Here is a 56,321-nt window from a genome sequence, read left to right on the forward strand (position 1 = left end):
AATACGGGATCCGGCGAAGCGGCAGCAGCAAAGAAAGTGAGTGCCGCCCCGCACAGGGGCAGTGCTAATAGACCGACGCCAAATCAGGACTTAACGAAAGCCGAAGAAAAAATACAGGAACCCTAAAGGACATCGAAAATGAACTACGAAGTGATAGTGACCTGCGCAGTAACCGGCGCTGGCGACACGACCGGCAAGCACCCTTCCATCCCAGTCACGCCGAAGCAAATAGCCGAAGCAGCGATAGAAGCGGCCCGCGCGGGCGCCACCGTCGCCCACTGCCACGTTCGCGACCCGAAGACAGGAAGAGGCAGCCGCGACCCCGCGCTATACCGCGAAGTGGTAGACCGCATCCGCTCATCGGACACGGACGTGATCATCAACCTCACCGCAGGCATGGGCGGCGACCTGGAGATCGGCGCCGGCGAAGACCCGATGCGCTTCGGCAAAGGCACCGACCTCGTCGGCGGCCTCACGCGCCTCGCGCACGTCGAAGAACTGCTGCCCGAAATCTGCACGCTCGACTGCGGCACGCTCAATTTCGGCGACGGCGACTACATCTACGTATCGACGCCCGCGCAACTGCGCGCCGGCGCCAAACGCATCCAGGAACTCGGCGTGAAGCCCGAACTGGAAATTTTCGACACGGGCCATCTGTGGTTCGCCAATCAACTTCTGAAAGAAGGCCTGCTCGACAACCCGCCGCTCTTTCAACTGTGCATGGGTATTCCGTGGGGCGCACCGCCCGACACCGGCACGATGAAAGCCATGGTCGATAACCTCCCGCCCGGCGCGCATTGGGCCGGCTTCGGCATCGGCCGCATGCAGATGCCGATGGTCGCGCAAGCGATGCTCCTCGGCGGACACGTGCGCGTCGGTCTCGAAGACAACCTGTGGCTCGATCGCGGCGTGCACGCGACCAACGGCGCGCTCGTCCAGCGCGCGGTGGAAATCATCGAGCGGCTCGGCGCACGCGCGCTCACGCCCGCGGAAGGCCGCAAGAAGCTCGGCCTCCCGGCGCGCGGCGAACGCCTGCTGGAAAAACGCATCGCGGAACAATTCGCCTGAACCGACAAGGACACGAAGACATGCAAGTCAAGCAATTCGCCGCGCTCGGCGCGGGTGTGATCGGCAGCGGCTGGGTGGCGCGCGCCCTCGGAGCAGGACTCGACGTCACCGCGTGGGATCCCGCGCCCGGCGCCGAAGCGCAACTGCGCGCGAACGTCGCGAACGCGTGGCCGGCGCTCGAGCGCGTCGGACTGGCGCCGGGCGCGTCGCAACAACGATTGCGCTTCGTCGATACCGTCGAGGAATGCGTCGCCCATGCCGACTTCATCCAGGAAAGCGCGCCCGAACGCGAGGAACTCAAGCTCGCGCTGCACGAACGCGCGAGCCGCGCGGCGAAGCCCGATGCGATCATCGCGTCGTCGACGTCCGGCCTTCTGCCGACCGACTTCTACGCGCGCGCCGTGAATCCGCAGCGCTGCGTCGTCGGGCATCCGTTCAATCCGGTGTATCTGCTGCCGCTCGTCGAAGTGCTCGGCGGCGAAGCGACATCCGGCGAAGCGATCGAAGCCGCGATGTGCTTCTACGCGTCCATCGGCATGCGGCCCTTGCGCGTGAGGAAGGAAGTGCCCGGCTTCATCGCGGACCGGCTGCTCGAAGCGCTCTGGCGCGAGGCGCTGCATCTCGTCAACGACGGCGTCGCGACAACCGGCGAAATCGACGACGCCATCCGCTACGGCGCGGGCATCCGCTGGTCGTTCATGGGCACGTTCCTGACCTACACGCTGGCGGGCGGCGAAGCGGGCATGCGACACTTCATGCAGCAGTTCGGCCCCGCGCTCGAATTGCCGTGGACCAAACTCGTCGCGCCGAAACTGACCGACGAACTCATCGACCGCGTCGTCGACGGTACGTCGAATCAGACGAACGGACGCGGCATCAAGGAACTGGAGCGTTATCGCGACGACTGCATCGCGAGCGTGATCGAGGCGATCGCGCAGGCGAAAGCGCGTCACGGGATCGAAGACTAACGGAACCGCAAGGCACCACGATGACCTATCGCGACACCGTCAAACCCGAATGGGTCGACTACAACGGCCATCTGCGCGACGCGTTCTACATGCTGATCTACAGCCTCGCGACCGATGCCTTCATGGACCGCATCGGTCTCGACGACGCGGGCCGCCGCGCACGCCAGCGCACGCTCTACACGCTCGAAGCGCATGTCACGTATCTGCGCGAGATCAAGGAGGGCGCGCCGGTGCGCGTCGAGTGGCGCGTGATCGCGCATGACAAAAAGCGCGTGCATCTCTATATGGAGATGTTCGAAGGCGACGCGACGGAGGCCGTTTGCGCGTGCGAGCAGATGCTGATGCACATCGATTCGAGCGGCGCGCCGAAATCCGCATCGTTCGATGATGACATCGCCGCGCGCATCGCCGCCGAACCTGCGGTCGCGCCGAAGGACGCGCGTTACGCGGGCCGCGTGATCGGCTTGCCGGCGCGCGCTTCGTCGGCGGCCGCGCCGGCCTGAGCGCGCCACGTCCGCAGCAAGAGCGCGTTCGTGACGACGCTCACGCTCGAAAACGCCATCGCCGCGCCCGCGAACATCGGATCGAGCAGGCCGAACGCCGCGAGCGGAATGCCGATCAGGTTGTAGACGAACGCCCAGAACAGATTCTGCTGAATCTTGCGATACGTGCGCCGCGAAATATCGATCGCGTCCGCGACGAGCGCCGGATCGCCGCGCATCAGCGTGATGCCGGCCGCCTCGATCGCGACGTCGGTGCCGCTCGCCATCGCGATGCCGATATCGGCGGCGGCGAGCGCGGGCGCATCGTTGATGCCGTCGCCGGCCATCGCCACGATGCCTTCGTTCGACGCCTTGAGTTGCGCGACGACGCGCGCCTTGTCGTCGGGCAAGGTCTGCGCGAACACGCGTTCCGGCGCGATACCCAACGCGCGCGCGACGGCTTGCGCGCTGCCTTCGTTGTCGCCGGTGACGAGCGCGCTCTTCACGCCCATGCGCGCAAGACGTTCGATTGCATCGCGCGCGGTCGGCTTGACGGTATCGCCGAACGCGAGCAGCGCGAGGACTTCTCCGTCGAGATCGATCAGCCACGAGATCGTGTTCCCTTGCGCTTCGAGTTCGCGAGCGCGCGCGGCGAGCGTCGGCGGCACGTCAAAACCCAGTTCCGCGACCCAGCGCGCACTGCCGATCGCGATGCGCCGCGCGCCGACGTTCGCCTCCACGCCCCGTCCGGCGACCGCGCGCGCCGCGCTCGCCTCGAAGCGCGGTGCGTGGCTCGCGGCGGCGGCGACGGCCTTCGCCAGCGGATGCTCGCTCATGCGCTGCACGGCGGCGGCGAGTCCGAGCGCTGCGCTCCGATCCTGCCCCGGCGCGGCATCGAACGCGACGAGGCCCGGCTTGCCGACCGTCAGCGTGCCGGTCTTGTCGAATGCGACGATCTTGATCGCGTGCGCCTGTTCGAGCGCCTGCGCGTCCTTGATGAGAATGCCCTGACGCGCCGCGACGCCGGTCCCGGCCATGATCGCGGTCGGCGTCGCGAGGCCGAGCGCGCACGGGCACGCGATCACGAGCACCGCGACCGCGTTCAGCAGCGCCGTTTCTGCATCGGCGCCGTGCAGCAGCCAGCCGATGAGCGTGACGAGCGCGATCGCGAGAATTGCCGGCACGAACACCGCCGATACGCGATCGACGAGCCGCTGGATCGGCGCCTTCTCCGCCTGCGCCGATTCGACCAGCCGGATGATGCGCGCGAGCGTCGTTTCCGCGCCGATCGCCGTGGTTTCGATCGCGATCACGCCTTCGCCGTTGATCGAGCCGCCGGTCGTGCGCGCGCCGGGTTCCTTCGCGACCGGCAGGCTTTCGCCGGTAATCAGCGATTCGTCGATGTGCGTGCGGCCCTCGCGCACGATGCCGTCCACCGGCACGCGCTCGCCCGGCCGCACGATGGCGATATCGCCGATACGCACGTGAGCGAGCGGCACTTCGCGTTCGCGCGCCGGATCGTCGCGGTCGCGCACGCGGGCCTTGTCGGGACGCAGCGCGTTGAGCGCGCGGATCGCGTCGGCGGTCTGGCGCTTGGCGCGCGCTTCCAGCCATTTGCCGAAGCGCACCAGCGTAATGACGACCGCCGACGCCTCGAAGAACAGATGCTCCGTCATGCCGCCGTGCGCGAACATCTGCCAGACGGACAAGCCCCACGCCGCCGACGTGCCGAGCGCGACGAGCAGATCCATGTTGCCCGCGAACGCCCGCACCGCGCGATAGCCGCCCGCATAGAAACGCGCGCCGAAGCCGAACTGCACGACGCTCGCGAGCGCGAGTTGCAGCCACGGGTCGAGCGTGAGGCCGAACATCGGCGCGAGCAGCGGCACGGTGAGCACGGCGGACGCGAGCACGGCCGCGAGCTCGCGATCGAATCCGGAGGAAACGGCGAGCTCCGGCGCGGCGTCGGGCAGGATCGGCGCGGCCTCGTAGCCGGCTTTGGCGACGGCGGCGACGAGCTGATCGTCGGTGACGGCGGCGCTCGCGTGCACGGTCGCCTTCTCGGTCGCGAGATTGACCGCGACGCTTTCGACGCCCGGCACGCGTTTAAGCACTTTCTCGACGCGCGCGACGCACGACGCGCACGTCATCCCGCTGACGGACAACTCAGCGGTCCGCGGATGGTCGGATTCTGCTGTGGACATATCGAAACGCTCCGTTCTGGCCGGGATCGCGAAGATCCCACATAAGGAACAGTATCGACCTTCCAATGACTGGAAGGTCAAGGCCTGAATGAAGCGCGTCGTGCAATATCGAGTCCCGCCGCGCGGGAGCGCGAAATGCTACGAGAAGACCGTATTCGAAGGACGAAAAGCGCGCCATTCAGTGCTTTTGACCGGCATCTGGTGCATTCTTCGGCATGCCGCAGCGCTTTTGCTGACTTAATCTTGCCTATCGTCAGCGGATAAGTTAAAACCCGAATTTCGAGATAACGCTCGTGGCGCGCCGCGCGGGGAGTGGCAGCGGCGCCGATACGCTTCCGAGCGTGCCGCGCATCGCTCCTACGAAGATGCGTGCGAGAACCCAAATCGAAAGAAGAACTGGATTTCCATTCGAATGAAGAACAAGCGACGCTGGACGTTTCCGCTCAACACCGCAATCTGGATGAGCGTGAGTCTCGCCGGCACGGCGGTCCTTTCGGGCTGTGCGACCAAGCAGCCCGAAGCCAAGGCGACCAGCACGGGCTGGGTGAAGAATCAGGTCGCCGATGCCTATACCTTCGGCTTTCCGCTCGTCGCGTCGGATATCGCGCGCGAACGCGCCAGCGGCCGCGCCGGGCAGCCCGGCCAGACGCCGCTCAACACCTTCCGTCACGCGAGCGCGCTGCCGCCCGCCGGCGCGCCGGGCTGGGCGAGCGTCGACACGCTCGAATCGTCGGCATGGCTCGATGTGTCCGCCGATCCGGTGATCGTCACGCTGCCCGCCGCGCCGCGCGGCCGCTATCTCGACGCCCGCGCGTTCGATGCGTGGACCAACGCGCTCTATTCCAGCGCCGACACGACGCCCTATCCGAAGATGCAGCTCATCGCGTTCGTGCCCGCTGGCTGGACCGGCACGCTGCCCGCGAACGCGACGCGCGTCGAAACGCGCACACGTTACGTGTGGCTTTCGGTGCGCGTGCGCGTGAACGGCGCTCGCGACGTGCGCGAAGCGCGCAAGCTGCAGACCGCGATGCGAATCGACACGCTGACGCCCGCGAAAGGCTCCGCCGCCGATCCGACGCCGGTCGTCTCCGGCGCGTGGCCCGCGAACGGCGCGAAGCAACCCGCGGTGCCGCCGCTGCCATCCGCGCTGGCGACGATCGCGCCGGGCGCGCAGGCCGAAGCGCTCGATGCGAACGCGTTCTTCGCGCGCCTCGCCCGCTCGCTCGACGACAATCCCGCCGCCACCGACGACAGTCACGCGATCAGCCAGCTCGCCGATCTCGGCGTGAAGCCGGGCGAGCCGGTGCAGTTCAAGAAGACCGATGCACCGCTGCTCGATTCCGGTCTCGCCGATGCACGCGAGCGGCTCGAGACGACGCCGCCCAACGCGATCACGAAGAACGGCTGGACCTGGTTCGGCGATGGCGTCGGCGTCTACGGTACGGATTACACGTTGCGCGCCTATCTTGCGCGCCGGCAGACCGCGACGAGCACGAAGGAAGGCGAAGTGAAGCCGGTGACGCACGTGGACAGCGAAGGCCACGCACTCGACGGCGCGAACGCGTACACGCTGCACTTCGAGCCCGAGCAACTGCCGCCGGTGCGCGGCTTCTGGACCCTGACCGCCTACACGAAGGACGGGGCGCTCTCGGATGCGAAACTGCCGCGGCTCTCGCTTTCCGATCGCGACCGGCTGAAGAAGAATCGCGATGGCTCCATCGACGTGATCGTGTCGGCGAAGTCGCCGGGCCGCGCGCAGACAGCGAATTGGCTGCCCGCGCCCGAAGGCCAGTTCCAGCTCACGATGCGTCTTTATGCGCCCAAGCCGCAGGCGAGCGACGGCTCGTGGGCGCCGCCGTCAGTCGAACGGCAGTGATTCCGCTGCGCGCAAACAGTTGAATCGAACATGAAGGCCGCGATTTTTTCGCGGCCTTCATGTGTTTGACGCACGCTTTGGCGAACGTTTGCGGGTCGCATCGTCGTATACTCGAACATCATCTTTCCGGGGACGGCGGCTCGTCGTCGCGCATCGAATGTCGAGCATCACGAAGTCTTCTCTCGCCTCCGCCGGGCAGACGCTGCGCGGCGTCGTTCACGCGCGGCGCACGCGGCGCTTTTTCATCGGCTTGCTGATCGCGATACTCGTTATCGGCGTGCTCGGGTTCTTCGTCGCGCCGCCGGTTATCCGACATATCGCCGAGCAACAGCTCGCAAAGCAGCTCGACCGGCCCGTCAGCATCAGGCGTATTTGGCTCAATCCGTACACGCTCGATTTGGAAGCCGATGACGTCCATATCGGCGAATCGCCCGCGAATCTCGCGAAGGCGCCGGGCGCGGCGGCCGGTTTCGTCGATGTGTCGAGGCTCGTCGTGCGTACGTCGTGGGCGTCGGTGTTCAAACTCGCGCCGGTCGTCAACGAACTGAAGATCGATTCGCCGCGTATCAGCGTCGTGCGTTTCGACGGCGAGCATTTCAATTTCTCCGATCTGATCGCGAAGTTCGCGAAGCCATCGTCGCCGCCTTCGGACAAGCCTGCGCGCTTCTCGGTATCGAACATTCAGCTCGAAAACGGCCAGATCACGTTCGATGACAGGCTTCTGAGAACGAAGCACGTCGTCGACCGTTTCGCGCTCGGCATTCCGTTCATCGCGACGCTGCCGTCCGCCACCGATATCTTCGTGACGCCGCTGTTGCAGGCCCGCATCGACGGCTCGCCGCTCGTCGTGAAGGGTCGCACGAAGCCGTTTGCGCAGTCGCGCGAATCGGAAATCGCGCTCACGCTCGACGGCCTCGACGTGCCGCAGATGGCGTCTTACGCGCCGGCGTCGGTGCCGGTCGCGGTGAAGAGCGGCAAGCTCTCGACCGATCTCAACGTGCGCTTCGCGATCTCGGGCGATACCCCGACGATCCGCATCGACGGCACCGCCGATCTCGCCGATCTCGCGGTGACGGACAAGGCGAGCGCGCCGCTCGTCGCGGCCCGCGCGCTGCACGTGAAGATCGCGAATGCCGAGCCGCTGCGCGATGTCTATCACCTCGACGAAGTGACGCTGTCGAATCCGGATGTCCATCTCGCGCGCGATTCGACGGGTCAACTGAACGTGCAGAAGCTGGCCGGTCCCGCGCCGAAGCCTTCAGCGGAGGAAGTCAAGAAGGAAGCGCCGCCGCTCGATCTGGCGATTCGCCACCTCGCGATTGAAGACGGCCGGATCGCGCTCGACGACCAGTTGCTCAAACAGCGTGTCCAGGCCGCGTTGACCGGCTTCGCCGTGACGCTCGACGATTTCTCGACGCTTGCCAAAACGCCCGCGAAATACACGCTCAAGACGGCATTCGACAAGGGCGGCGCGCTCGATGCATCGGGCAACGTGACGCTCGCCACGAAAACGGCGGACGCAAAGCTCGCGCTGAGCGCGTTGGCGCTGCCGCCGTTGCAGCCGTATCTCGCGAACATGGTGGCCGCGCGCGTGACGAGCGGCACGCTCGGCGCGAATCTGCCGGTGTCGGTCGACTGGAGCAAGGCGGATGGCGGCGTGCAAATCGGCGCGGGCGATGTGAAGCTCGATGCGCTCACGCTCGCGCCCAACGCGGGCGGCGGCGCGCCGATCAAGCTGGCGTCGGCGACGGCGAAGATCGCCAAGGTCGATGTGTCCGCGCGCAACGCGACGCTCGACAGCGTGCAATTGAACGGCCTCGCGCTCGATGCGACGCGCCGCAAGGACGGCAGCATCGATCTGGCCGCGCTCGCCGCGCCGCACGAAGCCGCGCCCGAGCAGTCGGCGACGCGCAGGATCCAGAAGGCGCAGGCGGCGGGGCCGGCGTGGCGGTATCGGATCGGCGAGATCGCGCTCGCCGATGCATCGGCGAATATCACCGATGAAACCACGACGAAGCCGGTCAAGCTGCGCGTCGCGCCGCTCGCGCTCAACGTCAGGCAGTTCGGCGACGATTTGACGAAACCGCTCGCCGTCGACGGCAAGCTGACGCTGAACGGCAAGGGGGCGCTCGCGATTGGCGGCAACGTCACGGTGTCGCCGCTCAAGCTCGCGTTGCACGTCAAGGGCGATCAGGTCGACGCCTCCGCGTTCGAGCCGTATTTCGGCGACATGCTCAACATCGACGTGACGAGCGCGTATCTGAACGCGAACGGCGACGTCGCGATGTCGGGCAGCGGCAAGACGCTCGCGGCGTCCTATAAGGGCGACGTGTCGCTGACGGACGTACGCATGCTCGACAAGGCGACCTCCGACCGCTTCGCCGGCTGGAAGCTGCTCTCGCTCTCGAACGTGAAGGCGGACTACAGCGAGCGCGGCACCGATGTCGAAGCGGCGCGCGTGACCTTCGCCAAGTTCTACGGTCGGGTGCTGCTCGACGCGCAGGGCAGGTTGAACCTCAAGAGCGTCGTGGCCGGCGACAACGGCCCGCAATCGGTGACGCGCGACCGTGCGAAGGAAGAGGGCGCGTCCGCGCCGGCCGCTGCGAGCGCGACGGTGCCGGTGAAGACGGCGGCGAAGCCGTCGGGGCCGCCGGTCAACATGCGCTTCGGCCAGCTCGTGCTGCAGGACGGCCGCGTCACTTACACCGATAACTTCATCAAGCCGAACTACACCGCGAATCTCGTTGCGATCAACGGGACGATCGGCGCGTTCGGCACGCATTCGACCACGTCCGCGCCCGTCGACGTGTCGGCGAAACTCGCGGCGAACGGGCCGGTCTCGATCAAGGGGCAGGTGAATCCGCTCATCGAGAAACCCGCGCTCGATCTGACCGCGAGCGCGCATGGCGTCGAGCTGACGAATCTCACGCCGTATTCGTCGAAGTACGCGGGTTATCCGATCACGAAGGGCAAGCTCAACGTCGATCTGCATTACATGCTCGCCGACAACAAGCTCACGGCGAACAATCACTTGTTCATCGATCAGTTGACGTTCGGCGATCACGTCGACAATCCGACGGCGACGAAGCTGCCGGTGCGGCTCGCGGTGTCGCTGCTGAAGAATTCGCGCGGCGAGATCGATGTCAATATTCCGATTTCCGGCTCGCTGGACAATCCCGAGTTTTCGATCGGTGGGCTCGTGTGGCAGGCTATCGTGAATCTGGTGCAGAAGGCGGTGACCGCGCCGTTCACGCTGCTCGCGCATGCGTTCGGCGGCGGCGGCGGCGAGGATCTCAACTACATCGAATTCGATGCGGGCTCGGCCACGCTGAACGATGCCGCGCAGAAGAAGCTCGATACGATCGCGAAGGCGCTGGCGGACAAGCCGTCGGTGCGCTTGGACGTGACGGGCCGCGTCGATCCGAAGACGGACGAGCCGGCGTTGCGTTCCGCGTGGCTCGATCAACAGGTGAAGCGCGCGAAGGTGCGCGACATGTCGAGCAATGGCGAGAACGTCGACTGGAACGCGATCAAGGTGACGGACGCGGACTACGACAAGTATCTGACGAAGGCGTACAAGTCGGCCGATTTCAAGAAGCCGACGAACTTCATCGGCATGACGAAGTCGGTGCCCGATGAGGACATGAAAGCCGCGCTCACGAAGAACGCACCGGTCGACGAAGGATCGTTGCGCGATCTGGCGCAGCGTCGAGCGCAGGCGGTGCAGGAATATTTCGACGGGAAAATCGACAGCAAACGGATTTTCGTCGTCGCGCCGAAGATGAACGCGGACGACATCAAGGACAAGGGCGCGGGTTCGCGCGTCGAACTGGGGCTGAAGTGACGAGCGTTGGCCAAACGGACGATCTGGATGAACAAAGGAATGCAAACTAATATCGGCGACACCGGGAACGATGAAGAGAACGGGAGTCAGCCGATGGGAACGCCTTATGAGAAGGACGTGGTGGCGTGGGCCTGGGAACAGGCGGCGCTGCTGCGTGCGGGGAAATTTGCGTCCATCGATATCGAGCATATCGCTGAGGAAATCGAGGACGTGGGGAAGAGTGAACAGCGGGAATTTGCAAGCAGGATGGCGATCTTGCTGGCGCATTTGCTGAAGTGGCAGTTTCAGCCGGAGCGGCGTGGCGCAAGCTGGCAAACCACGATTCGGGTGCAGCGGGAGGCAATCGGACGTCGATTGAAGAGAACGCCGAGTCTCAAGCCCATGCTTACCGAGGAGGACTGGATCGCCGATATGTGGGGCGATGCGCGGGAACAGGCGGCGAATGAAACCCGTATCGAAGTCGATACGTTCCCCGCAAGCTGTCCATGGCCGATGTCGTCAGTGCTGGAGGAGGGCTTTCTGCCCGAATAGCACCCGGGGCGCGAGCATCATTCAATGCGCCCCCGACGCCGCCCCGCCACCCCCGCCCTTCGCCACCTTCGTAATCCAGATCAGCGGAATGATCAGAATGAAGATCACCGCCGAGATCAGAAAGATATCGTTGAGTCCCATCATCGCGGCTTGCGAGTTGACGGTGAAATTGAACATGCCGCGCGCCTGCGCTTCACTCACGTCGAGCGTCGATTGCGATAGCCCGAGCGACTGCAAAAACGCCGGATTGTAGACATTCGCCTGCTCGGTGAGCCGCTCGTGATGCAGCGCGATGCGGTTGTCCCACGCATTGCCCGCGAGCGACGTTCCTACCGCGCCGCAAAACACCCGCGCGAAATTCGACAGCCCCGCCGCCGCGGGAATCTTCGACGGCGGCAAGCCCGATAGCACGATCGCCGTGAGCGGCACGAAGAACATCGCCATCGGAATGCCTTGCAGCAGCGTCGGCAAGACCAGATGCCACGTATCGATCTCGATCACGTACTTCGAGCGCAGCCAGAACACGAACGCGAAGCCGACGAACGCCGCCGTCGCGATGATGCGCGCGTCGCTGCGCGGCAACACCTTGCCCATGATCGGCGCGAGGATCACGGCGAAAATGCCGAGCGGCGCGGTGACGAGCCCGGCGTCGATCGACCGGTAATTCAGATACTGCTGCATCCATTGCGGCAGCAACACGAGATTGCCGAAGAACACGCCGTACGCGACCGAAATCGCCACCGTGCCGCCGAAGAAATTGCGCCCGGCAAAAAGCCGCAAATCGACGACGGGATTCTTGTCGGTCAGCTCCCACACGACGAAGAACGCGAACGCGATCACCGCGACGATCGCCAGCACGACGATCAGCGGCGACGAGAACCAGTCGAGATCGCGGCCCTTGTCGAGCATGATCTGCAGCGAAGCGACCCACGAGACGAGCAGCAGAAGACCGATCACGTCGATCGGCGCCTTGCGCGTCGGCGATTCGCGGTCGCGGTAGATGATCCACGTCACGCCCGCCGCGAAGATGCCCACCGGAATGTTGATATAGAAGATCCACGACCACGAATAGCTGTCCGTGATCCAGCCGCCGAGCGCGGGACCGGCGATCGGGCCGACGGTCGCGGTCATCGCCCACAGCGAGAGCGCCATCGACGCCTTCTCTTTCGGATACGAGCCGAGCAGGATCGCCTGCGACAGCGGAATCAGCGGCCCGGCCACCGCGCCCTGCAACACGCGCGCGAAGAGCAGCACCGGCAGATTCGGCGCGAGCCCGCACAGCCACGACGACAGCACGAACATCAGGATCGCGCCGACGAAAAGACGCACCTGCCCGAGCCGCTGCGTGAGCCAGCCGGTCAGCGGAATGGAGACGGCGTTCGACGCCGCGAACACGGTGATAACCCACGTGCCCTCGTTGACGGACACGCCGAGATTGCCGGAGATCGTCGGGATCGCGACATTGGCGATCGACGAATCCAGCACGTTCATGAACGTCGCGAGCGCCACCGCGAAGGTGGCGAGAACGAGCTTGCCGCCTTCGAGCGGCGGCGGCGCGGACGGTGAGGGTGACGGTGCGGCGGCGGGTTTGGGCGTCGTCGGCGTGCTCATGCGGCTTCCATGCTTGAGGCCGCCAGCTTGCAAGACGCGGCTGGCGGCCGGAAAAGATCAAGCCGCCAGTGTGCCTGCGCTCAAAAAAAGCTGCTTACTTCGCCGAAATATCGATATCGCCCAGATACTTCTTTGCGTACTTGTCGATGGTGCCGTCCGCCTTGACCTTCTCGATCGCCGCGTTGAGCTTGGTCTTGAGCGCATCGTCGCCCTTGCGGATGCCATAGGCGATGCCGCTGCCGAGAATTTTGTCGTCGCGCACGGGCGCACCGGCGAACGCGAAGCCTTCGCCGTCCGGCTTCGACAGGAAGCCGCTCTGTCCCGCGGGCGCGAGCACGAGCGTCGCGTCGAGACGGCCGGACTTCAGATCGGCGTAGACCTGGTTCTGATCCTGATACGGCACGACCTTCACGCCGTCGTTTTCCCAGTGCGCCTTCGCGAACGTCTCCTGAATCGAGCCTTGCAGCACGCCGACGCTCTTGCCCTTCAGCGATGCCGCCGTCGGCTCGATGCCGCTGCCCTTCTTCGCGATGAGCTGCGTCGGCACGCGATACACGACCGTCGTGAAATCGATCGCCTGGCGGCGCTGTTCGGTCGCGTTCATCGCCGAGTTGATCGCGTCGAACTTGCGGCCCTGCAGCGCGGGAATCAGGCCGTCGAACGAGGTCTCGACCCATTTGCACTGCATTTTCGCGGCGGCGCACACGGCATTGCCGACGTCGATGTCGAGCCCTTGCAACTCGCCCGTCGACGATTTCGATTCGAACGGCGGATATTGCGCTTCGAGGCCGAAGCGCAGCGTATCGGCGGCAAGCGCGGCGCCGCTCGTGAACGTGCATGCGAGGAACAGCGCGCTGGCTATGTGGTTCAGTTTCATCGTGTTGGTCTCCAGGAAATCGTCAGATCGAGCAAAGGCGGCGCGCGCCTTCGATGAGCGTGTCGTCGTCCTTCGCGAACGATAGACGGATCACGCGGTTGTCGGTGCCGTCGGTATAGAACGCCGACAGCGGAATCGTCGCGACGCGCGCCTCGCGAATCAGGCGCAGCACGAAATCGCTGTCGCCTTGATCGGAAATCGCGTCGTAACGCGCCAGCATGAAGAAACTGCCCGCACTCGGCAACAACTCGAAGCGCGATGCTTTCAGCGATTCCGCGAGCAGATCGCGCTTGTGCTGATAGAACGGCCCGAGATTCAGATAGCTCGATTCATCCGCGAGCGCTTCGGCGAAGGCCATTTGCATCGGCGTATCGGCGGAGAAGGTCATGAACTGATGAATCTTGCGGATTTCCGCCGTCAGCGCGGCGGGCGCGAGACAGTAGCCGACCCGCCAGCCCGTTACGTGATACGACTTGCCGAACGACGACACGATGACGCTGCGCTCGGCCAGCGCCGGATAACGCGCCATGCCGTGATGCAGCGCGCCGTCGAAGACGACGTGCTCGTAGACTTCGTCCGACAGCACGATGATCTTCGTGTCGCGCGTGAGCGCCGCGAGCCGCTCGACGTCGGCGGATGTGAACGCGCTGCCCGTCGGGTTGTGCGGCGTGTTGACGAGGATCATGCGCGTCTTAGGCGTGATCGCGGCGGCGACCTCGTCCCAGTCGATGCGGAAATCCTGCGGCGAGAGCTTGATCGCGACGGGCTTCGCGCCCTGCAACTGCACGATCGGCGCGTAACTGTCGAACGATGGTTCGAAGTAAATCACTTCGTCGCCGGGATGCACGAGCGCGCTGATCGTCGCGTACAGGCCTTCGCTCGCGCTCGCGACGACGGTGACTTCCGTGCCCGGATCGTAGGTTGCGCCGTAGAGCTTCTGCGTTTTCACGGCGATGGCTTCGCGAAGCGCGAGCACGCCGGACATCGGCGAGTACTGGTTATGTCCTGCCCGCATGGCTCGCTCGACGCCTTCGATGAGCTTCGAATCGCACGCGAAGTTCGGCGCGCCTTGCGACAGGTTGAGCGCGTGATGCTCGTCGGCCAACTGGCCGATGACGGTAAAAATGGTCGTGCCGACGTTCGGCAGCTTCGACTCGGTAATGCAGGCGCTTTGCACGGCGGATGTCTCCGGAATTGCGGTTCGACGAAAATCTGCCGTCGATTCAACCGCAGCAATAAAGCGCGGACAATCGAAACTTTGTCATACTAGCCATGCTTGCAGATCATGGCTACATGTCAAAAACCCGATGAAACCCCTGCCTTCCCTCGACGTGCTCAAAACCTTTCTGGTGGTGGCGCAGAAACTGAATTTCACGCGCGCGGCCGAGGTGCTGAACGTGACGCAGGGCGCGGTCAGCCGTCAGATCGCCGGGCTGGAGGCGCATCTCGGTTATGCGCTTTTCACGCGGCAGGCGCGCGGGCTCGCGCTCACGCATCACGGCGCGTTGCTGGTCGCGCCGTTGCAGCAGGCGTTCGGACAGATCGACGATGCCCTCGCGAAAGGCGGCGCGCAATCCGGCATTCTGCGCGTGAAGTGCCCGACCTGCGCGATGCGCTGGGTGCTGCCGCGCGTGATCCGCCTGCAGAACGAGCGGCCGGAACTGGTCGTGGAAGTGACGGCGTCGGTGGCGCATGGCGTCGAATTCAGCGCGGAGCAGTTCGACGCAGCGATCGTCTTCGGCGCGGCGCCGTCGGGGAAGGGCGCGAGCGTGCATCATCTTTTCGATGAAGTGCTGACGCCGGTTTGCGCGCCTGAATTGTGGAAGCCTAAGAAGAACGCCTCGCCAACACCCGACGATCTCGCCGGGAAAACGCTGCTGCATCCAACGCGCGACCGCCGCGACTGGCTACTGTGGCTCGGCGCTTACGGTTACGCCGGCCTGCCGTCGACGAAAGCGCAGCATTTCGACACGCTCGATCTGGCGATTTCGTCGGCGATGCAGGGTTTGGGCGTGACGATCGGCGACCTCTCGCTGATCGAAGAAGACCTGCGCGCCAGGCGCGTCATCGCGCCGTTTTCGCTGTGCGTGCCGAGCGGCGCGGCGTACTACCTCGTGTATCCGGAGCGGCCCGCGCCGTCGCCCGCGTTGCAGCAGTTCGCGCAATGGCTTGCCGATGAGGCGGCGCACACGCGTGAAAATCTTCGTCGCAATCTTTGATCCGCTGCGGGTTATGGGTTAAGCACATCCTGCAGAACGTAGAACTATTCCTAAACGGCCGATGTTTGAGTTTCTTCGACTCATGGAAACTCCGTATTCAGAATAGGAATCTGCGAAAGAACTGCGAAGGATTCGACCCACTACAATCCGCACACAAAAGATGACAGGCTGCGACAGCCGCCGCCTGCGAACAGACGGAGATGCCTGGGTGCGACTCAGATCCTTCGCTTCATACGGCCCGAGCGCGAGTGCCTATGCCCGGGCGTGACATCAACGGACACCGGCAATCCGGCGAAGCCACGTCTGCCGACAATCTGAAACGTCCGCTGCGGCCGGCGCGCGCGCGGTTCGCGAGATGCGGACGGACGAGCCTGCGCATACGCCTGCTTCTTTGGCTGCTCGCGCCGCTCGCCCTTTTCGTGCTGATTACATCGATCGCTTCGTACGATTCCGCGTGCCGCACGGCGGACATGATGGAGGACGCGGCGCTCCTTGCCTCCGCACGGACCATCGGCGATGGCATCGAGTGGTCCGATCGCGAACTCACCGTCAAGATCGTGCCAGCGGCCCTCGAAATGTTCGAGTCGCCATATCGGGATCGCGTGTATTACAAGGTCGTCGCCGAACGCGGCCGATTGCTCGGCGGCAGGCCGGAGCTGCCCGAGCGCGAAAGCTCACATCCCGTTTATTTCGACGCCGAGTTCGAGGGTACGAACGTTCGCGCCATCTCTTATCCGCGTTTTCTGTTCGATGACGGCAAGGTGGTGGCGGCGCGGGTCATCGTCGCCAAGACGCGGGCTTCGCGGCATGCCATGCGCGATCAGCTATGGCGCCCGCAGTTGCTGCGCGCATGCGTGATGCTCGCGCTGGTCGCCGCGCTCGTTCCGCTCGGTCTCGCGGCCGCGCTCCGTCCGCTGATGCGCCTCAAGGACGACCTCGCCGGGCGCTCGCCGCTGGAAATCGATCCGATGCGCGCGCAAGCTTTGCCACGCGAACTCCGGCCGATCGTCGACGCCCTCAATCAATGCATCGCGCAAGTCAGGCATCACGCGCGGACACAGCGCGATTTCGTGTCCGATGCGGCGCATCAGCTCAGCACGCCGCTCACGCTTCTCGACACTCAGATCCAATACGCTTGCCTGAACTGCGGCGGCGAGCGCGCATGCGAGATCGCGCTCAAGAGCGCGGGCCGGAGCATGAAAAAGATGAAAGCCGTAACGAAGCAACTGCTGATGCTCGCGCAGGCAGAGTCCACGCCCGAACCCATACGAACGATGACGGACATGACGGATGTCGTCGAGTCCGTGCTCGAAGAACTGATCGTGCTGGCGCAGCGGCGTGATATCGACCTTGGCGCAGAAACCGAACCGGGCACGATGGTGGCGGGCAACGCGGCGCTGCTGTCCGCGCTCGTGTCGAACCTCGTCGACAACGCGATTCGCTACACGCAGCCGGGCGGGCGCGTCACCGTGATCGTCAGGCGTTCGCACGAGCAGGTTCTGTTGCAGGTGGTCGACAACGGTCCGGGGCTTTCCGCCGAGGCACGCGCGCATGTGTTCGAGCGCTTCTATCGCGCGTCTGCTTTTACCGATGGCACCGGGCTCGGGCTGCCGATCGTGCGGGAGATCGCGCTGCGCCACGGCGGCACCGTCACGCTCGGGGCGGGCTACGCGCGTGCAGGATTGTCCGTGTCGGTCAGGCTGCCCGCATGGTCCGGCGGGGACATCCGATGAAGCTGCTGCTCGTCGAAGACAACGCCGAGCTGGCGCACTGGATCGTGAGTCTGTTGAAGGCGGATTCTTTCATCGTCGATCATGTGCCGAACGCGGAATGCGCCACGTCGATCCTCAATCAATGCACCTACGATGTCGTGTTGCTGGACATGCGCCTGCCCGCGATGAGCGGCAAGGAACTGCTCGGACGGCTGCGGCGCCGCGGCGACACCGTGCCCGTACTGATGCTGACCGCGCACGGATCGATCGAGGACAAGGTGGAATGCTTCGCAGCGGGCGCGGACGATTTCGTCGTCAAGCCTTTCGATGCGCGCGAACTGGTGGCCCGCATCAAGGCTCTGGTGCGTCGTCAGAGCGCGCAGAAAGCCGTCGCGCTGATGTGCGGCGATCTCCGGTATGCATTCGCCACGCGCGAGTTCAGCTATCGGGGCGCGCCCATTTCGCTGCGACGTCGCGAGCACGCGATTCTCGAAGCGCTGATCCTTCGGCAGGACAAGACCGTGTCGAAGTCGATGCTGATGGAATGCATCTTCAGTCTCGACGATGTCGCCAGCGCCGATGCCATCGACATCTATATTCATCGCTTGCGCAAGCGGCTGGCCGAAACGAACGCGCAGATCATGACGTTGCGCGGTCTCGGCTATATCCTGCGCGCACGCGAAGAATGATCGATGTGTGCGCTCGGTGACAATAATTAGATATGCGTAGCACGCGCGATAGCGCCGTGAAAGATTCGAGCGGCTAGGATGCGTTTCATGTTCCGCGACAAGCGCGAATGATGCGCTGACCGGAACAGTCGGACGTCATGTGCGCGTGAATCGCGTTTCACTTCTTGACATGGCGCGCCGGACCATTGCGACCACTATCGGGGGTGCATGAAGTTATGTCGATCAACATTCTGGTTGTTGCTTTCCTGCTCGCAGCGGCGGTCATGCTTTGCTGTTCGATCGTGGAGTACGTCGCGGTCTTGAGAATCATCCGGGACGACGCGCCCTTGCCGCAGACGCCGCGTGGACCGCTGGCGAAATCCGACCGGTTCTTCTGTCTCAGCGCGCTTCTGTGTTTCGTTTCGCTGGCTTGTCTTCTGCTTGTCGATTGAACGCCACGAGGAGTCGAGACGATGTCGAACACGAAAATACGAAGGCTCCCGAAACCGTCGCGAGACCGGAACGCCAGAATCTACTGGCTGCCGATGCCGCGCGTCGAGGCGGACAAAGTCATCCTTCAATGCCGGATCGCACTCGAATCGGTCAAGCGTGGCCGGGCGAGTCTGATCGAGGCGCAGTGCATCGCGCAGGCCGTGCTGCTGTCGGGACTCTTGACCGAGGCGGGCTTCGGCATTCTGGACCGCGCGACGCTCGATGAAGTGCAGGGCGACGTGCTCGCGTTGCTCGACCGCGGCCTGACGGTCGGCGACTGGCGCCTTCCCGCGACTGCGGTGCCGCGGCTCACTGCGGTGATCAACGAGCACGACCGGCAGATGAGAGAAGTGCGTCTTTCAGCGGTCATCGAATGCAACGAGCATCTCGAACGTTTCATCGCGACGTTGCCGCGCCCGAGCGATTCGCCCACGAATTGAAACGCTTCGCGCGGGCGGCCGCGCGAAGCGTTTCGATCACATGCCGTGCTTCGTCACGACCGATTCCCACTGCCCGTTCTTCACCTGATACAGCGTCGACGATGCGTTCTTCAACGCGCCGTTGTCGTCGAACGCGATCGGCCCCGTGATGCCGTCGAACTTGTTGGTCTTCAGCACCGGCCGGTACACGTTCGGATCGATGGAATTGGCTTTCTGCATCGCGTTGATCGCGGCCCACGCGGCGTCGTAGCCGAACGGCGCATACGACAGGATCGCGACGCCGAAGCGCTTCTGGAACTTCTCGCTGAATGCCTTGCCTTCGGGCAGCTTGTCGAGCGGGCTGCCGTATTCCCACGCCTGCGCGCCCTCGGCGGCGTCGCCGGCGAGCTTGAGGAAATCCGCGTCCATCACGCCGCCGCCGCCCACGAACTGCGCGTTCATGCCGAGCTGCTTCATCCGCTTGACGACCGCCGCCGCCTGCCGGTCGAGGCCGCCGAAGAAGATCAGATCCGCGTTGGTCGACTTGATGCGCGTCAGTTGCGCGCTGAAATCGACGGTCTGATTGTCGCTGTATTCGCGCGTGACGATCGTGCCGCCTTTCGCCTTCACCGCCTTCTCGAACTCGTCGGCCTCGCCCTGACCGAAGGCCGTGCGATCGTCGATGATCGCGATGCGCTTCGCCTTGGTCGTCGTCACCGCGTAGACGCCGGCGTTGCCCGCGTTCTGCGCGTCGCTGGAAATCACCGTGAACATGTTCGCGAGGCCGCGCGTCGTGATGGTCGGATTGGTCGCGGCGGGATCGATCGTCGGGATGCCGGCGTTGTTGTAGATCGGCGATGCGGGCAGCGTCGTGCCCGAATTGAAGTGTCCGACGACGACGACCACGCCATCGTCGACGAGCTTCTGCGCCGCCTGCACGCCGACGCGCGGATCGGCCTGATCGTCTTCCGCGCGGATCTCGAACTTGGCCGTCTTGCCACCGATCGTGATCTTTTTCGCGTTGGCTTCATCGAGCGCGAGCTGCACGCCGTTCTGGAGATCCTTCCCGTAACCCGCGTTCGCGCCGGTCAGCGGCGCGGCGAAACCCACTTTCACCGGAAGTTCGTCGGCGCTCGCGGCAAAAGGCACGGCGCCGAGCGTGGCCGCGGCGCACGCCACGAGCCATGCCAAAGGTCTGGTACGGAAGCGCATGGTTTTCCCTCTCCTTTTTGATCTGGCAAATCGAAATCGAATGGAACGCCCTGGCATCGGACAAGCGAAATGTAGGGAGCCAATTTCGGCGCGTCTTGGTGTTTAGTCGCGCGTCCGATGCGGATTTCGGCATAGGCCCGATACGCCGCGATCTCAACCCCATGGCGGCTTCGGGCGTTTCGCCGACGCGCCGCGCGCGACGATTCCCGACCATCCGCGAGACGCTGCTATCGGGCCGATTGAATCCCGCCGCTTGACAAAGTGCATATGCACAAATATTCTGCGTGGCATGACTTCCAACTCTTCTCCTCTCGACTGCAACTGTTTTGCGATCCGTCAGGCGGCGCGTTATGTGTCGCAAATGTACGAGCGGCATTTGAGCGTAGCGGGCATCACGGCGGCGCAGTTCACGATTCTCGCGGCGATCGGGCGCAAGCCCGGCGTGCAGATGCTCGAACTCGCCGATTCGATGGTGATGGACCGCACGACGCTCGTGCGTGCGCTCAAGCCCTTGCAGCGCGACGGTCTCGTCGAAGCGGCGCAGGAATCGGCGAGTTCGCGCGCCGTCGGCTTGCGTCTCACGGCAACCGGCAAGGAAACGCTCGTGAAGGCAGCGGCGCAATGGCGCGCGGCGCAGGCGGAATTCGAAACGAAGTTCGGCGAGAAACGCGCGAAGGCATTGCGCCAGTCGCTGTTCGAATTGACGACGATGGAGTGAGTTGATCAAGCGCTGGCTCGCCGCGTGCGAGCCTTTTATTCATCGGCATTAGTGCATATGCACAATCAAGCGGAGCAGATCATGCAGGTCAAAGGAAAAGTGGTACTCGTCACCGGCGCCAATCGCGGGCTCGGCAAGCAATTTGCGAAGTCGTTGATCGAAGCGGGCGCGGCAAAGGTTTATGCGGCCGCGCGCGATCCGAAGAGCGTCGACATTCCGGGCGTCGAAGCGATCCGCCTCGACGTGACGAACGCCGCCGACATCGCGGAAGCAGCGGCGACCTACACCGACGTCCAAGTGATCGTCAACAACGCGGGCGTGACGACGCGCGGCTTGCTCGTCGATCCGGCATCGACGCAAGGCATTCGCGATCTGCTCGAAATCAACACGTTCGGCCCCATCGCGCTCACGCAGGCATTCGCGCCCGTGCTGAAGAAGAACGGCGGCGGTGCGGTCATCAACGTTCTTTCGGTGCTGAGCTGGGTCTCGCTGCCGGCGGGCGGCGCGTATCACATCTCGAAGGCGGCGGCGTGGGCGGCCACGAACGCCCTGCGCGAGGAATTGCGCGAGCAGGGCACGCTCGTCGTGGCGGCGCATCCCGGTTACATCGATACCGACATGACCGCGCAAGTCACCGCGCCGAAATCGACGCCGGAACATGTCGTGCGCGAAGTGCTCGCGGCGGTGGAGAAGAATCAGGAAGAAGTGCTCGTCGATGACACCGGGCGCGCGGTCAAGCAATCGCTGTCGACCGACGCCCCCATCTACCTCACCGGAATTCCGCGCTGATCGGAGGCTCGCCATGTTTGCGCAGGACATCGTGTTGTGTCATCCGGTGCGTACGGCGATCGGCGCGTTCGGCGGCTCGCTGAAGGACACGCCCGCCGTCGATCTGGGCGCGGCCGTCATCGCGGAAACGTTGCGGCGCGCGGGTTCGGCGCTCGATCCGTCATCGGTGGATTCGGTCGTGTTCGGCAACGTCATTCAGGCGGGCAACCGCATGAATCCGGCGCGACAGGCGTCGGTCGGCGGCGGCGTGCCGGTTTCCGTGCCCGCGCTGACGGTCAATCGCGTGTGCGGCTCCGGCGCGCAGGCCGTGGCGACGGCGGCGACGGAAATCGCGGCGGGCGTCTCGCGGCTTGCCATCGCGGGCGGCATGGAGAACATGGACCGCGCGCCGTATCTGCTCGATGGCGGTCGTCGCGGTTATCGCATGGGCAACGCGCAGATCTACGACAGCCTGCTGCGCGACGGTCTCGTCGATGCGTTCTCGGGCGAGCATTCGGGCTGGCACACGGAAGATCTCGTGTCGAAGTTCGATATCACGCGCGAGGCGCAGGATCGCTGGGCCGAGCGCTCGCAGCAGTCGTTTGCGGCGGCGCAGAAGGACGGCGCGTTCGATGCGGAAATCGTCGGCGTCGATGTGAAGGCGGGCAAGGAAACCGTTGCGTTTGCGCGCGATGAGCAGCCGCGTCCCGACACGAATTTCGCGGCGCTGGCGAAATTGCGTCCGGCATTCCGTCCCAACGGCACGATTACGGCCGGCAATGCGCCGGGGCTGAACAGCGGCGCATCGGCGATGATCGTGACGAGCCGCAACGAAGCGGACGCGCGCGGCATCGAACCGTTCGTGCGCCTGGCGGCGTTCGGGGTCGCGGCGGTCGAGCCGGGGATGTTCGGGCTCGGTCCGGTGCCCGCCGTGCAGCAGGCGTTGCAGCGCGCGGGATGGACGCTCGGCGATGTCGAGCGCTTCGAGATCAACGAAGCGTTCGCGGCGGTGCCGATCGCGGTGGCGCGAACGCTCGGCGTGCCCGACGACATCGTCAACGTCGAAGGCGGCGCGATCGCGCACGGTCATCCGATCGGCGCGACGGGCGCCGTGCTGACGACGCGCCTCGCCCACGCGATGCGCCGCGACGGCGTGAAGCGCGCGATCGTGACGCTGTGCATCGGCGGCGGGCAGGGCATCGCGCTCGCGCTGGAAGCGATCGCGTAGGCGTTCGCGTCAGCGCTTCGCGTTCTTCTGCATGTCATCGAAACCCGCCGCGGCTTGCTGCACGTCCGGCGGGAAATCGTCCATCTCCATGACCTGCCGCACTTCGATCATCTCCGTATCCGATCCGGGGCAACGCTTCGCCCATTCGATCGCTTCCTCGCGCGACTTCACCTGGACCATCCAGTAGCCGCCGAGCACTTCCTTCGCTTCGGCGAACGGTCCGTCGATGACGCGCGGCTTGCCGCCTTCGAACGTGACGCGCGCGCCCATCGACGGCGGATGCAGTCCGTCGAGCGCGAGCAGCACGCCGGCCTTCTGCAATTCCTCGTTGTATTTCATCATCGCGGTGACGGCTTCGGCGCTCGGCATCGTGCCCGGTTCGGCGCTTTCGTAGCCGCGCGGAATCATCAGCATCATGAATCGCATGTGGATCGCTCCTTGAAGTTGGTGTATTTATCGAGCGTCTTCGGTACGCTCACACCTAACGACGAGCAACATGACACGAGATCGACATGCCCGCCCTTAAGCGTTTTTCCCTAGTCGATTGCTGTTGCCTTCGCGACCCGTAAGATCAAATAATGTAATCCATTACATCTCGATCGCGACGCGCGGCAAAGCGATGTCAGATACGGTTCGACCACGCGAAGAAGTATCGATTGCCGACGTCGCTGAACGCGCGGGCGTGTCGGTCGCGACCGTATCGCGCGTGCTCAACGGACACACGAACGTTCGCGAGACGACGCGCGAAAAAGTGCTCGAAGCGGTCGCGACGAGCGGCTATCGCATCAACGAGCTGGCGCGCAATCTGCGCACGGCCGAAAGCCGCCTGCTCCTCACGATGGTCCCCGACTTCGGCAATCCGTTCTATGCGGCGATCGTGCGCGGCATCGACAGCGTCGCGCGTCAGAACGGCTACTTCATGCTGCTGTGCGATACCGGCGCGGACCCGTTGCGCGAGCGAAGCTATTTCGATCTGCTGCGCGGCCGCCGCGCCGATGGCGCCATCTGTCTCGATCCCGCCGCCGTGCAAAAAGCGCTCGCCGAAGAAGCGTCGACGCTGCCGTGGGTCGCGTGCTGCGAGTTCGATCCGGCGGCGGGCGTGCCGTACGTCGGCATCGACAATCATCTGGCCGCGGGCGATGTCGTGCGTTATCTGACGGCGAAGGGGCATCGGCGCATTGCGCTCATCAACTCGGGTCAGGGTTATCTGTATGGACGACAGCGGCTCGCGGGCTATCGCGATGCGTTGATCGAAGCCGGCATCGAGCCGCGCGCGGAGTGGCTGATCGAACTCGACAGCCTCGATTACGACGCGGGCGAGCGCGCGGCCGCGCAACTCGCATCGTTGGGCGATGCGCGTCCGACGGCCGCCTTCGCCGTGTCGGACACGCTCGCCATCGGCGTGATGAACGGCTTTCGCGGCGCGGGCTTTTCAGTGCCCGACGATGTCGCTGTCGTCGGCTTCGACGATATCGCCGTTGCCGCGCATGTCGATCCGCCGCTCACGACCGTTTCGCAGCCGATGCAACTGCTCGGCGAAACCGCAGCCGACCTGCTGCTCAAGCGCCTGCGCGACCCGCGCGCGGATGTGCCGGGCGTGCTGCTGCCGCATCGGCTGATTCGAAGAAGGAGCGCGTGACGATGAGCCTCGCCGTGCGCTTTCAGGGCATCGAAAAGCAGTTCGGGCCGGTGCGCGTGCTGCACGGCGTCAGCTTCGATCTCGCGCCGGGCCGCATCTACGGATTGCTCGGCGAGAACGGCGCGGGCAAGTCCACGCTGATGAAGATTCTCGCGGGCTACGAGCGTGCGAACGCGGGCGAGCTTTTCGTCGATGAACGCGCGCGCGACTTCGCGAGTTCGCGCGATGCCGAACATGCCGGCATCGTGCTGATCCATCAGGAATTGAATCTCGCGGATCATTTGAGCATCACGCAGAACATGTTCCTCGGGCACGAGCTGAAGAAAGGCTTCTTCCTCGATGAAGCCGCGATGCGCGACGATGCCCGCGCCGCGTTGAACGACGTCGGCCTGCACAAGAATCCCGATACGAAGGTGCGCGATCTGATCGTCGCGGAGAAGCAGCTCGTCGAGATCGCGAAGGCGATGTTGCGCAGCGCGCGCCTGCTCATCATGGACGAACCGACCGCGACGTTGACGCCATCGGAGACGCAGCGTCTCTTCGGCCTGATGGCGCGTCTGAAGGAAGCGGGCACGACCATCGTCTATATCTCGCACAAGCTCGACGAAGTGGAACGCGTGACCGACGAAGTGATCGTGATGCGCGATGGCCGCTTCGTCGCGCGCGCGCCGACCGACGAGCTGACGCGTCAGCAGATGGCCAATCTGATGGTCGGCCGCGAAGTCTCCGACATGTTCCCCGACAAGCCGCCGTTGTCCGACGACGCGCCGGTCGCGTTCGAAGTCGAAGGCGCATCGGTGCCGGGCTGGGCCGACGGCATCGGCTTTTCAGTGCGCAAGGGCGAAGTGTTCGGCTTCGCGGGACTCGTCGGCGCGGGGCGCACGGAGCTGTTCGAAGCGCTCGTCGGCCTGCGTCCGCTCTGTGCGGGGCGCGTCGTCATCGACGGAAAAACGGTCAAGCTCAAAGGCCCGCGCGAAGCGATGCAGCAAGGCCTCACTTATCTGAGCGAAGACAGAAAGGGGCGCGGCCTTCACGTCGACATGGCGCTGAAAGACAATCTCACGATGATGACGCTGGAGCGCTACGCGCATCCGCTCATCGATACGCGCGCGGAACGCGAAGCCCTGAACGCGGCGGTGAAGGACTTCGGCATACGCACCGGCAACGCGTCGATACGCGCGCGCATGCTGTCGGGCGGCAATCAGCAGAAGCTCGCGCTCGCGAAGTTCCTGAATCCCGATCCCCGCGTGATCGTGCTCGACGAACCCACGCGCGGCGTCGATGTCGGCGCGAAACGCGATATCTATTTCCTGATTCATCGGCTGGCCGCGGAAGGCCGCGCGGTGATCGTGATCTCGTCCGAACTGATCGAGCTGATCGGCTTGTGTCATCGCGTCGCGGTGATGCGCGCGGGCGAACTCGTCGCGACACTCGGCATGGATCTTTTGACCGAAGAGAGGTTGATCGCGCATGCGACCGGCACACACTGAAGACACCGAAAGCGAGAGCCGTCTCTCCACCGTCGCGCGCTTCATGTTCGGCGTCGGGCCGCTCATCGGGCTGATCGCGCTGTGTATCGGCGGCACCTTGCTCAACGGCGATTTCGCCACCGTCGACAACGCGATGAACGTGCTCACGCGCACGTCGTTCATTGGCATCATCGCGGTGGGGATGACCTTCGTCATCATCTCGGGCGGCATCGATCTGTCGGTCGGTTCGATGGCCGCGCTCATCGCGGGCAGCATGATCTACATGATGAACGCGCTGATGCAGGGCTTTCACGGCCACGCGGTGCCGCCGCTTCTGATCATCGCGCTCGGCATCGTGCTCGCGCTCGTGCTCGGCGCGCTGTTCGGCTTCGCGCATGGCGTGCTCGTGACGAAAGGGCGCATCGAGCCGTTCATCGTCACGCTCGGCACGCTCGGCATATTTCGCGCGCTGCTCACATGGCTCGCGGATGGCGGCGCGCTCACGCTCGACAACTCGCTCGTCGATCTTTACGGGCCGGTTTATTACGCGAGTCTGCTGCATGTTCCGGTGCCGATCTGGGTGTTCGCGATCGTGGCGGCGGGCGGTGCGCTCGTGCTCAATCGCACGGTGTACGGGCGTCATGTGCAGGCGATCGGATCGAACGAACAGGTCGCGCGTTATGCGGCGATTCGCGTGGATCGTGTGAAGATCGTCACGTATGTGCTGCTCGGTTTATGCGTGGCCGTCGCGACGATTCTGTATGTGCCGCGCTTAGGCTCCGCCACGCCGACGACGGGCCTCCTGTGGGAACTCGAAGCGATCGCGTCCGTCGTGGTCGGCGGCACGGCGCTGAAGGGCGGCGAAGGGCGCGTGATCGGCACGGTCATCGGCGCGATTCTGCTTTCGGTCATCAACAACATTTTGAATCTCACGAGCATCATCAGCGTGTATCTGAATGCGGCGGTGCAGGGCGCCGTCATCATCCTCGTAGCATTCTTGCAGCGCGGTCGTCGTTGATAGTCATAAAACAGGAGACATCGTCATGAAGAAAATGCTTCGCGCGCTCGGCGCGCTCACGTTGACGGCGAGCGCGTTCGCCGCTGCATCGTCGTCCGCATTCGCCGCCGACAAGGTCGTGCTGGGCGTCGCCATTCCGACCGCCGATCACGGCTTCACGGGCGGCATCGTGTGGTGGGCCAACGAAGCGAAGAAGGAACTGGAAAAGGCGCATCCCGACCTGAAGGTGATCGTGAAGACGGCGAGCACCGCGCCCGAGCAGGCGAACCAGTTGCAGGATTTGGTCACGGTCAACAAGATCAATGCGCTCGTGATCTTCCCGCAGGAATCGGCGTCGCTCACGCAACCGGTCGCGCAGGTCAAGAAGAAAGGCGTGTATGTGACGGTGGTCGATCGCGGCCTGACCGACACGAGCGCGCAGGACGCGTACGTCGCCGGCGACAACACCGCTTTCGGCAAGATTCCCGCCGAGTTTCTCGCGAAGCAGTTGAACGGCAAGGGCGATATCGTCGCGCTACGCGGCATTCCGACGACACTCGACAACGAGCGCTGGAACGCCTTCGAAGGCGTGCTGAAGCAATATCCCGACATCAAGATTCTCGATGCGAAATACGCCAACTGGAATCGCGACGATGCGTTCAAGGTAATGCAGGACTATCTCACGCGCTTCAAGCATATCGACGCCGTGTGGGCCGCGGATGACGACATGATGGTCGGCGTGCTGAAGGCGATCGATCAGGCGAAGCGCACGGACATCAAGATCGTGTTCGGCGGTGCGGGATCGAAGGAAGCGGTGAAGCGCATCATGGACGGCGATGCGCGCGTGCCGGCCGATGTCTCGTATTCGCCGAAGTTCATCTACGACGCGATCAAGCTGACCGCCGACGCGCGCCTGAAGGGCGACAAGCTGCCGCCGACGACGATCATCCCGTCGGTGCTCATCACGAAGGACAACGCCAAGCAGTTCTATTTCCCGAACTCGCCGTTCTGATGCGCGAAGGCCGTTCATCCGGCCTTCTTTTTGTGGAGGCGAAAGATGAAAACCATCAAAGGCCCGGCGATATTTCTCGCACAGTTCATGGGCGATCAGGCGCCGTTCGATACGCTCGCGAATCTCGCGTCGTGGGCGGCGTCGCTCGGTTACAAGGGCATACAGGTGCCTGCCGATCCGCGTCTGATCGATCTGGAGAAGGCCGCATCGAGCGATGCGTATTGCGATGAGATTCGCCGCACCGTCGACGATGCGGGCGTCGCGATCACCGAGTTGTCGACGCATCTGCAAGGGCAACTGGTCGCCGTGCATCCCGCATACGACACGCTGTTCGATGGCTTCGCCGCGCCGCATGTGCGGGGCGATCCGGCCGCGCGGACCGAATGGGCGATCGCGCAAATGAAGCTCGCGGCGGCGGCGTCGAAGCGTCTCGGCTTGAACGCGCACGTGACGTTTTCGGGCGCGCTCGCGTGGCCGTATGTGTATCCGTGGCCGCAGCGTCCGGCGGGTCTCGTCGAAGCCGCGTTCGAAGAGCTTGCGAACCGCTGGCGTCCGATTCTCGACGAGTTCGATCGCGCGGGCATCGACGTGTGTTACGAACTTCATCCTGGCGAAGACCTGCATGACGGCGTGACGTTCGAGCGTTTTCTCGCGGCGGTGGACGATCATCCGCGCGCGAACATCCTGTTCGATCCGAGCCACTTCATGTTGCAGCAGCTCGACTACCTTGCGTTCATCGACATCTATCACGCGCGCATCAAGGCGTTTCACGTAAAGGACGCCGAGTTCCGGCCGAGCGGGAAACAGGGCGTGTACGGCGGCTATTCCGGATGGGTCGATCGCGCCGGCCGCTTCCGTTCGCTGGGCGATGGCCAGATCGACTTCAAGGCGATCTTCTCGAAGATGGCGCAATACGATTTCGGCGGCTGGGCCGTGCTCGAATGGGAATGCGCGCTGAAGCATCCGGAAGACGGCGCGCGCGAAGGCGCGGTGTTCATCCGCGATCACATCATCCGCGTGGCCGAGCGCGCCTTCGATGACTTCGCGGGCAGCGGCGCGAGCCGCGAGCAGATGCGCGGCGTGCTCGGCATCGATTCCGGAGACAAGCGATGAATCGCGTGCGGTTGGGGATGGTCGGCGGCGGCGAGGGCGCGTTCATCGGCGCGGTGCATCGCATTGCGGCACGGCTCGACGATCGCTATGAACTCGTCGCGGGCGCGTTGTCGTCGGATGCGCGGCGCGCGGCATCGAGCGCCGCGGCGATCGGGCTCGCGCGCAGCTACGACGATTTTCGCGAGATGGCGCGCATCGAGGCTGGACGCTCGGACGGCATCGAGGCGGTCGCGATCGTCACGCCGAATCATCTGCATGCGCCGATCGCGACCGCTTTTCTCGAAGCGGGCATTCACGTGATTTGCGACAAGCCGCTCGCCGTTTCGCTCGATGAAGGCGAGGCGCTGGCGAAGCTCGCGCGCGAGAAGGATCGCGTGTTCGCGGTGACTTATACCTACACGGGTTATCCGCTCGTGCGGCATGCGCGCGGAATGGTACAGCGCGGCTTGCTCGGCGACATTCGCGTGGTGCAGATCGAGTATGCGCAGGACTGGCTGTCTCTTCCTGTCGAGACGCAGGCGAACCGGCAGGCCGTATGGCGCACCGATCCCGCGCTCGCTGGACCGGCGGGATGTCTCGGCGATATCGGCACGCACGCGTATCAGCTTGCGGAATACGTGACGGGGATGCGGCCATCCGAGCTTGCCGCCGATGTGACGACGTTCGTGCCGAATCGTCGTGTGGACGATCATGTTCAGGCGATGTTGCGCTACGAGAACGGCGCGCGTGGCATGTTGTGGGCGAGTCAGGTCGCGGCCGGCGAGGAGAACGCGTTGCGATTGCGCGTGTATGGGACGAAGGCGGGCATTGCGTTCGATCAGCAGAAGCCGAACGAATTGTGGTTCACGCCGATAGGCGGCGCGTCGGAGCGCATCACGCGCGGGCGCGTGCAAAGTCCTGAAGCGCTGCACGCGACGCGCGTGCCGGCGGGACATCCGGAAGGGTATCTGGAAGCGTTCGCGCAGGTTTATACGGATGCGGCGGCGTGTATCGCGAGCGGGACGACGCAGGGGGATGACTGGCTGACGACCGTCGAGGATGGGGTCGCGGGGTTGCGGTTCGTGGAGGCGGTGTTGAGGAGTGGGGGGCGGAATGGGGAGTGGGTGGGGCTGAAGAATTAGTCGAATACCCACTTTCTTCGCCTTCAGCCGAAATGCGCGCCAAACGCTCGATTGCGAATCGAAGGTTTCGCAGCTTGGCTGCAAGAAAAAACGCGGCTTCCAAAGGAAGCCGCGTCTCATGCTCTCGATCTGTTCAGTCAGATCCTCACGTCCAATTCGCGTGAAAACTCCCTTCCTTATCCGTGCGTTCGAACGTATGCGCGCCGAAGAAATCGCGCTGCGCCTGCACCAGGTTCGCGGGCAACCTCTCCGACCGATACGCATCGAAGTAAGCAATCGCCGACGAGAACGCCGGCACCGGAATCCCCGCCTTCACGGCCGCCACGACGACATCGCGCAGCGCTTCCTGATACTTCGCCGCGATATCGCTGAAATACGGATCGAGCAACAGATTCGCGAGGTCGGGCTTCGCAGCATAAGCATCGGTGATCTTCTGCAAAAAGCGCGCGCGGATGATGCAGCCCGCCCGGAAAATCTTCGCGATCTCGCCGTAATGCAGATCCCACTTGTACTCTTCCGACGCCGCGCGCAACTGCGCAAAACCTTGCGCATACGAGACGATCTTCGACAGATACAACGCACGCCGCACCGACTCGACGAACGCCGCGCGATCGCCGTCGAACTTCGGCGTCGGGCCTGCCAGCACCTTGCTCGCCGCCACACGCTGCGTCTTCAGCGACGACAGCACGCGCGCAAACACCGCTTCCGTAATCAAAGGCAGCGGCGCGCCGAGGTCCAGCGCGTTCTGGCTCGTCCACTTGCCCGTGCCCTTTTGCGCGGCGCGGTCGAGAATCACATCGACGAGATCCTTGCCGGTTTCCTCGTCCTTCTTCGAGAAAATCTTCGACGTGATTTCGATCAGGTAACTGTCCAGTTCGCCCTGATTCCACTCCACATACACCTTGCCCAGCTCTTCGTTCGACAGACCCGCGACGCGCTTGAGCACGTCATAGCTCTCGGCGATCAACTGCATGTCGCCGTATTCGATGCCGTTGTGCACCATCTTCACGAAATGGCCCGCGCCGTCCGGGCCCATGTACGCGACGCACGGCTCGCCGTCCGGCGCCTTCGCGGCGATTTCCGTGAGGATCGGCGCGACGAGTTCGTACGCTTCCTTCTGTCCGCCCGGCATGATCGACGGGCCTTTGAGCGCGCCTTCCTCGCCGCCCGACACGCCCGTGCCGATGAAATGCAGCCCCGACTTCGCGAGATCCTGATTGCGGCGGATCGTGTCGGTGAAATGCGTGTTGCCGCCGTCGATGAGAATGTCGCCCTTTTCCAGCAGCGGACGCAGCGAAGCGATGGTCTCGTCGGTGCCGGCGCCGGCCTTCACCATCATCAGAATGCGGCGCGGCTTTTCGAGCGACTCGACGAACTCTTCGAGCGTGTAGGTCGGCACGAGCTTCTTGTCGGGATGTTCGGCAATCAGTTCGTCGGTTTTGGCGCGGCTGCGGTTGAATACCGAAACGGCGTGGCCGCGGCTCTCGATGTTCAAGGCCAGGTTGCGGCCCATGACGGCGAGGCCTACCACGCCGATAGCTTGCTTGCTCATTGCTTGATCTCCGAATGACCGAAGCGTCGCGCGGCTCGTGGCGCGCGGCTTCGGGATGAAAACGTGTCGATGGGGCGGCGCCCGCGCGAGAGAGATCGTCTCCGGTTCCGACCGGCGGCGCGATGGGCCGCGCCGATGTCCGATCGTTTTGCGCGAGCGCAGACCGCCCGAATTTACCACTTTGAGACGCATCCGGCAGGGGCCGCGCCGTCCGATCGAGCGCCAAAAGCATCGCCGTCATAGAATGGACGCCCGCAACGAGCACGCCGCGAAGGCCATCCGAAACATGCCGCCCGCCCGGCGCGCGCGCAGCCATCATTACTCCGTCTACGTCGTCGAACTGTCCGGAACGGTCTGGAACGAAGCGCGTTTCCGTCGCGCGAATCCGGATTACGTGATCGGCATGCCGTTCGTCTACGTGGGCATGACGGGCATCGATCCCGACGTGCGCTTCGACAAGCACAAGGCCGGCATCCAGTCGAATCGCTACGTCCGCGAATACGGACTGCGGCTCCTGCCGCAACTGTATGAGATGTACAACCCGATGCCCTACGACGGCGCGCGCGACATGGAAGTGGAACTGGCGATCGGCTTGCGCGAAGCGGGCTATGGCGTCTGGCAGGCGTGAACGATTCATACAGCGAAAAGGAGCGAGACATGCGGATTCTGGTAGTGGGCGCGGGGGCCATCGGCGGATATTTCGGTGCACGGCTGCTCGAAGCGGGCCGCGACGTGACCTTTCTCGTGCGCGAGCGCCGCGCCGAGCGGCTGCGTCAGTGCGGCCTGAAAGTGAAGAGCCCGGAAGGCGATCTCGCGTTCGCCTGTCCGCCGATGGTGCTCGCGAAAGACATCGACGGCCCTTACGATCTCGTGCTCCTGAGCTGCAAGGCCTACGACCTGCAAGGCGCGATCGATTCCTTCGCGCCCGCCGTCGGTCCCGATACCGCGATCCTGCCGCTCCTGAACGGCATGGGCCATCTCGACGCGCTCGACGCGCGCTTCGATCCCGCGAACGTGCTCGGCGGCCAATGCGTGATCGCCGCGACGCTCGACGCCGAAGGCGAGATCGTGCATCTGAACAACATGCATTCGATGACTATCGGCGAGCGCACGGGCGGCCGCTCGGCGCGCATCGACGCAATCGCCGCGCAACTCGACGGCGCGGGCTTCGATTTAAACGTGAGCGAAGACATCCTTCAGTCGATGTGGGACAAGTGGGTGTTCCTCGCCACGCTCGCGACCGGCACCTGCCTGATGCGCGCGCCCATCGGCGATATTCTCGCGGCGCCGGGCGGCGAGGCGCTGCTGTTCCAGCTCTTCGACGAATGCTGCGGCATCGCCGGCGACAACGCGCACGCACCGGGCGAGGCGGTCGTCACGCGCGCGCGGGCGTTCTTCTCGGAGCGCGGCTCGCCGATGACCGCATCGATGCTGCGCGATCTCGAGAACGGCGCGCCGATCGAGGCGGATCACATCGTCGGCGATCTGCTGTCGCGGCGGCGCACGCAAATCGCCGGGCTGTCGGCGCTGGCGGTCGCATACGCGCATCTGAAAGCCTACGAAGCGCGCCGGGCACGCGCGTGAGCGTCATGTCCGGCGACGGCCACGCGCCACGGCCGACGGTCACCGAAATCTTCATCGGCTTTCTGACGCTCGGGCTGACGGCGTTCGGCGGCGCGCTGCCGCTCGCGCGGCGCGAGATCGTCGAGCGCCGCAAATGGCTCGACGCCGACGCGTTCACCGATCTCCTCGGCCTCTGTCAGTTCCTGCCGGGCGGCAACGTGATCAATCTGTCGGTGGCAATCGGCATGCGCTTTCGCGGCGTGCCGGGCGCGCTCGCGGGCTTGCTGGGGCTGCTTGTCGGACCGTCGCTCATCGTGATCGGGCTCGGCGTGATCTATCAGCGCACGCATCAGGACCCGCGCATCGCGCATCTGTTCGCGGGGCTCGCGGCGGCTGCGGCGGGCCTGCTCATCGCGATGGCGGCGAAGATCATGTGGCCGCTGCGCCGGAAGCCGGAAACGGCGATCGTCGCGCTTCTGATGTTCGCGTCGATAGCGATCCTGCGCACGCCGCTCCTGCCGACGATGCTCGTCTTCACGCCGATTTCGGTGCTGATCGCGTGGAAAGTCCGCCGATGAAAAACGATCTGCTTTCGCTCGCGGCGATCTTCAGTCAGCTCTCGCTGCTCGCGTTCGGCGGCGGCAATTCGATCCTGCCGGAAATGCAGCGTCAGGTCGTGCAGGTTCACGAATGGATGTCGAAGGCCGATTTCTCCGCGCTCTTCGCGCTCGCGCAGGCCGCGCCGGGCCCGAACATGATGGTCGTCACGCTGATCGGCTGGCATGTCGCCGGCTGGCCCGGCGTGCTGGTGACGTCGATCGCGAAGTTCGGGCCGTCGTCGCTCGTGACGATCGCCGCGATGCACGCGTGGGAGCGCTTCAAGGATCGCCCGTGGCGGCGCTTCATCCAGCTCGGGCTCGTGCCGATCACGGCCGGGCTCGTCGCGGCGAGCGCGTTGCTGATCGCCGAGGCATCCGATGGAACCTGGACGCTCGCGGCCATCACGGCGCTCGTCGCGCTCGTCTCGTACCGGACGAAGCTGCATCCGCTGTGGCTGCTCGCGGGCGGCGCGCTCATCGGGCTGACGGGTTTCGGCCAGTAAGATCGGGCAAGTTTTCTGCTGGCTTCATCGACAACAAAAGACAAGGAAGCACGCCATGAGCATGAACATCGAATACGCGAAGACCGCACCGGATCGCACGGAAATCGACGCGCTCACCGGCCCGACGGTCGTCGAGTTCGGCACCGACTGGTGCGGTTTCTGCCGTGCCGCGCAACCGTTGATCGCGCAGGCATTTCAGGATCATCGCGCGGTGCAGCACATCAAGATCGAGGATGGCAGCGGCCGCCCGCTCGGACGTTCGTTTCGCGTAAAGCTCTGGCCGACGCTCGTCTTCATGCTCGGCGGCAAGGAAGTCGCGCGCCTCGTGCGCCCCGGCGACGTCTCCGAAATTCGTGACGCGCTCGCGCTCATCGACGAGCCGCTCGCGCAGTAAGCCATGACCGAGGGTTATTCCTCGGTCCACGTCCATCGTAAAAATTTGTATGATGACCCGATGACCTGACGAGGCGCATCGAGTCGCATGTTCGAGAAAATTCCGCCGCGCGCGTTGAGCGACACCGTCGCGCAAAAATTGCAAAAGCTGATCGAGAACGGCAGTTTCGCCGCGACCGGCAAGCTGCCGACCGAAGCGGTGCTCGCGCAGGAATTCGGCGTGAGCCGCACGGTCATTCGCGAAGCCATCTCGCGGCTGAAGAACGAAGGCATGGTCGAGCCGCGTCAGGGCAGCGGCGTATTCATCGTCGAGCGCGCGGGGATTCGGCCGTTGCGCATCGATTATGCGCAGGCGGTCGAGCCCGGCGCGGTCGTGCAGATTCTCGCGCTGCGCCGGGCGATCGAGGCCGAAGTGGCATCCGAAGCCGCGCAGCGGCGTACCGACGAACAACTCGCCGCCATCGATGACGCGCTCGCATCCATCGATGAAGCCGTGCGCGATGGCCGCGACGGCGTCGCCGAGGACGTCGCGTTCCATCGGGAAATCGCCAACGCGACCGGCAATCCGTACTTCCTGAAAACCCTCACGTTTCTGAACCAGTACCTGGAAGCGGGCACGCTCGTTACGCGCGGCAACGAGGCGCTGCGCGAGGACTTCATGCGTCAGGTGCGCGAGGAGCACGCGGCGATCGTCGAGGCGATCCGCGCGCGCGAGCCCGACGCCGCGCGCCACGCCGCGCAGACGCATCTCATCAACGCCGCGCGCCGACTGGCGGAAGCGGGCATCTGTTAAGGAATCTGCGATGACACGAAACGTCGGAGTGATCGGTTTGGGCGCAATGGGCATGGGCGTCGCGCGCTCGTTGCTGCGGGCGGGCTTCGCCGTGCATGCGTGCGACGTGCGCCAGCCGGTGCTCGATGCGTTCGCGGCCGAAGGCGGCATCGCGTGCGCGTCGCCGGCCGAGTTGGGCGGCAAGTGCGCGGTCGTGCTGACGGTCGTCGTCAATGCGGCGCAGACCGAAGCCGTGCTGTTCGGCGAAACCGGCGCGGTCGAAGCGATGAAACCCGGCGGCGTCGTGCTCGCGTGCGCGACGGTATCGCCGCAATTCGCCGCCGATCTCGGCAAGCGCATCGGCGAGAAGGGCGTGCACATGCTCGACGCGCCCTTGTCCGGCGGCGCGGCGAAAGCCAGCTCGGGCGAAATGACGATGATGACCTCCGGCCCCGCCGACGCCTACGCTGCCTGCGAGGACGTACTCGACGCGATCGCGGGCAAGGTCTATCGGCTCGGCGACGCCCACGGCGCGGGCTCGAAGGTGAAGATCATCAATCAGTTGCTGGCGGGCGTGCATATCGCGGCGGCGGCCGAAGCGATGGCGCTCGGTCTGCGCGAAGGCGTCGATCCGGATGCGCTTTACGACGTCATCACCCACAGCGCGGGCAATTCGTGGATGTTCGAGAATCGCGTGCCGCACATTCTTTCGGGCGATTACACACCGCTTTCCGCCGTCGATATTTTCGTTAAGGACTTGGGCCTCGTGCTCGACACGGCGCGCACGTCGAAATTTCCGTTGCCGCTGTCGGCGGCGGCGCATCAGATGTTCATGATGGCGTCCACGGCCGGACACGGCGGCGAGGACGATTCCGCGGTCATCAAGATTTTTCCGGGCATCGACATTCCGAAGGGAGCGAAGCAATGACGCAAGCGGCGCAGGCACTGCTCGGCTGTATCGCCGACGATTTCACCGGCGCGACCGATCTCGCCAACATGCTCGTGCGCGGCGGCATGCGCACGGTGCAGACCATCGGCGTGCCGGAAGCGAGCGCGCGGATCGAGGCGGACGCGATCGTCGTCGCGCTGAAGTCGCGCACGATTCCCGCCGACGACGCCATGCGCCAGTCGCTCGATGCGCTCGAATGGCTGCGCGCGCAGGGCTGCCGCCAGTTCTTCTTCAAATATTGCTCGACGTTCGATTCGACCGACAAGGGCAACATCGGCCCGGTCGCGGACGCGTTGCTCGACGCGCTGAAGGACGATTTCACGATTGCGTGCCCGGCGTTTCCCGAGAATGGGCGCACGATTTTTCGCGGCAACCTGTTCGTCGGCGATGTGTTGCTGAACGAATCGGGCATGGAGAATCATCCGCTCACGCCGATGACCGATCCGAACCTCGTGCGCGTCTTGCAGCGTCAGACGAAATCGAAGGTCGGGCTCATTCGTTACGACACGATTGCGAAGGGGGCGGACGCGATCCGCGCGCGCATCGATGAATTGAAGAAGGACGGCGTGCGCCTCGCGATCGCGGATGCCGTTTCGGACGCGGACTTGTACGTGCTCGGCGACGCATGCCGCGATGTGAAGCTGATTACGGGCGGCTCGGGCATCGCGCTTGGATTGCCGCAGAATTTCCGCGCGGCGAATCTGCTGGCGCACGCGGAGCACGCCGCCGATTTGCCGACGATCGAGGGCAAAGCGGTGGTGCTGGCGGGGAGTGCATCGAAGGCGACGAACGCGCAGGTTGCGCACTGGCGCGAATCGAAGCCGGCGTTTCGCGTCGATCCGATGGCGTTGTCGCGCGGCGAGCCGGTCGTGCAGAGCGCGGTCGAATTCGCGCGCCAGCATGACGAGCCGGTGCTGATTTACGCGACGTCATCGCCGGAAGAAGTGAAGGCGGTGCAGAAGGAACTGGGCGTCGAGAAGGCGGGGCATCTGGTGGAAGACGCGCTTGCGTCGATAGCCCGGACATTGCGCGATGACGGCTGCGCCAAATTCGTCGTGGCGGGCGGCGAAACGTCGGGCGCGGTGGTGCAGGCGCTGGACGTGCGTTCGTTGCGCATCGGGCCGCAGATCGATCCGGGCGTGCCGGCGACGCAATCGATCGGCGCGGATGGAAGCGGGGCGCTGGGCCTGGCGCTCAAGTCCGGCAATTTCGGCACGACCGATTTCTTTGAAAAGGCGTTGAAGGCACTGTGATGGCATCGAACGAGAACGCTATTCGCGAAGAGATCTGCGTGACGGGCAGAAGCCTGTACGAGCGCCGATATACGGTGGGCAGCGCGGGCAACATCAGCGCGCGGCTCGACGATGGCTGGCTGATCACGCCGACGGATGCGTGCCTGGGCCGCCTCGATCCGAACGATATTGCGAAGGTGGATGCGCGAGGCAATCACGTATCGGGCGGACGTCCGTCGAAGACGTTGGCGCTGCATCGCCGGATCTACGAAAACGATGCGAACGCGCGCGGCGTGGTGCATACGCATTCGACGCATCTGGTGGCGCTGACGTTGGCGGGCGTGTGGAAGAACGACGATGTATTGCCGCCGATCACGCCGTATTACGTGATGAAGGTGGGCCATGTTCCGCTGATAGCGTACCGCCGACCGGGCGACGAGTCGGTGGCGGAGGAAGTGGCGGCGTTGGCGTCGCGCGTGAGGGCGGTGTTGCTGGAGCGGTTGGGGCCGGTGGTGTGGGAGAAGTCTGTGTCGCACGCGAGCTATGCGTTGGAGGAGTTGGAGGAGACGGCGCGGCTGTATCTATCGACGATGCCGCGTCCGGAGCCGTTGGCGGAAGAAGCGATAGAGGAATTGAAGAAGACGTTCGGCGCGCGCTGGTAACACAGAGCCGACTGACCGATCGGCCGCGAAGCGGGCTGGAGCCGTTTCGTGCTGAACCAGCGCGCGAAACGGACTAGCTGGTCGGACCGTGCGCGAGCCAGGCCCGATGGGGCCTATGAGGGCACTCTTTAGGCGAGTGCCACGGTGGACGAGAGTACTACCCAAATTGCGTGTGACCGCGGGCCTGAAAAGCTGCTTTCTTTGCTTACTTTCTTTGCAGCAGCAAAGAAAGTAAGTGCCGCCCCGCACAGGGGCAACGCGAATAGACCGACTCGAACACAGGATTCCATGGAAGCAAGCGCATTCGAAACCGGAACAGACGGAGCACAAGCAAATGCCAAGATTCGCAGCAAACCTGACGATGATGTACCCCGAGCACGCTTTCCTGGACCGCTTCGCCGCAGCGGCGAAGGATGGTTTCAAGGCGGTGGAATTCCTGTTCCCTTACGACTTTGAAGCGAACGAAATCAAGCAGCGCTTAACGGACAATGGCTTGACGCAGGCGTTGTTCAACGCCCCGCCGGGCGACTGGGCGAAGGGCGAACGCGGCATCGCCTCGTTACCGGGCCGCGAGGAAGAGTTCAAGCAGAGCGTCGCAAAGGGACTCGAATACACCGCCGTGCTGGGCAACGAGAAACTGCACGTCATGGCCGGCCTGATCGCAAAAGATCAGAACAGAGAGCAACATCGCGCGGTGTATCTGAAGAACCTCGAATACGCGGCAAAAGAAGCGCAGAAAGCGGGCATAACGATCGTGATCGAGCCGATCAACACCCGCGACATACCCGGTTTCTTCCTGAACCGCCAAGACGAAGCACAGCAAATCTGCGATGAGATCAATGCGCCGAATTTAAAAGTGCAATTCGACATCTATCACTGCCAGATCGTGGAAGGCGACATCGCGATGAAGCTTAAGCGCGACATGAAGCGCCCGAATGCGGGCATCGGCCATATCCAGATTGCGGGCGTGCCGGAGCGCCACGAACCGGGCATCGGCGAATTGAACTATCCGTATCTCTTCGAACTGATCGATTCGCTTGGCTACGAGGGCTTCATCGGCTGCGAATACAAACCGAAGGCCGGCACGTCGGAAGGTCTCGGCTGGCTCAAACCTTATCTGTAAAAACGGAAGCGACCACATGAAGATACTCATCACGGGCGGCGCGGGCTTCATCGGTCAGCGACTCGCAAAGCGGCTGCTCGCGCGCAACGAGCTCAATGGCAAGCCGATCACGGAACTGGTGCTGCTCGACGTAGCGCGTCCGCAAGACGACAGCCTGCTGAACGACAAACGCGTGCGCGCCGAAACCGGCGACATCTCCGACCCGGCGGTGCTGCAACGCCACGTCGACACGGGGACGGAAGCCATCTTCCATCTCGCTGCGATCGTGAGCGGCCAGGCCGAAGCGGATTTCGATCTCGGCATGAAGATCAACCTCGACGCGTCGCGCGCGCTGCTCGAAGTGTGCCGCGCGGCGGGCCACAAGCCGCGCGTCGTGTTCACGAGTTCGGTCGCGGTGTACGGCGGCGCGCTGCCCGACGTCGTGCAGGACGACACCGCGCTGAATCCGCAATCGTCGTACGGAACGCAAAAGGCGATCGCCGAGCTGCTGCTCTCCGATTACGCGCGGCGCGGTTTCGTCGATGGCCGCGTGCTGCGCCTGCCGACGATCAGCGTGCGCCCCGGCAAGCCCAACGCGGCGGCGTCGTCGTTCGCGAGCGGCATCATCCGCGAGCCGCTGAACGGCGAGCGTTCGACGTGTCCCGTCGATGGCGAAACGCGTCTGTGGCTGCTGTCGCCGAAAAGCGCGGTCGAGGCGCTGATCGCCGGCTGCGAAATCGAGCGCGAAAAGCTCGGCTTGCGGCCAGTCATCAATCTGCCGGGGCTGTCGGTCAGCGTGAACGAGATGGTCGCGGCGCTGCGCGAAGTGGCGGGCGACGAAGTCGTGCAGCGCATCGACTGGCAGCGCGACGAACGCATCGAGAAGATCGTGTGCAGTTGGCCGGGCGCGTGGAATACGGCGCGCGCGGAGCAACTCGGCCTGTCGGGCGATAAAAATTTCGCCGACGTGATCCGCGCCTATATCGCCGACGACCTCGCCTGAATCCCACTCTCCGGGCATCGCGCGCGCGATGCCCGCGTCCCGCGCGCCTGTCATGCTTACGATCGCGTTTCCGGGCTACACTTATCTCTTAAATGTGACGAACGTCGGCCCGGCGCCGCGCGTATCGCGTTGAACCACGAGCGGCCGCAAGCGCTCGTATCTCTCTCGCTTTCGTGCCTTGCGTGCCTAACGTGCTCCGTGCGCCTTCGCAGCGCCGTTCGCGGCGCGCGTCCCGTGAACAGACCATTCCCGCGCGGGAGATTCCCATGTTGTTGCATCAGCTAGTCGATCGATTCGGCCCGGCGATCGTGTTCGTCAACGTGATGGGCTCGGCGCTCGGGCTGCCCGTGCCCGCCATGCCGACGATGATCGTCGTCGGCGCATCCATCGCGCTGATGGCGGTCGACGGCGGCGCATTCTGGCCGCCGCTCGTGGGCGTGCTGTGCGTCGCGGTGGCGGGCGGCGTGCTCGGCGATCTCGTCTGGTTCCAGGGCGGGCGCAAGTATGGCGACAAAACGCTCAAGACCATCTGCAAGCTCTCGCTTTCGCGCGATACCTGCGTGAAGAAGACCGAACGCTTCTTCGGGCGCTGGGGCGTACGCATCCTGCTCGTCGCGAAGTTCATCCCCGGTCTTTCGCTCGTCTCCGTGCCGCTCGCGGGCGCGATGGGCGTGAAGCTGCGCAGCTTCATCGCGCACGACGGCGCGGGCATCGCGCTGTGGGGCGCGGTCGGGCTGACGGTCGGCGTCATCTTCGCGGCGCAGTTGGAGATGGTCTTCGCGATGATCTCGCAGCTCGGGCGGCAGGCGGTGGCGGTCGTCGCGGTGCTGCTCGCGATCTACGTCACGTACCGCTGGTGGCGCCGCCGCGCGCTCATGGCGACGCTGGAAAAAGCGCGCATCAGCGTGGACGAGCTGTATGCGCTCATGAACGACGAGCCGCTGCCCGTAATCTTCGACATCCGTTCGCCCGAAAAACGCATGCTCGATCCCGAAGCGATTCCCGGCTCGATGTTCGCCGACGAACGCGATCTCGCGAAGATCATCGAGAGCTACGACAAGTCGCGCAAGGTCGTCATCTATTGCTCGTGTCCGAACGAAGTGTCGGCTGCGTGGATGGCGAAGACCATGCGTAACGCGGGTTTTCGCGACGTCGTGCCGCTCACGGGCGGGCTCGACGCGTGGCGGCTCGCCGGTTTTCACGTCGCGACGCTGACCGAGTTCGGCGAGCTCGCGGCGTCGTCGCCCGAGGAAGTCGCGGAAATGGCGGCGATGTGCCCGTGGCCCGTCAAGTCGTCGGTATCGGGATCGGCGTCGGCATCGCCCGCGGGCACCGCATCCCTGCATGAAGCTGGTTTTCCACACGGAGATCGCGCATGAGTACCACGCCGTTCAACGAGTCCTCTCAGGACATGCCGAATGTCGTCGCATGGAGCGCGCGCGAGCCGATGGAGAGTCCGAATCCGAACGTGGTGCCGACGCCCGCCGCCGCATCCTCGACGAGCGACGACAACGCGCCCTTCTCGCCGCTCGAAAGCCGCGTGCACCAGATGTTCCCGCGCCTGACCGATAACGAGATCGAGCGCATGAGCCGCTTCGGCACGCCGGCGCACTATCGCGCGGGCGAGTGGATTTTCCGCGTCGGCGAAACCGGGCGCGGCATGGTGATCGTCCTGAAGGGCGCGGTGCGCGTGACGCGGCGCGATGCGCTCGGCATCGAGCACATCGTGCGCGAGCACGGCGAGGGGCATTTTCTCGCGGAAGTGGCGCAACTCTCGGGCAAGCCGTGTCTCGTCGACGGCATGGCGGTCGGCGAAGTGGATGGCATCGTGATTCCGCCGGAGCGTCTGCGGGCGCTGCTCGTCGCCGAAGCGGAACTGGGCGAGCGCATCATGCGCGCGCTGATCCTGCGGCGCGTCGGCCTCATCGAAAAGGGCAGCGGACCGGTGCTGCTCGGCCCGTCCGACGACGGCCGTCTCGTGTCGCTGCAAGGCTTCCTGCGCCGGAATGGTTATCCGCACACGGTGATCGACGCCTGCACCGACCCCGATGCGATCTCGCTGCTCGAACGCATTTCGGCATCGACGGCCGATTTCCCGCTCGTCATCTGCCCGGACGGCACCGTGTTGCGCGCGCCCGATGAAAATCAGGTCGCGACGCAGCTCGGCTGGCTGCCGGAGTTCGATCCCGCGCATGTCTACGATGTCGCCGTCGTCGGCGCGGGTCCGGCCGGTCTTGCGACGGCGGTGTACGCGGCGTCGGAAGGTCTGTCGGTCGCGGTGTTCGATTGCCGCGCGCCGGGCGGGCAGGCGGGCGCGAGCTCGCGCATCGAGAACTATCTCGGCTTTCCGACCGGCATCTCGGGTCAGGCGCTCGCCGGGCGCGCGTTCGTGCAGGCGCAGAAGTTCGGCGCGCATATCGCGATTCCGACGAAGATCAAGGCGCTGCATTGCGACTGCAATCCGATCCAGATCGAACTACAGAACGGCACGCGCGTGACGACGCAGACGGTCGTGATCGCTTCGGGTGCGGCGTATCGGCGGCCGGACATCGCGGGGCTCGATCGGTATGAAGGGCACGGCACGTATTACTGGGCGTCGCCGGTCGAGGCGAAGCTCTGCAAGAACGCGGAAGTCGTGCTCGTCGGCGGCGGCAATTCGGCGGGACAGGCCGTCGTCTATCTCGCGACGCATGCGAAGCACGTCCATGTGCTGATTCGCGGCGCGGGGCTGTCGTCGAGCATGTCGCACTATCTGGTCGAGCGCATCGGCTCGCTGCCGAACGTCACGGTGCGAACGCATACGCAGATCACCTCGCTCGACGGCGACGGCCGCGCGCTCACGGCGGTCAATTGCAAGTCGCCGGATGGGCCGCTCACGATCGAGTCGCGGCATCTGTTCCTCTTCACCGGCGCGGACCCGAATACCGACTGGTTGCGCAACTGCAACGTGAACGTCGACGGGAAAGGCTTCGTGCTGACTGGACCGGAGGCCCACGAAGGGCGCACCGAAGGCGTCATGGCGCTGGAAACCAGCGTGCCGGGGGTGTTCGCTATCGGCGACGTGCGCTCGAGTTCGACGAAACGCGTCGCGGCGGCGGTCGGCGAAGGCGCTGCGGTCGTCGCGCAGATTCACGGCTTGCTCGCGAAGCGCGAAGCTTTGAGCGTGCCCGTGGCGTAAAACGCGCATCACGCTCCCGACGATAAAAACGGCCACTCGACAGTGGCCGTTTTTATTTTCGAATATCACGCGACTCACGCGACATTCCGACTCAGTTGCAAAAGACTGTCTAAAGCCGCGCCAGTATTGACGCTCTGGGCGCTCATTATTGAGCTTCGAGAAATTTGATCCTCGGCGTTCAATCATTTCATCGTGTTCCAATTCGCGCTGCCTATAATCAGTTCGAAGTTCTGTCGAATTTGAACCGCACTGATTTTCAGTGGCATTAAGAATCGAATAATCGCGCGAACGGAGAATTCAATTATTTCGAATTCCTTATGAGTTCGTGCGTTTAAACCAATCGAACCGATCCATTTAATTCAACGAAGAAGAGGAGTATGCCGTGACGCAAAAACATTTCCGCGCCGAACCTTTCGATCTGGCTTTCGAGCTGAAACACACGGCGCTCGTCATGATCGACATGCAACGCGATTTCGTCGAACCCGGCGGATTCGGCGAAGCGCTGGGCAACGACGTGTCGTTCGTGCGCACCGCGATCGAACCGTGCAAGCGCGTGCTGGCCGCGGCGCGCGACGCCGGCATGCTCGTCATTCATACGCGGGAAGGCCATCGCGCCGACCTGACGGATTGCCCGCCGGCCAAACTCACGCGCGGCGGCAAGACTTTCATCGGCTCCGACGGTCCGATGGGCCGCATCCTCGTGCGTGGGGAGAAGGGCCACGACCTGATTCCGGAACTGTATCCGGTCGCGGGCGAGCCGGTCATCGACAAGCCGGGCAAGGGCGCGTTCTATGAAACCGACCTGCATCTCATCCTGAAGAATCACGATATCCGCACGCTGATCGTGTGCGGCGTGACGACCGAAGTGTGCGTAACGACGACCGTGCGCGAGGCCAACGATCGCGGCTTCGAATGCATCGTGCCGCAGGATTGCGTCGGTTCGTACTTCCCCGAGTTCCAGAAGTACGCGCTCGAGATGATCAAGGCGCAAGGCGCGATCTTCGGCTGGGTCAGCGACGCCGGCGCGGTCATCGAAGCGCTGCGCGGCTAAGGCGCGCTGAGCCTGCGCATGAGTCCGATCACGCTACGCGGCCTGAGCATCGGCTATCTGGCGCGGCCGGGCTTGTCGCGCACCGGGGATTTCGCGGTGCACAGCAGTTTCAGGCACGCGCTCAATCTCGTCGCGCAGACGGGCGACTGGTTCACGCTCGTCGATGCCGCGTGCGAGAACCTGTCGTGCGGCGCGCGCGTGAGCGCGCCGCCGGATTGGGACTGGCGCGACCATGCGCGGCCTGGCGAGCGCGTCCCGTTTTCCAATGGCCGTCTGAGCGGCGCGACGTGGCAGGTCGATCTGACCGGCGCGGCGTGCTGGCAGCCCGCGCTGCAAAGCGCAACCGGCGTGCGGATGTCGCCGGATGCGTTGTCGGCGCGGCATGAGCGCGTCGCGGCGCGGCTTGCGGCGCACTGCGCGCGGCACGCCGTGGCAGGCGCGCTGCAGTGGCTGCCGGGCTGGCCAGCGCACGCGCGCGCCGTCAGGCTGAGTCCACACGATGACCCCGCCACGCTCGCTGCCACGGTTCACGCGCTCGTCGGCCTCGGCGGCGGTCTCACGCCCGACGGCGACGATTATCTGCTCGGCTATCTCGCGGCGATTTGGGCCGCGCTCGGCGATCCGCAAATCGACGCGCATCGGCATGTCTTGTCGACCGAGCTGCGCGCGAATCTGCATCGCACGAACGATATCAGCCGCCATTACCTGCAACTCGCGCTCGACGGACATTTCAACGAACCGGTCGATCGATTTATCGCGATTGCATCGGCGGCGGACGAAAGCGCGGATATCGAACATGCCGCCGATGCCGTGATGCGCTGGGGCGCGTCGTCCGGCGTGGATTGTCTCGGCGGCATTTTGCACGGCATGCGCGCATGGCGAGAAACGATTCGAATGCGCGAAGCGAAATCATTATTCCCGGAATCGGCTTGAAGCATTTGCGATTCTGTTTTCAAGAAACCGCGAATCGCATTTAAAGAACGGAGAGGTGCAATGGCCATCAAAATCGAAATATTCAAAAATCTGTATCAGGATTCGGTTTCCCTGATGCAGATTTCGGCGCATATCGGCAAGCTGCCGGGCGTCGAGCAGGCGTCCGTCGTCATGGGTACGCCGGCCAATCTCGTGCAGCTCGCCGACGCCGGACTCGGCGACGACGTGAAAGCAAGCCCGAACGATCTCGTCATCGCGGTGCGCGGCGACGAAGCCGCTTGCGAAGAAGCGCTCGGTCTCGCTCGCGAACGCCTGAGCGCGCGCGTGTCGACATCCGACACGCAGACGAGCGAAGCGCTCAAGGCCACCAGTCTCGCGATGGTCTGCGACGACGAACCCGCGTCGAACCTCGCGCTCATCTCGGTGCCGGGCGATTACGCGGCCGCCGAAGCCATCAAGGCGCTGCAGTTCGGCATGAACGTCATGCTCTTCAGCGACAACGTCAGCATGGCGCACGAAAAGGCCATCAAGACGTTCGCGCGCGAAAAGCGCCTCATCGTCATGGGCCCCGACTGCGGCACGGCCATCGTCAACGGCATGCCGCTCGGCTTCGCCAACGTGGTGCGGCGCGGCGGCATCGGCGTCGTGGGCGCATCGGGCACGGGGCTGCAGGAAGTCACCTGCCGTATCGACCAGCTCGGCGCGGGCATTTCGCAGGCGCTCGGCACGGGCGGACACGATCTGCATGAGGACATCGGCGGCATTTCGATGCAATTCGGCCTCGACGCGCTCGCCGAAGATCCCGACACGCGCGTGATCGTGCTGATCTCCAAGCCGCCCGCACGCGCGGTTGCGGAGCGCATTCTGGAGAGCGCGCGCAAGGCGGGCAAGCCCGTCGTCGTGAATTTTCTCGGCGCTTCCGAAGACGAGATGCGCGCGCCGGGCCTCACGCCCGCGCACACGCTCGCCGATGCCGCGCAGTTCGCCGTCGCGTTGCTGAACGGCGCGCCGCTGCCCGCGAGCGTCGCGCGCGTGGAAGCCAACGACGAAGCGACGCTCGTCAAGCGGAGCGAAACGCTCGGCGCGGGCCGCAAGTTCATTCGCGGCGTGTTCGCGGGCGGCACGTTCTGCTACGAGAGCCAACTGCTCTGCAAGGCGGAAGGTTTCATGGCGAGCTCGAACACGCCGGTGAAAGGCAACGCGAAGCTCGCGGATATCTGGAAAAGCGAGGGCCACACGATCGTCGACATGGGCGACGACGATTTCACGCGCGGCCGTCCGCATCCGATGATCGACCCGACCCTGCGCGACGAACGCGTGCGCGCCGAGATGCTCGATCCCGCAACTGCCGTCGTGCTGTTCGATCTCGTGCTCGGTTACGGCGCGGCGGACGAACCGGCGCAAGGGCTCATCGCATTGCTGGCGCAATTGCCGCGCGAAAACGCGCCGCTGTTGATCGCGCATGTGTGCGGCACGGAATCCGATCCGCAAGTCAGAAGCCGTCAGATCGACGCATTGCGCGAGGCAGGCGTTCTCGTCGCCGGATGCAACGCCGAGGCCGCGCTGTGGGCGAGCCGCGTCGCGCGTCTGCAGGCGCGACGCCACGCGTAAAAAGGAGCAAAAGAATGAACCGATTGTTTGGTCAGCCACTGAAAGTGGTGAACTGCGGGCTCACGAGCTTCGCCGACAACCTGCGTCTCGCGGGCGGCGAAGTCAGTCACGTCAACTGGCAGCCGCCCGCTCTCGGCGATGTCGCCGCGGGCCTCGATGTCGCGTGGCTGATGCGCCATCCGCTCGTCGAGCAGGCGAACGACATTGCATTCGCGCGTTATCTCGAAGCGCAGCCGGTGTTGAAAGACATCGCTACGGCATCCGAAGCAATCAGCGCTATGGGCGCGCGCAAGCTGATTCTCCACTCCGGTCCGCCGATCGCGTGGGAGAACATGTGCGGGCCGGTGAAGGGCGCGATCATCGGCGCGGTGATGCTCGAAGGCTGGGCCGCCGATCACGCCGCCGCCGAACGCCTGATTCTCGACGGCAAGGTCGATCTCGAGCCGTGTCACCACCATCAGGCCGTCGGTCCGATGGCGGGCATCATCAGTCCGTCGATGCCGCTTTTCGTCGTCGAGAACAAGGCGAACGGGCATCGCACGTACAGCAATCTGAACGAAGGTCTCGGCAAGGTGCTGCGCTTCGGCGCGAACAGCACGGAAGTGCTCGACCGTCTGCGCTGGATGAAAGCGACGCTCGCGCCCGCGCTGAAGGCCGCGCTCGCGGTGTCCGGCGAGATCGAGCTGAAGCCGCTGATGGCGCAGGCGCTGCATATGGGCGATGAAGTCCACAACCGCAACAGCGCGGCGACGGGCCTCTTCATCAAGCGCATCGTGCCCGCGCTGCTCGGCACGCAACTGCCGCTCGCGCAGATTCGCGAAGCGAGCGCGGCGATCATCGCCAACGATCACTTCTTCCTCAACATCTCGATGGCCGCGTGCAAGGCCATGATGGACGCGTGCGCCAACGTGCCTTTCAGCTCGATGGTCTCGGTGATGGCGCGCAACGGCGTGAACTTCGGCATCCGTCTGTCGGGCACCGGCGACCGCTGGTTCCAGGCGAAGGCGAATCCGGTCGAGGGCCTGTTCTTTCCGGGCTATGGCGTCGACGACGCAGCCGCCGATCTCGGCGACAGCGCGATCACCGAAACGGCCGGCGTGGGCGGTTTCGCGATGGCGTCGTCGCCCGCGATCGTGAAGTTCGTCGGCGGCACGCCCGCCGATGCGACCGCGAACAGCCGCCGCATGCAGGCCATCACGCTCGGCGGCAATCCGGCGTTCACGCTGCCCGCGCTCAACTTCGCGCCGACCGCCGCGGGCATCGATGCGCGCAAGGTGGCCGACCGCGGCATCCTGCCCGTCATCAATACGGGCATCGCTCACAAGCAAGCAGGCGTCGGGCAGATCGGCGCGGGCATCACGACCGCGCCGATGGAGTGCTTCGTCGAAGCCATTCGCGCGCTCGCCGAGACAGTCAAACAACACAGCGGACAAGCATCATGACAGTTCGAAAACCTCTGGCAGTCGTCGCCGTGGGCGGCAACGCGCTGATTCGCGACGATCGTCATCTGAGCATTCCCGATCAATACGAAGCGGTGACGGAGAGCGCGACACATATCGCCGACATGATCGCGGCGGGATGGAACGTCGTGCTCACGCATGGCAACGGGCCGCAAGTCGGCTTCATCTTGCGGCGTTCCGAACTCGCGTCTCAGGAAGTCGCGCCCGTGCCGCTCGACTACGCGGTGGGCGATACGCAAGGCGCGATCGGCTACATGTTCCAGAAGGCGCTGACCAACGAGCTGCACCGTCGCGGCATCGAACGGCGCGTTGTTGCGCTCGTGACGCAGACGCGCGTCAGCGCCGACGATCCCGCGTTCGAGAAGCCGGCCAAGCCGGTCGGCGCGTTCTTCGACGAAGCGACCGCGAAGAAGCGCCAGGAAGAGCTCGGCTGGACCTTGATGGAAGACGCGGGACGCGGCTGGCGGCGCACGGTGCCGTCGCCGGAGCCGCTTGAAATCATCGAGCGCGATGTTATCGCGAGCCTGCTCGCGCAAGGCTGCGTGGTGATCGCGTGCGGCGGCGGCGGCATTCCGGTGGTGCGCAAGAACGGCAAGCTGTCCGGCGTCGAGGCGGTCATCGACAAGGACCTCGCATCGGCGCTGCTCGCGCAGCAACTGAAAGCGGATCTGCTGCTGATTCCGACCGGCGTCGAACAGGTCGCGGTGAACTTCGGCACGCCCGAGCAGCGCTGGCTCGACACGATGAGCGTGAGCGAAGCGCGCGAGCTGATCGCGCAGGGTCAGTTCGGCGCGGGCAGCATGCTGCCGAAAGTGGAGGCGATTCTGCGCTTCGTGTCGCACATCGAACCGGACGGCCACGCGGGCGAAGGGCTCATCACGAGTCCGGCGGCGATCAGGCCCGCGCTCGAACGGCGCACGGGTACGTGGATCACGCCGTAACGCGCATACGCCCCCGACATCAACAAGGAGAAGGACACACATGAACGACAAGACACTGCTCGCGGTGAACGGCACGCTGATGCGCGGCCTCGGGCTGAACCACAACATGCTGGCGGCGAAGGGCGAATTCGTGCGCGAGGATCGCACGGACGCGTGCTATCGCATCTGGACCATCAACGATCGTCATCCCGGCATGTTGCGCGTGAAGAGCGGCGGCGTGGCCGTATCGCTGGAAGTCTGGGAATTGCCGATGGCCAATCTCGGCGCGCTCTTGCTCAGCGAACCGGCGGGTCTTTCGATCGGCAAGGTCGTGCTCGCGGACGGCAGCGAAGTGCTCGGCGTCCTCGCCGAACCGTGGCTCGTCGAAGGACAGAAGGAGATCACGGCATCCGGCGGATGGCGCGAATACACCGGCCACCACTACACGCCCTGAATGGAATCGGCATCAGCAAAGGAACTGTCATGAGTCAATCGAAAGAGAGCCGGGTCAGCGCTTCGCCCGGCACTGCGCCGGGCTATCGCATCGCGATGATCCTGCTCGGCATCGCCGTCACGCCGGTGTTGCTGTCGTCGTCGAGTCTCGGCAATCAGATGTCGAACGGCGATCTGATCAAGGTCGTCGGGATCGGCAGCCTGATCCTCGCGATTCTCGCGTCGATCACGATCTCGGTCGGCGAGAAAGCACGGCTGCCGACCTACGGCATCGTGAAGTATCCGTTCGGCGAGAAAGGCGCGATCGCCATCAACGTGCTGCTCGCGGTCAGCCTGTTCGGATGGATCGCGGTGACGGCCAACATGTTCGGCCACTCGGTCGCCGACCTGCTCGCGCAACATGGCGTGAACGTGCCCGCGCCGCTGCTCGTCGCGATCGGCTGCGTGATCTTCGTCGCGTCCACCGCGTTCGGCTTCGAAGTGCTCGGCAAGGTGGCGCAGTTCGCCGTGCCGGTCATCGCGTTGATGATGTGCTATATCGTGCGCGTCGCGCTCAATGGCCAGGCGCCTGCCGTCGATGCGATCGCCGGCATGCCGATGGGCGTCGCGGTATCGACGGTCGTCGGCACGATCATCGTGCTGGTCGCGACCTTGCCCGACTTCGGCAGCTTCACGCATAACCGCAAACACGCGGTCGGCGGCGCGCTGCTCACGTTCCTGATCGCCTATCCGCTGCTGTACTGGGCGGGCGCGACGCCGAGCGTGCTCACGGGCAAGAGCTCGCTGCTCACCGCGATGGCCGTGTTCGGCGCGACCTTGCCGGCCGCCTTGCTGCTGATCTTCGCGACGGTCACGGGCAACGCGGGCAACATGTTCCAGGGCACGCTCGTCACATCGACGCTCATCACGCGCTTTCCGAAGTGGCAGATCACGGTTGCGCTCGGCGTGCTGGCGGCGATCGTCGGCAGCATGAACATCATGTCGTGGTTCATTCCGTTCCTGCTGTTCCTCGGCATCGCGACGCCGCCCGTCGCGGGCATCTATATCGCGGACTTCGTGATGTATCGGCGCAACGGGTATGATGCTGCCGCGCCAGCGCGCGAACCGCAGATCAAGATCATGACCTTCGTCGCGTGGATTCTCGGATCGCTCACGGGTTTCGCGACGGTGAACGGCATGTTCACGGTCACGTCGATTCCCTCACTCGATTCGATTCTCGTTGCGTGCATCGGCTACATGATCCTGAGCCGGTTCGCGCAGGCGAGCGGCACTGTCAAGCCCAGCGGGCACTGACGCAACGATGTGAGCGAAGCGCACGGTGTTCATCGCGCGCTTCGCTCATGTGGCAGGACAAATACTCATGTGGAAGCAGGCTCGATGTTCACTTCGGACGAAAGCATTCGGATAGTCCGGTTGGTTGCGCAGTATCAAAGCATCACGGCGGCCGCGGAACGGCTGAACAAGGTTCCGTCGGCGATCAGTTACACCGTCAGGAAGCTCGAGGAATCGTTCGGCGCGAAGCTGTTCGAGCGCCGCGGTTGCTATATCCGGCTCACCGAGGCGGGCGAATACTTCATCGCGCACAGCAAGGCGATTCTCGACGATCTGCAGGCGCTCAAATGCAATCTCGCCATCGTTCAGGGGGGCATCGAGCCCGAGCTCACCGTGGCCGTCAACAACATCGTGCCGCGCGACGCGATCATCCAGTTCTTGTGCGATCTGGAAGATGCGTATCCGACGACGCGCGTCACGATCCAGCAGGAGGTGTACAACGGCTGCTGGGACGCGCTCTATGCAAGCAAGGCGGATATCGTCGTCGGCGCGCCGCATTTCGTGCCGAAGACCGACGGCATCACGAGCGTCGCGCTCGGCCATCTCGCGTGGGACTTTCTCGTGGGCGCCGATCATCCGCTCGCGGATGCGCCGCATATCCTGCAAAGCGCGGAGTTGCGGAAGTATCCGGCGGTCTGCATCAAGGACACGTCGATCGATTTCGATCCGATGCATGCGTGGCTTCTGGAAGGGCAGAAGCCGATCTTCGTTCCCGACTTTTCGATGGCCGTGAGAATCATCGCGCGCAATGTCGCGATCGGCTATGTGCCCACGCATATCCGCGCGGCATTCGGCGACGCCGGGCTCGTCAGTAAGTCGATTCAGGAGCAGAAGCACGCGACGCGGCTCTTCCTCGCGCATCGTTCGGATGGCGTCGGCAAGGTGCGGGCATGGTGCGTCGACTATCTGATGCGACCGGAATTCAGGGCGTGGTTGTGCGGCGATGCTCCGCAGCAGGGAAGCGCAAGGTGAATTCGATCCACCCGTCCGGCGTGGATTCGGCGGATGCGACGCCGCCATGCAGCCGCATGATCGCCTGAACGATCGACAAGCCGAGTCCGCTCGATTCCGTGAACTCGCTGCGCGCCGCGTCGCCGCGATAAAAGCGGTCGAACAGCTTCGCGAGCTCTTCCTTCTCGATGTGCGCGCCGCGATTGCCCACGACGATGCTCGCGCCTTGTTCATCCGCGTAACCGCGCAGCCGGACCACGGTGCCCGCCGTCGCATAACGCACCGCATTCACGACGACATTGCCGATCGCCCTGCGGCACATGATTGCATTCGCAAGCATTTCGCCTTCGGCCTGGATATCGAACGTGATGCGGCGTTCATCGGCGATGCCTTCGAAGTAAGCGCCGATCGTCTCGAGCGCTTCGCGGATATCGAGCCGCTCCCGTTCGATCTGTTGCTGCTCATGATCCGCCTGCGCGAGAAAGAGAATGTTCTGCGCGATGCGCGCGAGGCGCTCCAGTTCTTCCAGATTCGATTCGAGCACGCTGCGATACTCCGCGACGCTGCGCTCGTGCGCGAGCGTGACCTGCGTTTGACCGACCAACACGCCGATCGGCGTGCGCAGTTCATGCGCGAGATCGGCGGAGAACTGCACCAGACGCTCGTAGCCGTGTTCGAGCCGGTCGAGCATCGCATTGAACGACGCCGCGAGGCTTTGCAATTCGGCGGGCGCATGGGCGACGTCGAGCCGCGCGGACAATCGGTTCGGCGTGATTTCGGCGGCTTTATCGGCCATCAGTTTGAGCGGCATGAGTCCGCGGCTCGTGACCCAGTAAGCGAGCAGCAACGTCACGAGCACCGCGCCGATCACGTTGATCCATACGCGCTTCAGATACGCCGACAACACGATCGCTTCCTGCGTCATCACATGCGCGGCGATGATCTCGACGACCTCGCCGTTCTCGCCGATGCGCGCCTGCGCGCCGACCCAGCGCATCCGCACGCCGTCCGCGCGCGAGCCTTCGTACAGGTCATCGAGTCCGATGGCGCGCGTCACAGGAACGACATCGAGCGGCGGCAACGGCATCTTCTCCGGATTGACGTAGATGAAAGGCCCCGAGCCCGCGCGTCGGAAGAGGATGACGTCCTGACGATCGCCTAGCATCGTTTCGAAGAGCCGAGGTCGCGCTTCGATTTCCTTGATCGTGTAGAGATCGTGCAGAAGCGAGCGGAAATGCTCGACGCGCGCGATCAGCTGGTAATCCGCGCGCGTGGACAGCGCGCGATTCGTCGCGTGATAGAGCGATGCGCCGATCATGCCGACGACGATGCACACGATCACCGCAAACGACAACGCGATACGTACCGCAAGCGAGCGCGATGGCCGGTTCAAGGATTCTCCCCGAACGAATAGCCGATGCTGCGCACCGTATGAATGAGCTTCAGATCGAATGGATTGTCGATCTTCGCGCGCAGCCGCTTCACCGCGACGTCGACGACATTGGTGTCGCTGTCGAAGTTCATGTCCCACACTTCCGATGCGATCAGGGTGCGCGACAGCGCCTCGCCCTGATGCTTGCAAAAGAGATGCAGCAGCGCGAATTCCTTGTTCGTGAGCACGATGTCGATGCCCTTGCGCGTCACCTTGCGACGCAGCACATCCACATGAAGATCCGCGATCTGGAACGTATCGGATTCGCGCATCACGCCGCGTCTGAGCAGCGTGCGAATGCGCAAGACGAGTTCGGTGAAAGAGAAGGGCTTGACGAGATAATCGTCCGCGCCGAGTTCGAGTCCGTGAATGCGGTCCGTCACGTGATCGCGTGCGGTGAGAAAAATGACAGGCAAGTCACGTTTCGCGCGCAAGGCCGACATCACCTGCCAGCCGTCGATGCCCGGCAGCATCACGTCGAGCACGATCAGTTCGTAGGAATTCGCGAGCGCCTGGTGCAGACCGTCCGTGCCGTTGCGAACGAGCTCCACCTGATAGCCGGACTCGATGAGCCCTTTCTTCAGGTAGTCGCCTGTCTTGCGGTCGTCTTCGATAACGAGGATGGTCATGCTCGCACTGCATTCGATGGATTGCCGACATTCTAGCCAGAGCGCGCGCGACGCTCGCAAAGATGACAAAAAAGTCATCGAGAGGTCATCGATCGATCAGCGGCGCGTCGCTACCATGCCCTCGAAATCTCAACGACTCGCGAGGCTCGACGACGTGCAAATCCAACCGTTATGGCTGCGCATCACGCACTGGCTCAACGCGTTCGCCGTGTTGATCATGGTGACGAGCGGCTGGCAGATCTACAACGCATCGCCGATTTTCAAATCGCTGACCTTCTCGTCCGCGATCACGCTCGGCGGCTGGCTCGGCGGCGCGCTGCAATGGCATTTCGCGGCGATGTGGCTGCTGGTCGCGAATTTCATCGTGTACGTCGCGATGAATCTCTTCACCGGACGCCTGCGCCGCCGCATGTTTCCGCTCTCCGTCAAGAGCATTTTCACCGACGCCTTCGCCGCGCTACGCGGCAAGCTCGGTCACGACGATCTCACGCATTACAACGCGGTGCAGAAGTTCGCGTATCTCGCGGTGATCGTGGACATCGCGATCGTGATCCTGTCGGGACTCGCGGTGTGGAAGTCGGTGCAGTTTCCCTTGCTTCGCACGTTGATGGGCGGTTACGACAACGCTCGCATCGTGCACTTCTTCGGCATGAGTTTTCTCGTGGCGTTCTTCGTCGTGCACGTCGCGATGGTCGCGCTCGTGCCGCGCTCGCTCGTGCTGATGATCCGAGGTCGCTAACACATGTCGCTCAAGCTATTCAAATCGAGACCCGACGCTGAACTCATCATCAAGGATGCCGCGAAGGAACTGAAGGCGCCGGCGCGCCGTTTGTTCGGCAAGCGCATTCTTTCGCTGGGCGGCCTCGCGATGCTGTCGGGCTGCAACATCACCGACGACAAATCGGTCAACGCGATGCTGCGCCGCATTTCATCCTTCAACGACGACATGCAGGCGTTGCTATTCGACCCGAACCAGCTCGCGCCGACTTATCCCGACTCGATGATCACGCGGCCGTTTCCGTTCAACGCGTTCTATGACATCGATGAAGTGCCCGAAGTCGATCCATCGACATACAAGCTGGAGATAGGCGGCCTCGTCAAGGGCAAGCGTGCGTGGACGCTCGACGAACTGCACGCGATGCCGCAGGAAAGCCAGGTGACACGGCATATCTGTATCGAAGGCTGGAGTGCGATCGGCAAGTGGGGCGGCGTGCGATTCGCGCAAATCCTCGCGCGGGCAGGCGCCGATACGAGCGCGAAATACGTGGCCTTTCATTGCGCCGACAACTACTCGACGAGCATCGACATGCCGACCGCGCTGCACGCGCAGACGCTGCTCACGCTCACCTACGACGGCCAGATTTTGCCGGCGAAGTACGGCTTCCCGATGAAGCTGCGCATGCCGACCAAGCTCGGTTACAAGAATCCGAAGCACATCGTCGCGATCACTGTGACGAACGATTATCCCGGCGGCTATTGGGAGAACCAGGGCTACAACTGGTTCGGCGGTTCCTGAAGCCTTTGCTTTCATCACCAGAAGGAGATTGCATGTCGATTCGACTCAAACTTGGCGTCAGCATCGTGACGCTCGCACTCGCATCCGCGGCTCTTGCTCAGACGCCCGCCGCGAAACCCGCGCGCATTCGCGGCGATATCGTGTCGCTGTCGGGCGATACGTTGACCGTTCATCGACGCAGCGGCGACACCGTGAAAATCGCCGTCAAGGCAGATACGCCCGTCACCGCGCTGAAGAACATCAAGCTGCAGGACATCAAGCCGGGCTCGTTCGTCGG

At 64.2% G+C, this 56,321-nt stretch carries 54 protein-coding genes (1 of these 54 running past the window's edge); 45 read left to right on the top strand and 9 right to left on the bottom strand.

What is annotated here, in order from left to right; translation table 11 throughout:
* Positions 1-138: 138 nt before the first annotated feature.
* Genes cdhC through NCR93_RS13920 form a run of 3 tightly spaced genes read left to right on the top strand, consistent with a single transcriptional unit; the run spans position 139 to position 2,539 of the window.
* Positions 139-1,068 carry a 3-dehydrocarnitine:acetyl-CoA trimethylamine transferase CdhC gene (gene cdhC, locus NCR93_RS13910; RefSeq protein WP_008354133.1) on the top strand — a complete coding sequence of 310 codons (930 nt, stop codon included), beginning with the start codon at positions 139-141 and terminating at the stop codon, positions 1,066-1,068.
* Positions 1,069-1,088: 20 nt separating this feature from the next.
* Positions 1,089-2,036, top strand: coding sequence for an L-carnitine dehydrogenase (locus tag NCR93_RS13915; RefSeq protein WP_175982929.1), 948 nt, complete (start codon positions 1,089-1,091; stop codon positions 2,034-2,036).
* Positions 2,037-2,056: 20 nt separating this feature from the next.
* Positions 2,057-2,539: a thioesterase family protein gene (locus NCR93_RS13920; protein ID WP_175982930.1), complete on the top strand. Its 483-nt coding sequence runs from the start codon at positions 2,057-2,059 to the stop codon at positions 2,537-2,539.
* Here NCR93_RS13920 and NCR93_RS13925 read toward each other — a convergent pair.
* Positions 2,479-4,722, bottom strand: a complete 2,244-nt coding sequence (locus NCR93_RS13925; protein ID WP_239295564.1) for a heavy metal translocating P-type ATPase — start codon at positions 4,720-4,722, stop codon at positions 2,479-2,481. The two genes, NCR93_RS13920 and NCR93_RS13925, sit on opposite strands and share 61 nt — an antisense overlap.
* A 412-nt stretch (positions 4,723-5,134) precedes the next feature.
* On the opposite strand from NCR93_RS13925, the gene NCR93_RS13930 reads away from it, so the two are divergent.
* From NCR93_RS13930 to NCR93_RS13940, 3 genes are all read left to right on the top strand, one after another.
* Entirely contained in the window at positions 5,135-6,598 is a 1,464-nt protein-coding gene (locus NCR93_RS13930; RefSeq protein ID WP_175982931.1) for a DUF1254 domain-containing protein, read from the top strand.
* A 157-nt stretch (positions 6,599-6,755) separates the two neighbouring features.
* Positions 6,756-10,442 carry a DUF748 domain-containing protein gene (locus NCR93_RS13935; protein ID WP_175982932.1) on the top strand — a complete coding sequence of 1,229 codons (3,687 nt, stop codon included), beginning with the start codon at positions 6,756-6,758 and terminating at the stop codon, positions 10,440-10,442.
* A gap of 93 nt (positions 10,443-10,535) precedes the next feature.
* Positions 10,536-10,973, top strand: a complete 438-nt coding sequence (locus NCR93_RS13940) for a DUF29 domain-containing protein (RefSeq protein ID WP_175982964.1) — start codon at positions 10,536-10,538, stop codon at positions 10,971-10,973.
* Between the two features lie 21 nt (positions 10,974-10,994).
* Here the strand turns inward: NCR93_RS13940 and NCR93_RS13945 are convergent, their stop codons facing one another.
* The 3 genes from NCR93_RS13945 to NCR93_RS13955 all read right to left on the bottom strand — a co-directional run bounded on the left by NCR93_RS13945 (position 10,995) and on the right by NCR93_RS13955 (position 14,638).
* Positions 10,995-12,584, bottom strand: coding sequence for a DHA2 family efflux MFS transporter permease subunit (locus NCR93_RS13945; protein ID WP_008354125.1), 1,590 nt, complete (start codon positions 12,582-12,584; stop codon positions 10,995-10,997).
* 94 nt (positions 12,585-12,678) lie between these two features.
* Positions 12,679-13,461: an ABC transporter substrate-binding protein gene (locus tag NCR93_RS13950; protein ID WP_175982933.1), complete on the bottom strand. Its 783-nt coding sequence runs from the start codon at positions 13,459-13,461 to the stop codon at positions 12,679-12,681.
* Positions 13,462-13,483: 22 nt separating this feature from the next.
* Entirely contained in the window at positions 13,484-14,638 is a 1,155-nt protein-coding gene (locus NCR93_RS13955; protein WP_175982934.1) for a methionine aminotransferase, read from the bottom strand.
* 130 nt (positions 14,639-14,768) lie between these two features.
* Between NCR93_RS13955 and NCR93_RS13960 the strand changes: the two genes are divergently transcribed.
* The 5 genes from NCR93_RS13960 to NCR93_RS13980 all read left to right on the top strand — a co-directional run bounded on the left by NCR93_RS13960 (position 14,769) and on the right by NCR93_RS13980 (position 18,992).
* The gene (locus tag NCR93_RS13960; protein WP_034473137.1) at positions 14,769-15,680 is read left to right on the top strand and encodes a LysR substrate-binding domain-containing protein; all 912 of its coding nucleotides are present in this window, start codon (positions 14,769-14,771) and stop codon (positions 15,678-15,680) included.
* Between the two features lie 254 nt (positions 15,681-15,934).
* The gene (locus tag NCR93_RS13965; protein WP_239295577.1) at positions 15,935-17,413 is read left to right on the top strand and encodes a sensor histidine kinase; all 1,479 of its coding nucleotides are present in this window, start codon (positions 15,935-15,937) and stop codon (positions 17,411-17,413) included.
* Entirely contained in the window at positions 17,410-18,081 is a 672-nt protein-coding gene (locus NCR93_RS13970; protein WP_008354119.1) for a response regulator, read from the top strand. Before NCR93_RS13965 ends, NCR93_RS13970 begins: the two co-directional genes overlap by 4 nt.
* A 215-nt stretch (positions 18,082-18,296) precedes the next feature.
* A complete protein-coding gene (locus NCR93_RS13975) occupies positions 18,297-18,512 on the top strand; it encodes a hypothetical protein (protein ID WP_008354118.1) in 216 nt (71 codons plus the stop codon).
* Positions 18,513-18,533: 21 nt separating this feature from the next.
* Positions 18,534-18,992, top strand: a complete 459-nt coding sequence (locus NCR93_RS13980; protein ID WP_239295578.1) for a Fis family transcriptional regulator — start codon at positions 18,534-18,536, stop codon at positions 18,990-18,992.
* A gap of 36 nt (positions 18,993-19,028) precedes the next feature.
* Here NCR93_RS13980 and NCR93_RS13985 read toward each other — a convergent pair whose 3' ends face one another.
* Complete coding sequence (locus NCR93_RS13985) at positions 19,029-20,183, bottom strand: branched-chain amino acid ABC transporter substrate-binding protein (protein WP_008354116.1); 1,155 nt, start codon at positions 20,181-20,183, stop codon at positions 19,029-19,031.
* Here NCR93_RS13985 and NCR93_RS13990 point away from each other — a divergent pair.
* The 4 genes from NCR93_RS13990 (at position 20,156) to NCR93_RS14005 (ending at position 22,897) form a co-directional block, all read left to right on the top strand.
* Positions 20,156-20,440, top strand: coding sequence for a hypothetical protein (locus tag NCR93_RS13990; RefSeq protein ID WP_175982935.1), 285 nt, complete (start codon positions 20,156-20,158; stop codon positions 20,438-20,440). The two genes, NCR93_RS13985 and NCR93_RS13990, sit on opposite strands and share 28 nt — an antisense overlap.
* Positions 20,441-20,472: 32 nt before the next feature.
* Positions 20,473-20,901: a MarR family winged helix-turn-helix transcriptional regulator gene (locus tag NCR93_RS13995; protein WP_033536665.1), complete on the top strand. Its 429-nt coding sequence runs from the start codon at positions 20,473-20,475 to the stop codon at positions 20,899-20,901.
* Positions 20,902-20,982: 81 nt separating this feature from the next.
* Positions 20,983-21,690 (top strand): SDR family oxidoreductase, encoded by a 708-nt coding sequence (locus NCR93_RS14000; RefSeq protein WP_033536683.1) that lies wholly within the window; start codon positions 20,983-20,985, stop codon positions 21,688-21,690.
* A gap of 13 nt (positions 21,691-21,703) precedes the next feature.
* Entirely contained in the window at positions 21,704-22,897 is a 1,194-nt protein-coding gene (locus tag NCR93_RS14005) for a thiolase family protein (RefSeq protein WP_175982936.1), read from the top strand.
* 9 nt (positions 22,898-22,906) lie between these two features.
* Here the strand turns inward: NCR93_RS14005 and NCR93_RS14010 are convergent, their stop codons facing one another.
* Positions 22,907-23,323 (bottom strand): YciI family protein, encoded by a 417-nt coding sequence (locus NCR93_RS14010; protein ID WP_175982937.1) that lies wholly within the window; start codon positions 23,321-23,323, stop codon positions 22,907-22,909.
* A 193-nt stretch (positions 23,324-23,516) separates the two neighbouring features.
* Between NCR93_RS14010 and NCR93_RS14015 the strand changes: the two genes are divergently transcribed.
* The 6 genes from NCR93_RS14015 to NCR93_RS14040 are packed head-to-tail and all read left to right on the top strand — an operon-like array spanning position 23,517 to position 30,248.
* Positions 23,517-24,536: a LacI family DNA-binding transcriptional regulator gene (locus tag NCR93_RS14015; protein WP_175982938.1), complete on the top strand. Its 1,020-nt coding sequence runs from the start codon at positions 23,517-23,519 to the stop codon at positions 24,534-24,536.
* 2 nt (positions 24,537-24,538) lie between these two features.
* Positions 24,539-26,026, top strand: coding sequence for a sugar ABC transporter ATP-binding protein (locus NCR93_RS14020; RefSeq protein WP_175982939.1), 1,488 nt, complete (start codon positions 24,539-24,541; stop codon positions 26,024-26,026).
* Positions 26,007-27,023, top strand: coding sequence for an ABC transporter permease (locus NCR93_RS14025; protein ID WP_008354108.1), 1,017 nt, complete (start codon positions 26,007-26,009; stop codon positions 27,021-27,023). Before NCR93_RS14020 ends, NCR93_RS14025 begins: the two co-directional genes overlap by 20 nt.
* Before the next feature lie 25 nt (positions 27,024-27,048).
* Positions 27,049-28,014, top strand: a complete 966-nt coding sequence (locus NCR93_RS14030) for a substrate-binding domain-containing protein (RefSeq protein ID WP_175982940.1) — start codon at positions 27,049-27,051, stop codon at positions 28,012-28,014.
* A gap of 45 nt (positions 28,015-28,059) precedes the next feature.
* Complete coding sequence (locus tag NCR93_RS14035; protein WP_008354106.1) at positions 28,060-29,127, top strand: sugar phosphate isomerase/epimerase family protein; 1,068 nt, start codon at positions 28,060-28,062, stop codon at positions 29,125-29,127.
* The gene (locus NCR93_RS14040; protein WP_175982941.1) at positions 29,124-30,248 is read left to right on the top strand and encodes a Gfo/Idh/MocA family protein; all 1,125 of its coding nucleotides are present in this window, start codon (positions 29,124-29,126) and stop codon (positions 30,246-30,248) included. The genes NCR93_RS14035 and NCR93_RS14040 overlap by 4 nt, the downstream gene beginning before the upstream one ends.
* Before the next feature lie 145 nt (positions 30,249-30,393).
* Here NCR93_RS14040 and gnd read toward each other — a convergent pair whose 3' ends face one another.
* Positions 30,394-31,800, bottom strand: a complete 1,407-nt coding sequence (gene gnd, locus NCR93_RS14045) for an NADP-dependent phosphogluconate dehydrogenase (RefSeq protein ID WP_175982942.1) — start codon at positions 31,798-31,800, stop codon at positions 30,394-30,396.
* A 286-nt stretch (positions 31,801-32,086) separates the two neighbouring features.
* On the opposite strand from gnd, the gene NCR93_RS14050 reads away from it, so the two are divergent.
* The 21 genes from NCR93_RS14050 to NCR93_RS14150 all read left to right on the top strand — a co-directional run bounded on the left by NCR93_RS14050 (position 32,087) and on the right by NCR93_RS14150 (position 52,488).
* A complete protein-coding gene (locus NCR93_RS14050) occupies positions 32,087-32,428 on the top strand; it encodes a hypothetical protein (protein WP_033536684.1) in 342 nt (113 codons plus the stop codon).
* 29 nt (positions 32,429-32,457) lie between these two features.
* The gene (panE, locus tag NCR93_RS14055; protein WP_008354101.1) at positions 32,458-33,384 is read left to right on the top strand and encodes a 2-dehydropantoate 2-reductase; all 927 of its coding nucleotides are present in this window, start codon (positions 32,458-32,460) and stop codon (positions 33,382-33,384) included.
* A gap of 5 nt (positions 33,385-33,389) precedes the next feature.
* Complete coding sequence (locus NCR93_RS14060) at positions 33,390-33,941, top strand: chromate transporter (RefSeq protein ID WP_175982967.1); 552 nt, start codon at positions 33,390-33,392, stop codon at positions 33,939-33,941.
* Entirely contained in the window at positions 33,938-34,465 is a 528-nt protein-coding gene (locus tag NCR93_RS14065) for a chromate transporter (protein ID WP_175982943.1), read from the top strand. The genes NCR93_RS14060 and NCR93_RS14065 overlap by 4 nt, the downstream gene beginning before the upstream one ends.
* Before the next feature lie 55 nt (positions 34,466-34,520).
* A complete protein-coding gene (locus tag NCR93_RS14070; protein ID WP_008354098.1) occupies positions 34,521-34,859 on the top strand; it encodes a thioredoxin family protein in 339 nt (112 codons plus the stop codon).
* 87 nt (positions 34,860-34,946) lie between these two features.
* Positions 34,947-35,651, top strand: a complete 705-nt coding sequence (locus tag NCR93_RS14075; protein WP_175982944.1) for a FadR/GntR family transcriptional regulator — start codon at positions 34,947-34,949, stop codon at positions 35,649-35,651.
* Between the two features lie 10 nt (positions 35,652-35,661).
* Complete coding sequence (gene ltnD, locus NCR93_RS14080) at positions 35,662-36,558, top strand: L-threonate dehydrogenase (RefSeq protein ID WP_008354095.1); 897 nt, start codon at positions 35,662-35,664, stop codon at positions 36,556-36,558.
* Positions 36,555-37,832, top strand: a complete 1,278-nt coding sequence (gene otnK / locus NCR93_RS14085) for a 3-oxo-tetronate kinase (protein WP_175982945.1) — start codon at positions 36,555-36,557, stop codon at positions 37,830-37,832. The genes ltnD and otnK overlap by 4 nt, the downstream gene beginning before the upstream one ends.
* Positions 37,832-38,473 (top strand): 3-oxo-tetronate 4-phosphate decarboxylase, encoded by a 642-nt coding sequence (gene otnC, locus NCR93_RS14090; protein ID WP_175982946.1) that lies wholly within the window; start codon positions 37,832-37,834, stop codon positions 38,471-38,473. The genes otnK and otnC overlap by 1 nt, the downstream gene beginning before the upstream one ends.
* 334 nt (positions 38,474-38,807) lie before the next feature.
* Complete coding sequence (otnI, locus tag NCR93_RS14095) at positions 38,808-39,596, top strand: 2-oxo-tetronate isomerase (RefSeq protein ID WP_008354092.1); 789 nt, start codon at positions 38,808-38,810, stop codon at positions 39,594-39,596.
* Between the two features lie 16 nt (positions 39,597-39,612).
* Positions 39,613-40,578, top strand: coding sequence for a D-erythronate dehydrogenase (gene denD / locus NCR93_RS14100; RefSeq protein WP_008354091.1), 966 nt, complete (start codon positions 39,613-39,615; stop codon positions 40,576-40,578).
* A gap of 266 nt (positions 40,579-40,844) precedes the next feature.
* Positions 40,845-41,957 (top strand): DedA family protein/thiosulfate sulfurtransferase GlpE, encoded by a 1,113-nt coding sequence (locus tag NCR93_RS14105; protein ID WP_008354090.1) that lies wholly within the window; start codon positions 40,845-40,847, stop codon positions 41,955-41,957.
* Positions 41,954-43,756, top strand: coding sequence for an FAD-dependent oxidoreductase (locus NCR93_RS14110; RefSeq protein ID WP_008354089.1), 1,803 nt, complete (start codon positions 41,954-41,956; stop codon positions 43,754-43,756). The genes NCR93_RS14105 and NCR93_RS14110 overlap by 4 nt, the downstream gene beginning before the upstream one ends.
* A 382-nt stretch (positions 43,757-44,138) precedes the next feature.
* Positions 44,139-44,807 carry a cysteine hydrolase family protein gene (locus tag NCR93_RS14115; RefSeq protein WP_175982947.1) on the top strand — a complete coding sequence of 223 codons (669 nt, stop codon included), beginning with the start codon at positions 44,139-44,141 and terminating at the stop codon, positions 44,805-44,807.
* 18 nt (positions 44,808-44,825) lie between these two features.
* Entirely contained in the window at positions 44,826-45,740 is a 915-nt protein-coding gene (locus tag NCR93_RS14120) for an oxamate carbamoyltransferase subunit AllH family protein (RefSeq protein ID WP_175982948.1), read from the top strand.
* A 60-nt stretch (positions 45,741-45,800) separates the two neighbouring features.
* On the top strand, positions 45,801-47,351 hold the full coding sequence (gene fdrA, locus NCR93_RS14125; RefSeq protein WP_175982949.1) for an acyl-CoA synthetase FdrA: 1,551 nt from the start codon (positions 45,801-45,803) through the stop codon (positions 47,349-47,351).
* A gap of 14 nt (positions 47,352-47,365) precedes the next feature.
* Positions 47,366-48,793 carry a YlbE family protein gene (locus NCR93_RS14130; protein ID WP_175982950.1) on the top strand — a complete coding sequence of 476 codons (1,428 nt, stop codon included), beginning with the start codon at positions 47,366-47,368 and terminating at the stop codon, positions 48,791-48,793.
* Complete coding sequence (gene arcC / locus NCR93_RS14135; RefSeq protein WP_033536053.1) at positions 48,790-49,752, top strand: carbamate kinase; 963 nt, start codon at positions 48,790-48,792, stop codon at positions 49,750-49,752. The genes NCR93_RS14130 and arcC overlap by 4 nt, the downstream gene beginning before the upstream one ends.
* Positions 49,753-49,792: 40 nt before the next feature.
* Positions 49,793-50,185, top strand: a complete 393-nt coding sequence (locus tag NCR93_RS14140) for an allophanate hydrolase-related protein (RefSeq protein WP_175982951.1) — start codon at positions 49,793-49,795, stop codon at positions 50,183-50,185.
* Between the two features lie 29 nt (positions 50,186-50,214).
* The gene (locus tag NCR93_RS14145) at positions 50,215-51,477 is read left to right on the top strand and encodes a cytosine permease (protein ID WP_008354081.1); all 1,263 of its coding nucleotides are present in this window, start codon (positions 50,215-50,217) and stop codon (positions 51,475-51,477) included.
* Between the two features lie 84 nt (positions 51,478-51,561).
* Positions 51,562-52,488 carry a LysR substrate-binding domain-containing protein gene (locus NCR93_RS14150; RefSeq protein WP_008354080.1) on the top strand — a complete coding sequence of 309 codons (927 nt, stop codon included), beginning with the start codon at positions 51,562-51,564 and terminating at the stop codon, positions 52,486-52,488.
* On the opposite strand, the gene NCR93_RS14155 is transcribed toward NCR93_RS14150, so the two are convergent.
* Both NCR93_RS14155 and NCR93_RS14160 read right to left on the bottom strand, forming a co-directional pair.
* The gene (locus tag NCR93_RS14155; protein WP_008354078.1) at positions 52,439-53,860 is read right to left on the bottom strand and encodes a heavy metal sensor histidine kinase; all 1,422 of its coding nucleotides are present in this window, start codon (positions 53,858-53,860) and stop codon (positions 52,439-52,441) included. The genes NCR93_RS14150 and NCR93_RS14155 overlap by 50 nt on opposite strands.
* Positions 53,857-54,528: a heavy metal response regulator transcription factor gene (locus NCR93_RS14160; protein ID WP_175982952.1), complete on the bottom strand. Its 672-nt coding sequence runs from the start codon at positions 54,526-54,528 to the stop codon at positions 53,857-53,859. Before NCR93_RS14160 ends, NCR93_RS14155 begins: the two co-directional genes overlap by 4 nt.
* A gap of 115 nt (positions 54,529-54,643) precedes the next feature.
* Between NCR93_RS14160 and NCR93_RS14165 the strand changes: the two genes are divergently transcribed.
* The 3 genes in view from NCR93_RS14165 to NCR93_RS14175 are tightly spaced (at most 32 nt apart) and all read left to right on the top strand, a layout consistent with a single transcriptional unit that may run on beyond the window.
* Positions 54,644-55,267: a cytochrome b/b6 domain-containing protein gene (locus NCR93_RS14165; protein WP_175982953.1), complete on the top strand. Its 624-nt coding sequence runs from the start codon at positions 54,644-54,646 to the stop codon at positions 55,265-55,267.
* 3 nt (positions 55,268-55,270) lie between these two features.
* Positions 55,271-56,044: a molybdopterin-dependent oxidoreductase gene (locus NCR93_RS14170; RefSeq protein ID WP_008354075.1), complete on the top strand. Its 774-nt coding sequence runs from the start codon at positions 55,271-55,273 to the stop codon at positions 56,042-56,044.
* A 32-nt stretch (positions 56,045-56,076) separates the two neighbouring features.
* Positions 56,077-56,321, top strand: the start of a protein-coding gene (locus NCR93_RS14175) for a hypothetical protein (protein WP_175982954.1). Its footprint extends 367 nt past the window's final position; only the first 245 of its 612 coding nucleotides appear in the window; it begins with the start codon at positions 56,077-56,079; the stop codon falls past the right edge of the window.

This window comes from Caballeronia sp. ATUFL_F1_KS39 (assembly GCF_023630985.1).
Taxonomy (GTDB): Bacteria; Pseudomonadota; Gammaproteobacteria; order Burkholderiales; family Burkholderiaceae; genus Caballeronia; species Caballeronia zhejiangensis.

Bases quoted from the DNA above. Each gene is read 5' to 3' on its own strand.
- cdhC (WP_008354133.1), top strand. From the start codon at position 139: ATGAACTACGAAGTGATAGTGACCTGCGCAGTAACCGGCGCTGGCGAC.
- NCR93_RS13915 (WP_175982929.1), top strand. From the start codon at position 1,089: ATGCAAGTCAAGCAATTCGCCGCGCTCGGCGCGGGTGTGATCGGCAGC.
- NCR93_RS13920 (WP_175982930.1), top strand. From the start codon at position 2,057: ATGACCTATCGCGACACCGTCAAACCCGAATGGGTCGACTACAACGGC.
- NCR93_RS13925 (WP_239295564.1), bottom strand. From the start codon at position 4,722: ATGTCCACAGCAGAATCCGACCATCCGCGGACCGCTGAGTTGTCCGTC.
- NCR93_RS13930 (WP_175982931.1), top strand. From the start codon at position 5,135: ATGAAGAACAAGCGACGCTGGACGTTTCCGCTCAACACCGCAATCTGG.
- NCR93_RS13935 (WP_175982932.1), top strand. From the start codon at position 6,756: ATGTCGAGCATCACGAAGTCTTCTCTCGCCTCCGCCGGGCAGACGCTG.
- NCR93_RS13940 (WP_175982964.1), top strand. From the start codon at position 10,536: ATGGGAACGCCTTATGAGAAGGACGTGGTGGCGTGGGCCTGGGAACAG.
- NCR93_RS13945 (WP_008354125.1), bottom strand. From the start codon at position 12,584: ATGAGCACGCCGACGACGCCCAAACCCGCCGCCGCACCGTCACCCTCA.
- NCR93_RS13950 (WP_175982933.1), bottom strand. From the start codon at position 13,461: ATGAAACTGAACCACATAGCCAGCGCGCTGTTCCTCGCATGCACGTTC.
- NCR93_RS13960 (WP_034473137.1), top strand. From the start codon at position 14,769: ATGAAACCCCTGCCTTCCCTCGACGTGCTCAAAACCTTTCTGGTGGTG.
- NCR93_RS13965 (WP_239295577.1), top strand. From the start codon at position 15,935: ATGCCCGGGCGTGACATCAACGGACACCGGCAATCCGGCGAAGCCACG.
- NCR93_RS13970 (WP_008354119.1), top strand. From the start codon at position 17,410: ATGAAGCTGCTGCTCGTCGAAGACAACGCCGAGCTGGCGCACTGGATC.
- NCR93_RS13975 (WP_008354118.1), top strand. From the start codon at position 18,297: ATGTCGATCAACATTCTGGTTGTTGCTTTCCTGCTCGCAGCGGCGGTC.
- NCR93_RS13980 (WP_239295578.1), top strand. From the start codon at position 18,534: ATGTCGAACACGAAAATACGAAGGCTCCCGAAACCGTCGCGAGACCGG.
- NCR93_RS13990 (WP_175982935.1), top strand. From the start codon at position 20,156: ATGCCAAAGGTCTGGTACGGAAGCGCATGGTTTTCCCTCTCCTTTTTG.
- NCR93_RS13985 (WP_008354116.1), bottom strand. From the start codon at position 20,183: ATGCGCTTCCGTACCAGACCTTTGGCATGGCTCGTGGCGTGCGCCGCG.
- NCR93_RS13995 (WP_033536665.1), top strand. From the start codon at position 20,473: ATGACTTCCAACTCTTCTCCTCTCGACTGCAACTGTTTTGCGATCCGT.
- NCR93_RS14000 (WP_033536683.1), top strand. From the start codon at position 20,983: ATGCAGGTCAAAGGAAAAGTGGTACTCGTCACCGGCGCCAATCGCGGG.
- NCR93_RS14005 (WP_175982936.1), top strand. From the start codon at position 21,704: ATGTTTGCGCAGGACATCGTGTTGTGTCATCCGGTGCGTACGGCGATC.
- NCR93_RS14010 (WP_175982937.1), bottom strand. From the start codon at position 23,323: ATGCGATTCATGATGCTGATGATTCCGCGCGGCTACGAAAGCGCCGAA.
- NCR93_RS14015 (WP_175982938.1), top strand. From the start codon at position 23,517: ATGTCAGATACGGTTCGACCACGCGAAGAAGTATCGATTGCCGACGTC.
- NCR93_RS14020 (WP_175982939.1), top strand. From the start codon at position 24,539: ATGAGCCTCGCCGTGCGCTTTCAGGGCATCGAAAAGCAGTTCGGGCCG.
- NCR93_RS14025 (WP_008354108.1), top strand. From the start codon at position 26,007: ATGCGACCGGCACACACTGAAGACACCGAAAGCGAGAGCCGTCTCTCC.
- NCR93_RS14030 (WP_175982940.1), top strand. From the start codon at position 27,049: ATGAAGAAAATGCTTCGCGCGCTCGGCGCGCTCACGTTGACGGCGAGC.
- NCR93_RS14035 (WP_008354106.1), top strand. From the start codon at position 28,060: ATGAAAACCATCAAAGGCCCGGCGATATTTCTCGCACAGTTCATGGGC.
- NCR93_RS14040 (WP_175982941.1), top strand. From the start codon at position 29,124: ATGAATCGCGTGCGGTTGGGGATGGTCGGCGGCGGCGAGGGCGCGTTC.
- gnd (WP_175982942.1), bottom strand. From the start codon at position 31,800: ATGAGCAAGCAAGCTATCGGCGTGGTAGGCCTCGCCGTCATGGGCCGC.
- NCR93_RS14050 (WP_033536684.1), top strand. From the start codon at position 32,087: ATGCCGCCCGCCCGGCGCGCGCGCAGCCATCATTACTCCGTCTACGTC.
- panE (WP_008354101.1), top strand. From the start codon at position 32,458: ATGCGGATTCTGGTAGTGGGCGCGGGGGCCATCGGCGGATATTTCGGT.
- NCR93_RS14060 (WP_175982967.1), top strand. From the start codon at position 33,390: ATGTCCGGCGACGGCCACGCGCCACGGCCGACGGTCACCGAAATCTTC.
- NCR93_RS14065 (WP_175982943.1), top strand. From the start codon at position 33,938: ATGAAAAACGATCTGCTTTCGCTCGCGGCGATCTTCAGTCAGCTCTCG.
- NCR93_RS14070 (WP_008354098.1), top strand. From the start codon at position 34,521: ATGAGCATGAACATCGAATACGCGAAGACCGCACCGGATCGCACGGAA.
- NCR93_RS14075 (WP_175982944.1), top strand. From the start codon at position 34,947: ATGTTCGAGAAAATTCCGCCGCGCGCGTTGAGCGACACCGTCGCGCAA.
- ltnD (WP_008354095.1), top strand. From the start codon at position 35,662: ATGACACGAAACGTCGGAGTGATCGGTTTGGGCGCAATGGGCATGGGC.
- otnK (WP_175982945.1), top strand. From the start codon at position 36,555: ATGACGCAAGCGGCGCAGGCACTGCTCGGCTGTATCGCCGACGATTTC.
- otnC (WP_175982946.1), top strand. From the start codon at position 37,832: ATGGCATCGAACGAGAACGCTATTCGCGAAGAGATCTGCGTGACGGGC.
- otnI (WP_008354092.1), top strand. From the start codon at position 38,808: ATGCCAAGATTCGCAGCAAACCTGACGATGATGTACCCCGAGCACGCT.
- denD (WP_008354091.1), top strand. From the start codon at position 39,613: ATGAAGATACTCATCACGGGCGGCGCGGGCTTCATCGGTCAGCGACTC.
- NCR93_RS14105 (WP_008354090.1), top strand. From the start codon at position 40,845: ATGTTGTTGCATCAGCTAGTCGATCGATTCGGCCCGGCGATCGTGTTC.
- NCR93_RS14110 (WP_008354089.1), top strand. From the start codon at position 41,954: ATGAGTACCACGCCGTTCAACGAGTCCTCTCAGGACATGCCGAATGTC.
- NCR93_RS14120 (WP_175982948.1), top strand. From the start codon at position 44,826: ATGAGTCCGATCACGCTACGCGGCCTGAGCATCGGCTATCTGGCGCGG.
- fdrA (WP_175982949.1), top strand. From the start codon at position 45,801: ATGGCCATCAAAATCGAAATATTCAAAAATCTGTATCAGGATTCGGTT.
- NCR93_RS14130 (WP_175982950.1), top strand. From the start codon at position 47,366: ATGAACCGATTGTTTGGTCAGCCACTGAAAGTGGTGAACTGCGGGCTC.
- arcC (WP_033536053.1), top strand. From the start codon at position 48,790: ATGACAGTTCGAAAACCTCTGGCAGTCGTCGCCGTGGGCGGCAACGCG.
- NCR93_RS14140 (WP_175982951.1), top strand. From the start codon at position 49,793: ATGAACGACAAGACACTGCTCGCGGTGAACGGCACGCTGATGCGCGGC.
- NCR93_RS14145 (WP_008354081.1), top strand. From the start codon at position 50,215: ATGAGTCAATCGAAAGAGAGCCGGGTCAGCGCTTCGCCCGGCACTGCG.
- NCR93_RS14150 (WP_008354080.1), top strand. From the start codon at position 51,562: ATGTTCACTTCGGACGAAAGCATTCGGATAGTCCGGTTGGTTGCGCAG.
- NCR93_RS14160 (WP_175982952.1), bottom strand. From the start codon at position 54,528: ATGACCATCCTCGTTATCGAAGACGACCGCAAGACAGGCGACTACCTG.
- NCR93_RS14165 (WP_175982953.1), top strand. From the start codon at position 54,644: ATGCCCTCGAAATCTCAACGACTCGCGAGGCTCGACGACGTGCAAATC.
- NCR93_RS14170 (WP_008354075.1), top strand. From the start codon at position 55,271: ATGTCGCTCAAGCTATTCAAATCGAGACCCGACGCTGAACTCATCATC.